48 protein-coding genes and 1 other RNA gene (2 of these 49 only partly in view) are annotated in these 57,671 nt (G+C 67.1%); 33 read left to right on the forward strand and 16 right to left on the reverse strand.

The annotated features are described in order from the left end of the window. The 5 genes from ACK8CO_RS02265 to ACK8CO_RS02285 form a co-directional block, all read left to right on the forward strand. Positions 1-312: the 3' portion of a hydantoinase/oxoprolinase family protein gene (locus ACK8CO_RS02265; protein WP_080615993.1), read on the forward strand. It extends 1,842 nt beyond the left edge of the window; 312 of the gene's 2,154 nt are visible here — the last part of the coding sequence; the start codon falls outside the window, past its left edge; it ends in the stop codon at positions 310-312. A gap of 22 nt (positions 313-334) precedes the next feature. Continuing rightward, positions 335-2,644 (forward strand): hydantoinase B/oxoprolinase family protein, encoded by a 2,310-nt coding sequence (locus ACK8CO_RS02270; protein WP_080615992.1) that lies wholly within the window; start codon positions 335-337, stop codon positions 2,642-2,644. A 55-nt stretch (positions 2,645-2,699) separates the two neighbouring features. After that, the gene (locus ACK8CO_RS02275; RefSeq protein ID WP_080615991.1) at positions 2,700-3,200 is read left to right on the forward strand and encodes an acetone carboxylase subunit gamma; all 501 of its coding nucleotides are present in this window, start codon (positions 2,700-2,702) and stop codon (positions 3,198-3,200) included. Between the two features lie 179 nt (positions 3,201-3,379). Next, entirely contained in the window at positions 3,380-4,480 is a 1,101-nt protein-coding gene (locus ACK8CO_RS02280) for an alpha/beta hydrolase (RefSeq protein WP_414898026.1), read from the forward strand. Positions 4,481-4,696: 216 nt separating this feature from the next. Then, positions 4,697-5,143 carry a GNAT family N-acetyltransferase gene (locus ACK8CO_RS02285; protein ID WP_414898027.1) on the forward strand — a complete coding sequence of 149 codons (447 nt, stop codon included), beginning with the start codon at positions 4,697-4,699 and terminating at the stop codon, positions 5,141-5,143. A 251-nt stretch (positions 5,144-5,394) separates the two neighbouring features. Here the strand turns inward: ACK8CO_RS02285 and ACK8CO_RS02290 are convergent, their stop codons facing one another. The 3 genes from ACK8CO_RS02290 to glgB form a co-directional block, all read right to left on the reverse strand. Continuing rightward, a complete protein-coding gene (locus ACK8CO_RS02290; RefSeq protein WP_414898028.1) occupies positions 5,395-6,414 on the reverse strand; it encodes an IS110 family transposase in 1,020 nt (339 codons plus the stop codon). A 307-nt stretch (positions 6,415-6,721) separates the two neighbouring features. Next, positions 6,722-9,097 (reverse strand): glucosylglycerol hydrolase, encoded by a 2,376-nt coding sequence (gene gghA, locus ACK8CO_RS02295; RefSeq protein WP_414898029.1) that lies wholly within the window; start codon positions 9,095-9,097, stop codon positions 6,722-6,724. A 65-nt stretch (positions 9,098-9,162) separates the two neighbouring features. Then, the gene (glgB, locus tag ACK8CO_RS02300) at positions 9,163-11,397 is read right to left on the reverse strand and encodes a 1,4-alpha-glucan branching protein GlgB (protein WP_414898030.1); all 2,235 of its coding nucleotides are present in this window, start codon (positions 11,395-11,397) and stop codon (positions 9,163-9,165) included. 290 nt (positions 11,398-11,687) lie between these two features. Here glgB and ACK8CO_RS02305 point away from each other — a divergent pair, with 290 nt between their 5' ends. From ACK8CO_RS02305 to ACK8CO_RS02380, 16 genes are all read left to right on the forward strand, one after another. Further along, positions 11,688-13,241 (forward strand): acyl-CoA carboxylase subunit beta, encoded by a 1,554-nt coding sequence (locus tag ACK8CO_RS02305; RefSeq protein ID WP_414898031.1) that lies wholly within the window; start codon positions 11,688-11,690, stop codon positions 13,239-13,241. A gap of 8 nt (positions 13,242-13,249) precedes the next feature. Next, complete coding sequence (locus ACK8CO_RS02310) at positions 13,250-13,645, forward strand: OadG family transporter subunit (protein ID WP_414898032.1); 396 nt, start codon at positions 13,250-13,252, stop codon at positions 13,643-13,645. After that, positions 13,642-14,040 (forward strand): biotin/lipoyl-containing protein, encoded by a 399-nt coding sequence (locus ACK8CO_RS02315; RefSeq protein ID WP_080615985.1) that lies wholly within the window; start codon positions 13,642-13,644, stop codon positions 14,038-14,040. Before ACK8CO_RS02310 ends, ACK8CO_RS02315 begins: the two co-directional genes overlap by 4 nt. Positions 14,041-14,053: 13 nt before the next feature. After that, the gene (locus ACK8CO_RS02320) at positions 14,054-15,202 is read left to right on the forward strand and encodes a sodium ion-translocating decarboxylase subunit beta (protein WP_414898033.1); all 1,149 of its coding nucleotides are present in this window, start codon (positions 14,054-14,056) and stop codon (positions 15,200-15,202) included. 231 nt (positions 15,203-15,433) lie between these two features. After that, entirely contained in the window at positions 15,434-17,029 is a 1,596-nt protein-coding gene (locus ACK8CO_RS02325) for an ABC transporter substrate-binding protein (protein WP_414898034.1), read from the forward strand. A 102-nt stretch (positions 17,030-17,131) separates the two neighbouring features. Continuing rightward, a complete protein-coding gene (locus ACK8CO_RS02330) occupies positions 17,132-18,139 on the forward strand; it encodes an ABC transporter permease subunit (RefSeq protein WP_080615983.1) in 1,008 nt (335 codons plus the stop codon). 1 nt (position 18,140) lies between these two features. Next, positions 18,141-19,049 (forward strand): ABC transporter permease subunit, encoded by a 909-nt coding sequence (locus ACK8CO_RS02335; protein ID WP_080615982.1) that lies wholly within the window; start codon positions 18,141-18,143, stop codon positions 19,047-19,049. 4 nt (positions 19,050-19,053) lie between these two features. Then, positions 19,054-20,034 (forward strand): ABC transporter ATP-binding protein, encoded by a 981-nt coding sequence (locus ACK8CO_RS02340; protein WP_414898035.1) that lies wholly within the window; start codon positions 19,054-19,056, stop codon positions 20,032-20,034. Next, entirely contained in the window at positions 20,031-20,990 is a 960-nt protein-coding gene (locus tag ACK8CO_RS02345) for an ABC transporter ATP-binding protein (protein ID WP_414898036.1), read from the forward strand. Before ACK8CO_RS02340 ends, ACK8CO_RS02345 begins: the two co-directional genes overlap by 4 nt. A gap of 322 nt (positions 20,991-21,312) precedes the next feature. Beyond that, a complete protein-coding gene (locus tag ACK8CO_RS02350; protein ID WP_080615979.1) occupies positions 21,313-22,509 on the forward strand; it encodes a Tm-1-like ATP-binding domain-containing protein in 1,197 nt (398 codons plus the stop codon). After that, positions 22,509-23,342: a phosphoenolpyruvate hydrolase family protein gene (locus tag ACK8CO_RS02355; RefSeq protein ID WP_080615978.1), complete on the forward strand. Its 834-nt coding sequence runs from the start codon at positions 22,509-22,511 to the stop codon at positions 23,340-23,342. The genes ACK8CO_RS02350 and ACK8CO_RS02355 overlap by 1 nt, the downstream gene beginning before the upstream one ends. Positions 23,343-23,356: 14 nt before the next feature. Further along, positions 23,357-23,794 (forward strand): SRPBCC family protein, encoded by a 438-nt coding sequence (locus ACK8CO_RS02360; RefSeq protein WP_414898037.1) that lies wholly within the window; start codon positions 23,357-23,359, stop codon positions 23,792-23,794. Between the two features lie 607 nt (positions 23,795-24,401). After that, on the forward strand, positions 24,402-26,156 hold the full coding sequence (locus ACK8CO_RS02365) for an alkaline phosphatase (protein ID WP_414898038.1): 1,755 nt from the start codon (positions 24,402-24,404) through the stop codon (positions 26,154-26,156). A 96-nt stretch (positions 26,157-26,252) separates the two neighbouring features. Next, on the forward strand, positions 26,253-26,738 hold the full coding sequence (locus ACK8CO_RS02370; RefSeq protein ID WP_414898039.1) for a hypothetical protein: 486 nt from the start codon (positions 26,253-26,255) through the stop codon (positions 26,736-26,738). A 5-nt stretch (positions 26,739-26,743) separates the two neighbouring features. Continuing rightward, complete coding sequence (locus ACK8CO_RS02375) at positions 26,744-27,433, forward strand: ABC transporter ATP-binding protein (RefSeq protein ID WP_414898040.1); 690 nt, start codon at positions 26,744-26,746, stop codon at positions 27,431-27,433. Next, positions 27,430-28,878 (forward strand): FtsX-like permease family protein, encoded by a 1,449-nt coding sequence (locus tag ACK8CO_RS02380; RefSeq protein ID WP_414898041.1) that lies wholly within the window; start codon positions 27,430-27,432, stop codon positions 28,876-28,878. The genes ACK8CO_RS02375 and ACK8CO_RS02380 overlap by 4 nt, the downstream gene beginning before the upstream one ends. Before the next feature lie 59 nt (positions 28,879-28,937). Here ACK8CO_RS02380 and ACK8CO_RS02385 read toward each other — a convergent pair whose 3' ends face one another. Further along, complete coding sequence (locus ACK8CO_RS02385; protein WP_414898042.1) at positions 28,938-29,252, reverse strand: hypothetical protein; 315 nt, start codon at positions 29,250-29,252, stop codon at positions 28,938-28,940. Between the two features lie 368 nt (positions 29,253-29,620). Between ACK8CO_RS02385 and ACK8CO_RS02390 the strand changes: the two genes are divergently transcribed. The 3 genes from ACK8CO_RS02390 (at position 29,621) to ACK8CO_RS02400 (ending at position 31,888) form a co-directional block, all read left to right on the forward strand. Further along, complete coding sequence (locus ACK8CO_RS02390; protein ID WP_414898043.1) at positions 29,621-30,442, forward strand: cyclase family protein; 822 nt, start codon at positions 29,621-29,623, stop codon at positions 30,440-30,442. A 66-nt stretch (positions 30,443-30,508) separates the two neighbouring features. Next, positions 30,509-30,913 carry a carboxymuconolactone decarboxylase family protein gene (locus ACK8CO_RS02395; protein ID WP_414898044.1) on the forward strand — a complete coding sequence of 135 codons (405 nt, stop codon included), beginning with the start codon at positions 30,509-30,511 and terminating at the stop codon, positions 30,911-30,913. 3 nt (positions 30,914-30,916) lie between these two features. Next, positions 30,917-31,888, forward strand: coding sequence for a quinone oxidoreductase family protein (locus ACK8CO_RS02400; RefSeq protein WP_414898045.1), 972 nt, complete (start codon positions 30,917-30,919; stop codon positions 31,886-31,888). 22 nt (positions 31,889-31,910) lie between these two features. Here the strand turns inward: ACK8CO_RS02400 and ACK8CO_RS02405 are convergent, their stop codons facing one another. From ACK8CO_RS02405 to ACK8CO_RS02415, 3 genes are all read right to left on the reverse strand, one after another. After that, positions 31,911-32,618 (reverse strand): RlmE family RNA methyltransferase, encoded by a 708-nt coding sequence (locus ACK8CO_RS02405; RefSeq protein WP_080615968.1) that lies wholly within the window; start codon positions 32,616-32,618, stop codon positions 31,911-31,913. A gap of 79 nt (positions 32,619-32,697) precedes the next feature. Next, complete coding sequence (locus ACK8CO_RS02410) at positions 32,698-33,810, reverse strand: Ppx/GppA phosphatase family protein (protein ID WP_080615967.1); 1,113 nt, start codon at positions 33,808-33,810, stop codon at positions 32,698-32,700. Between the two features lie 103 nt (positions 33,811-33,913). After that, a complete protein-coding gene (locus tag ACK8CO_RS02415) occupies positions 33,914-34,483 on the reverse strand; it encodes a hypothetical protein (protein ID WP_080615966.1) in 570 nt (189 codons plus the stop codon). A 572-nt stretch (positions 34,484-35,055) separates the two neighbouring features. Here ACK8CO_RS02415 and ACK8CO_RS02420 point away from each other — a divergent pair. From ACK8CO_RS02420 to ACK8CO_RS02440, 5 genes are read left to right on the forward strand one after another with little or no spacing between them, the layout of a single operon-like run. Then, positions 35,056-35,358 (forward strand): virulence factor, encoded by a 303-nt coding sequence (locus tag ACK8CO_RS02420; protein ID WP_414898046.1) that lies wholly within the window; start codon positions 35,056-35,058, stop codon positions 35,356-35,358. Between the two features lie 20 nt (positions 35,359-35,378). Further along, positions 35,379-36,317 carry a methylenetetrahydrofolate reductase gene (locus ACK8CO_RS02425; protein ID WP_414898047.1) on the forward strand — a complete coding sequence of 313 codons (939 nt, stop codon included), beginning with the start codon at positions 35,379-35,381 and terminating at the stop codon, positions 36,315-36,317. An 8-nt stretch (positions 36,318-36,325) separates the two neighbouring features. Next, positions 36,326-37,276 (forward strand): methyltetrahydrofolate cobalamin methyltransferase, encoded by a 951-nt coding sequence (locus ACK8CO_RS02430; RefSeq protein WP_414898048.1) that lies wholly within the window; start codon positions 36,326-36,328, stop codon positions 37,274-37,276. 54 nt (positions 37,277-37,330) lie between these two features. After that, positions 37,331-37,561 carry an N-(5'-phosphoribosyl)anthranilate isomerase gene (locus ACK8CO_RS02435; RefSeq protein ID WP_414898049.1) on the forward strand — a complete coding sequence of 77 codons (231 nt, stop codon included), beginning with the start codon at positions 37,331-37,333 and terminating at the stop codon, positions 37,559-37,561. A gap of 54 nt (positions 37,562-37,615) precedes the next feature. Continuing rightward, the gene (locus tag ACK8CO_RS02440; RefSeq protein ID WP_414898050.1) at positions 37,616-39,649 is read left to right on the forward strand and encodes an ASKHA domain-containing protein; all 2,034 of its coding nucleotides are present in this window, start codon (positions 37,616-37,618) and stop codon (positions 39,647-39,649) included. A gap of 913 nt (positions 39,650-40,562) precedes the next feature. Here ACK8CO_RS02440 and ACK8CO_RS02445 read toward each other — a convergent pair. After that, positions 40,563-40,883 (reverse strand): DMT family transporter, encoded by a 321-nt coding sequence (locus tag ACK8CO_RS02445; protein WP_414898051.1) that lies wholly within the window; start codon positions 40,881-40,883, stop codon positions 40,563-40,565. A 370-nt stretch (positions 40,884-41,253) separates the two neighbouring features. On the opposite strand from ACK8CO_RS02445, the gene ACK8CO_RS02450 reads away from it, so the two are divergent. Genes ACK8CO_RS02450 through ACK8CO_RS02460 form a run of 3 tightly spaced genes read left to right on the forward strand, consistent with a single transcriptional unit; the run spans position 41,254 to position 46,620 of the window. Next, positions 41,254-41,862: an ImuA family protein gene (locus ACK8CO_RS02450; RefSeq protein ID WP_080615959.1), complete on the forward strand. Its 609-nt coding sequence runs from the start codon at positions 41,254-41,256 to the stop codon at positions 41,860-41,862. Continuing rightward, positions 41,777-43,258, forward strand: coding sequence for a Y-family DNA polymerase (locus ACK8CO_RS02455; RefSeq protein WP_414898052.1), 1,482 nt, complete (start codon positions 41,777-41,779; stop codon positions 43,256-43,258). Before ACK8CO_RS02450 ends, ACK8CO_RS02455 begins: the two co-directional genes overlap by 86 nt. Beyond that, positions 43,255-46,620 carry an error-prone DNA polymerase gene (locus ACK8CO_RS02460; protein ID WP_414898053.1) on the forward strand — a complete coding sequence of 1,122 codons (3,366 nt, stop codon included), beginning with the start codon at positions 43,255-43,257 and terminating at the stop codon, positions 46,618-46,620. The genes ACK8CO_RS02455 and ACK8CO_RS02460 overlap by 4 nt, the downstream gene beginning before the upstream one ends. A 957-nt stretch (positions 46,621-47,577) precedes the next feature. Here ACK8CO_RS02460 and ssrA read toward each other — a convergent pair. The 5 genes from ssrA to ACK8CO_RS02485 all read right to left on the reverse strand — a co-directional run bounded on the left by ssrA (position 47,578) and on the right by ACK8CO_RS02485 (position 51,591). After that, positions 47,578-47,929: a transfer-messenger RNA gene (ssrA, locus tag ACK8CO_RS02465) on the reverse strand. Between the two features lie 13 nt (positions 47,930-47,942). Then, positions 47,943-48,113, reverse strand: a complete 171-nt coding sequence (locus tag ACK8CO_RS02470) for a hypothetical protein (RefSeq protein WP_414898054.1) — start codon at positions 48,111-48,113, stop codon at positions 47,943-47,945. After that, the gene (locus tag ACK8CO_RS02475) at positions 48,110-49,234 is read right to left on the reverse strand and encodes a YeeE/YedE thiosulfate transporter family protein (RefSeq protein ID WP_414898055.1); all 1,125 of its coding nucleotides are present in this window, start codon (positions 49,232-49,234) and stop codon (positions 48,110-48,112) included. The genes ACK8CO_RS02470 and ACK8CO_RS02475 overlap by 4 nt, the downstream gene beginning before the upstream one ends. 31 nt (positions 49,235-49,265) lie before the next feature. After that, positions 49,266-50,222: a sulfurtransferase gene (locus ACK8CO_RS02480; protein ID WP_414898056.1), complete on the reverse strand. Its 957-nt coding sequence runs from the start codon at positions 50,220-50,222 to the stop codon at positions 49,266-49,268. A gap of 616 nt (positions 50,223-50,838) precedes the next feature. Beyond that, positions 50,839-51,591 (reverse strand): cytochrome c biogenesis CcdA family protein, encoded by a 753-nt coding sequence (locus ACK8CO_RS02485; protein WP_080615954.1) that lies wholly within the window; start codon positions 51,589-51,591, stop codon positions 50,839-50,841. A 116-nt stretch (positions 51,592-51,707) separates the two neighbouring features. On the opposite strand from ACK8CO_RS02485, the gene ACK8CO_RS02490 reads away from it, so the two are divergent. After that, the gene (locus ACK8CO_RS02490) at positions 51,708-51,935 is read left to right on the forward strand and encodes a sulfurtransferase TusA family protein (protein ID WP_080615953.1); all 228 of its coding nucleotides are present in this window, start codon (positions 51,708-51,710) and stop codon (positions 51,933-51,935) included. A gap of 56 nt (positions 51,936-51,991) precedes the next feature. Here ACK8CO_RS02490 and ACK8CO_RS02495 read toward each other — a convergent pair whose 3' ends face one another. From ACK8CO_RS02495 to ACK8CO_RS02505, 3 genes are all read right to left on the reverse strand, one after another. Next, positions 51,992-54,904, reverse strand: coding sequence for an Rne/Rng family ribonuclease (locus tag ACK8CO_RS02495; RefSeq protein WP_414898057.1), 2,913 nt, complete (start codon positions 54,902-54,904; stop codon positions 51,992-51,994). Between the two features lie 412 nt (positions 54,905-55,316). Continuing rightward, complete coding sequence (locus ACK8CO_RS02500; protein WP_080615951.1) at positions 55,317-56,651, reverse strand: sigma-54-dependent transcriptional regulator; 1,335 nt, start codon at positions 56,649-56,651, stop codon at positions 55,317-55,319. Positions 56,652-56,658: 7 nt separating this feature from the next. Next, on the reverse strand, positions 56,659-57,671 hold the 3' portion of the coding sequence (locus ACK8CO_RS02505) for a sensor histidine kinase (protein ID WP_080615950.1). Its footprint extends 751 nt past the window's final position; 1,013 of the gene's 1,764 nt are visible here — the last part of the coding sequence; the start codon falls outside the window, past its right edge; its stop codon occupies positions 56,659-56,661.

Genomic DNA, 57,671 nt, shown 5'->3' on the forward strand with positions numbered 1-57,671 from the left:
CGCTCGCCCGAGCTGGGCTATTCGGTGACCGGCGCGATCATGCGCGGCACCGTCCCGATCCCGAAACCGAAGATCCCCGAGGAAGAGCTGCAGGAGGCCACCCCGCCGCGCGAGGCACGCACCGGCTCGCGGCAGTTCTACCGCAAGGGCCGCTGGGTCGAGGCCCAGCTCTACCAGATGGAAGCGCTTCTGCCCGGCAACCAGATCGTCGGCCCCGCGATCATCGAATCCGACGCCACGACCTTCGTCGTGCCGGACGGGTTCGAGACCTGGCTCGACGAACACCGCCTGTTCCACCTCAAGGAACTGTGACGCGCGAAAGGGAGGAAACCACATGAACATTCAAAGCGATATCAAGGGCATCGTCCGCGGCGGCGAGACCCTCAAGCAGCACCGCGACAAGATCATGGAGGCCACCAAGAGCAGCGGCCATTATGCCGGGCTGCGCCACATGGAGCTGCGGGACGAGCATCCGATCAAGTATAACAAGCTGTTCTCGCGGCTCAGGGCCGGCGTCGTGGATGCCCGCGAGACCGCCAAGAAGATCGCCGCCTCGCCCATCGTCGAGCAGGAGGGCGAGCTGTGCTTCAGCCTCTATAACGCGGCCGGCGACTGCATCCTGACCTCGACCGGCATCATCATCCATGTCGGCACCATGGGCGCCGCGATCAAATACATGATCGAGAACGGATGGGAGTCCAATCCCGGCGTCAAGGACCGGGACATCTTCTGCAACAATGACAGCCTGATCGGCAACGTCCACCCCTGCGACATCCACACCATCGTGCCGATCTTCCACGAGGGCGAGCTGATCGGCTGGGTCGGCGGCGTGACCCATGTGATCGATACCGGCGCCGTCGGTCCGGGCTCGATGACCACGGGCCAGGTCCAGCGCTTCGGCGACGGCTATTCGGTGACCTGCCGCAAGATCGGCGAGAACGACACGCTGTTCCGCGACTGGCTGCATGAAAGCCAGCGCGCGGTGCGCACCACGCGCTACTGGATGCTCGACGAACGCACCCGGGTCGCGGGCTGCCACATGATCCGCAAGCTGGTCGAGGAGGTGATCGCCGACGAGGGGATCGATGCCTATTGGCAATTCGCCTACGAGGCGATCGAGCACGGTCGGCTGGGCCTTCAGAACCGGATCAAGGCGATGACCATTCCGGGCACCTATCGCCAGGTGGGCTTCGTCGACGTGCCCTACAGCCACGAGGATGTGCGGGTGCCGTCCGACTTCGCCAAGGTCGACACGATCATGCACACGCCCTCCGAGATGACGATCCGCAAGGACGGAACCTGGCGGCTCGATTTCGAAGGCTCGAGCCGATGGGGCTGGCACACCTACAATGCCCATTCGGTCAGCTTCACCTCGGGCATCTGGGTGATGATGACCCAGAGCCTGATCCCGAGCGAGATGATCAATGACGGCGCCGCCTATGGCACCGAGTTCCGCCTGCCCAAGGGCACCTGGATGAACCCGGACGACCGGCGCGTGGCCTTCGCCTATAGCTGGCACTTCCTGGTCTCGTCCTGGACGGCGCTCTGGCGCGGGCTGTCGCGCAGCTATTTCGGGCGCGGCTATCTCGAAGAGGTCAATGCGGGCAACGCCAATACCTCGAACTGGCTGCAGGGCGGCGGCTTCAACCAGTATGACGAGATCCATGCCGTGAACTCGTTCGAATGCGCGGCCAACGGGGTCGGCGCCACGGCGGTGCGCGACGGCATCAGCCATGCGGCGGCGATCTGGAACCCCGAAGGCGACATGGGCGACATGGAAATCTGGGAGCTGGCCGAACCGCTGGTCTATCTCGGCCGCCAGATCAAGGCCTCCTCGGGCGGCGCGGGCAAGTATCGCGGCGGCTGCGGCTTCGAGAGCCTGCGCATGGTCTGGAACGCCAAGGACTGGACGATGTTCTTCATGGGCAACGGCCATATCAGCTCGGATTGGGGGCTGATGGGCGGCTATCCGGCGGCCTCGGGCTACCGCTTCGCCGCGCATGACACCGGGCTGAAGGAGAAGATCGCCAAGGGCGAGCCGATCCCCTGGGGCGGCGATACCGACCCCGAGAACCCGGTCTGGGACAGCATGCTGGAAGGCGCCCGGATCAAGCGCGACAAGCAGGCCATCACCACCGAGGAGATGTTCGCCGATTACGACCTCTACCTCAACTACATGCGTGGTGGCCCGGGCTTCGGCGACCCGCTCGACCGCAAGCCCGAGGCGGTCGCGGCCGATGTCAACGGCGGCTATCTGCTCGCCCGCTTCGCCAGTGACGTCTATGGCGTCGTGCTCAGCGAGGATGCGCGCGGTCAGGTGGTGGCCGATCTGGCCGCGACCGAAGCCCGCCGCGCCGAGATCCGGCAGGAGCGGCTGGCCCAGTCGGTGCCCACCGGCGAGTGGATGAAAGCCGAGCGCGAGAAGATCCTCGCCAAGGATGCGGGCACCCAAGTCCAGCAGATGTTTGCCGCCTCGTTCAAGCTCGGTCCGAAATTCGAGCGCGATTTCCGGGCGTTCTGGGATCTTCCGGACAGCTGGCAACTGAAGGAGGCCGACCTGCCGATCCCGTCCTACGGCAAGGACTATTCGATGGACCTGTCGGAACTGCCCGATGTGAACATCGTCCAGCTGGTCGAGGAATGACCCAACCCGGGCGCCGGGCGATCCCGGCGCCCGTTTCAGAAAGGGAGGAACAGACATGGCCTATACCGAAGCCAAGATCCGCGATCTCGTGGACGGCACCATCGACCAGGACACGCTGCATCAGATGCTGTCCATGCCCAAGGACCGCGAGCGGTTCGAGATCTATCTGAAGATCCTGCAGGACCAGGTGCCCTGGGACGACCGGATCATCCTGCCGCTGGGGCCGAAGCTCTTCATCGTCCAGCGCGCCGAGGACAGGAAATGGGTGATCCGGAGCTGGGCCGGGCATGATTTCTGCGACTGGACCGAGAACTGGAAGCTGCATGCCAGGGTCCGGGTCCGCGACACGCCCGAGGCGATGGAGAAGATCTATCCCAAGCTGATGGCCCCCTCGACCGACTGGCAGGTGATCCGCGAATATTTCTGCCCGCTCTCGGGCGATCTGCTCGATGTCGAGGCGCCGACGCCCTGGTATCCGGTGATCCATGATTTCGAACCCGATATCGACACCTTCTATCGCGACTGGCTCGGCCTCGAGGTGCCCGAACGCGCCTGACCCGGTGCATCCCGACCGGCCCTGCCGCGGCCCCCTTTGCAAAGGGGGCCGCATGTCTTTCGCGCCGAAGCTTGCCCGGAAGGCGACAGAGGGATCGCGGCAGGGTTGAGCAAACCGCTTGACCCATCGCCTGTCCCGGCCTTTCATGGTCCCGTTCCAACAAGGAGAGGCCCGGGCCCGTGTCGATGCTTCTGAGCGATCTGCGCACCACCTTCGGCTATCTTGTTCAGGCCGCGCTCTGCCGGCTGGTCGGCCCCTTGCGCCCCAAGGCGCCGCCACGCCCGGATTACAGCGCCGTCTATAGCTCGCCCGACTTCACCATCGAGCGGTTCGGGAAATGCCAGAAGGGCAGCTATATCGAGGTCTACCGCCCCGAGACGCCCTGGCTCGGGGCGAACGGCCGCCCGAAGGCCGTGATCTTCCTGCACGGCTTCGTGCTTGGTGCCTCGCAGATCTACCGCGCCCATCTCGAGCATCTCGTCCGTCAGGGCTACACGGTGTTCTTTCCGAATTTCCAGACCGGGTTCTGCAGCTTCCCGCCGCGCGGGGTGATGACCGTGGCCGAGTTGCTCGACGAGGTCTTCGGCGACGGGCTGCGCCCCTCTCAGAAGACATGGATGCGGAACGCGCTGGCCAGCGTCTCCGATGCCTATGTCCGGGTCGGCTTCGGTCCCGATGTCGCGGTCGATACCTATGTCTATGGCCATTCGCTGGGCGGGCTCTTCGCGCTGAGCTGGCCCTGGTATGTCACCGAGGACGGTCTGCCCGACAATCTCATGCCGCTGCAGGTCGTGACCGCCGACCCGGTCCCCAGCAGCGCGGCCGCCTCCGCCCCGGGCCAGATCGGGCAGGCGCTCGACAGCCTTCAGGACGATGTGTCCCTCGCCGTCACCGGCAAGGCGCTGACCATGCCGGTGGCGATCCTGCATGGCGATGCCGACTGGATCGTGCCGAAATCCGAATGGGACGCCCCCTTCGGCGCCATCGCCACCGACCGCAAGCGGATGTATCTGTCGCAGACCGACACCCATGGCTGCCCCGGCCATTTCGCCAATCACGAGCAGGCGACCGACGATACCAGCTTCTTCCGGCCGCTGCTCTCGCTTCTGCTGCTCGACGGCGTCGGCGCCGAGGACAATCTCGACTGGCGCTATCTCTGGTCCGCGCTCGACCGGGTGATCCGTGACGGCGCCCGGGCCGATCGGCTGGACTTCGACATGGGGCAATGGTCGGATGGCCGTCCCGTCCGCCCGGTCGAGGTCTATCTTTCGGGCAGCTGAGCGCGGCAGCACGGTTCCGGGCACGCATCGGAATGCGCCTTTCAGGTGTCAGGCAAAGCCGGCTTTCCGATCAGGTCGCCGACCCGGATCGCATTTGCCAAGGAGAAGCTGTCGTTCGTGCCCCATGCAGCGAAGATCGGCAGAGAGCCTTTGCGGATATTGCAACGGTGGAGTTGTCGGCGGAGTATGCGGTCATTTCAAAGGAAAGAAACGCCCATGATCCGGCAGGCCGTAGCCGACGATGAACCGAAGATCAGGGAATGCGCCGAACTGGCATATGCCCGCTATGTGGCCCTGATCGGACGCAAACCCGCGCCCATGAACGCTGACTTTGCGGGTCAGATCGGGGCCGGTCAGGTTTATGTATCCACAACCGACGAAGGCGATTTTCAAGGCTTCATCGTATTTTACGCCGAGGGCGAGCATGTTCTTCTGGAGAACGTTGCCGTGTTGCCAGCCTCGGCAGGCCGTGGGATTGGTAAGGCGCTTGTTGCTTTCTGTGAGAACGAGGCAAGGACCAGCGGAAAGCGCGCCGTCCATCTCTACACGAACGAGAATATGGAGGAGAATCTGTCGATCTACCCAAGACTCGGATACTCCGAGGTGGCGCGCAGATCCGAAGACGGCTTCAATCGCGTCTATTTCGAGAAGTCTCTTATCTGACGACCGTCCTGTGTGGCTGGCTCCCGCCTAGCAAGATGTAAATGAGACTGCGTGTACCTTTTCAGAAGCGGTCTTGTGTCCGGCCTGTTTGTGCGGTTGGCACCGCTGGCCCTGATGGGATCCGCAGATCAGGTTCCTATCTGCTTTGCGGGCAATTTCGCCCGGGACATTCGGCGGAGCGTCCTGATCGTTGCGGCTGAAGGGTACACCATCACATCGTCGGTCTTGCTATCTCTCGAGCACTCGGCGGGCTACGCCGCGTGTGGTTTGCAGGGCGCGTCCCTGGTCAGAACGGCCCACATGATTCGTGCCGTCTTGTTTGCCATGGCCACGGTCGCGAGCCGGACTGGCTTTCTTTGCAACAGCTTCGTCAGCCATGGATCGGCGCGTTCCGGATGATTGGCGACCTGTCGCACGCGCGATGTCATTCCGACGACGATAAGCTGGCGCAGGTATCGGTCACCCATCTTGGTGATCTTTCCCAACCGCTCCTTACCGCCGCTGGAATGATTGCGCGGTGTCAGGCCAAGCCACGCCGCAAACTCTCGACCGCTCCGGAATTGGCGGCCCGACCCGATCGTAGCGGCCACGGCCGAGGCCGTGACGGGCCCGACGCCGGGAATGGTCTGCAGGAGTTGAGCCTGGCGGCTGAGACGGGCCTGAATGCGCATCGTGATCTCGTACCAGCCGAGGCGATTGTGCAGATCGACCAGCTGTCGGCTGAGGACCCGCAGGACGTCCCGGGCGAGCTCGGGCAACCCCGGCTGCTTGCCCTCGATGATCCCTTTCGCAAAATCGATGGCCCGCGCGACGCCCCGGGCGATGGCGATGCCGAACTCCGCGGCCAGGCTCCGGAGCATGTTGATCAACTGGGTGCGCTGTCGATCCACGAAGTCGCGTGCGCGGTGCAAAGAGAGAAGCGCCTGCTGGTTCTCGGATTTGATCTCGACGAACCGCATCGTCGGCCGTGTCACGGCTTCGCAAATGGCTTCTGCATCAACGGCGTCGTACTTGCCCCGTTTCACGTAGGGTTTGACATACATCGGCGGCATCAGCCGGACAGTATGGCCGAGCTTCGCAAGCTCGCGGCCCCAGTGGTGGCTCGATGCGCAGGCTTCGATGCCGATGAGGCAGGGCGACAGTCGTCCGAAGAACGCCAGCACCTGCGCCCGGCGCAAAGGTCGGTTGAAGGCAACCTCTCCGATCGCGGTAACTCCGTGGACATGAAAGATGATCTTGGCCAGGTCGAGGCCGACAGTGCTAACTTGCATGGGGTGGCTCCTCTCAATTGCAGTTTCTGACACCTGCACTAAGGCGCATTGCGACGCCGGGGGCGGGAGCCATCCACCCCATCTGCTTTGTCCGCATAGCAGGCACGCGCGCGGGGCGCGTCGAAGGTCCGGTTTGGGCGGAAATGCGTGGCAATGGGGTCAGGATTGCCTGGCATTGCCTCGCGACCAAGACCCGGAAATCCATGGGATCGGGTTGCTTTCGCATGGCATTCGCCAGCGCGCCCCGGTCCGCTTTGCCATCCCCTGCCCCTTACGGACCGGCGGACGGAATTCCGGACAGGCCCCGCTAGACCGGCATCTGCCGCGAGAAGACCAGCGCCATCGAGTCGGTCAGCGTGATCGGCCCGCCGTGATAATCCGGACCGATCGAGGGCGTGCGCAGCGCGACCTCCCAGCCGCCGCCACCGATCCCCGGCACCGGCAGGCTCAGCGGGTCGATCTCTCCGGTCGGCTTGCCCTCCATATGCATGACCGCGTAGATCTGCTCGCCATCGGGGCCGTGCCGGAGCGCGGTGAACAGCGTGCGTCCCGCGATCGGGCGCAGATAGTCGAAGCTGTCGCAGCCTGCGTAATTCGCAGCAAGCCAGGGCCGCTTGCGGCGAAACCCGCGCAGGGACAGGCAGAAGGCGGCCTGATCGGCATCGAGCGTCGGCAGCGAGGTCGAGACGTTGCAATATTCGTGCATGTCATCCATCCAGGCCCGCGCCATGTGCTTGAGCGCGGCCACCGTATAGACCTCGGGGCCGGCCAGCGGCGGCTCGGCCTTGTTCAGCAGCCGCGCGATCTCGTCGAGATCGTATTCGGTGACCTCGACCAGCCCGGGCAGGAATTCGAAGAAGCGCACGAGGTCGCTGCGGGTCTCGAACCCCATCTCCTTCAGGCGACGGAAATTGGCGGGGACCGAATAGCTGTATTCGTCGACCTGCCATTTCAGGCTGATCGCCTCCTCGGCCACGACCTTGACGCCGTAACGGTCGTCCTGGTTGCGGATGAATCCCCAGGAGGCCCGCGCCATGGCATTGAGGAAATCCATCGGCACGCCCGGAAGCGCGACATAGGTCAGCACATGGTTCGCCGGGTTGTCATAGGCCTTGTCGAGGATCTCCATCCGGGTCCGGCCAAGCCTTGTATTGACGTTCAGCTTGGGGCTGACCTGGGTGCCGCGCCGCAGGGTGTCATGGTTCGAGGTGCCCGAGATCCAGGTCGCGCCAAGCTCGACGATCTCGCGGATGCGCCAGAATTTCGACAGCCAGAAGGTATAGAGAAAGGGCGTGTTATGGGCGAAGGTCAGGGGCCCCCACTGGAACACGTCATCATCGGTCTGCGCCTCGATCACCGCGCGGTAATCCGAGGACAGCTCCCAGTCCTCCTCGGGCCAGGGCCGGCCATCCTCGAAGATGAACCAGGGCCGGTAGCGCGTGCCCGCTGCCTCCTGCACCAGATCGGACATGGATTGCAGATAGTCGTCATCATGGCGCAGCGTCTGGGTACTGGCATCCCACCACTTGAAATCCTGCGCGCCATCGACCCGGACCCCGTCGGCACCGAAATTCACCTTGCGCCGCTGCATCTCCAGGAGGATCGCCCGCACCGCCGGGTTCTGATAGTCGAGATTCTGGCCATACATGTTCGGCCCGGCGAAGAAATGGCTGTTGAGCGCGGCGAGCCCCTGATTGTCGGCATGGCCGAAGACCACATCGAGGATCAGCTTTTTCGGGTTGCCGGGAAAGTTGTGCAGCTCGGCCGCGAAATCGACCAGCTCGTCGGGGCGCCCGGTTTCCAGCAGCACCGGATTGACCGTGCCCATGCCCGAAATGACGATGTCATAGCCCCAGTTGGTGGTGTCGGGGCGCAAAAGCGAGACCGTCACGCCCTCTTCGTCGCCATCGACCTCCTGCCAGAAATCCGGCCCCGCCTCATGCACCGTCGTAGGCTCCACCGGCAGAAGCTGCACCGCATCATAGCCGAGGAACAGCTTGTCCGCAGGTTCCAGCGGCAACTCGCGCGCGACGCGCTCGGCCAGCCGGTGGTAATGGCGGGTGAGGCTGGCCAGCGTGCCCCCCGCCGTCGCCGTCGGCACATGGACCTGCAGGATGTTCGCGGGCGGGCCGAACTTGTGCGGCGCCTCGCCCCTGAAGGCCTCGAAATAGGCCGCGTCGCCCCGCGCCGCCAGCATTGCCTCGACATCGTACAGCTCGGCCGGGGCCATCACGCCGAAGGGCAGCGACATCGCCAGCGGGTCGAGAATGCGGTGCCAGCCGCCCTCGGGATCGCGCCAGGCCAGCGCATAGAAATCGCCCAAGCGCTCGCGGCTGCCCGCCCGCATGCCGGTGACGGCGGTGAAGCAATGCGCCTCTTCGACGATCACCGGCACCCAGGCCCGTTCGAAGCGGATCTCCTGATGCGCGCGGGTCAGATCCATCGGTTCGAGCGGCGCCAGAACCTCGAGGAAGACATCGCCCGACGGCACCCGCGCATCGAGGATCTCGGGCGTCCAGAAGCCGAACACGGCCCGCCCCTCCTCGACCCGGCCGCCAAGCCTGCGCGCGATCCGGCTTTGCGCCTCGAAAGCGGTCTCGGCGGTGGTCAGCGCCTCGCGCGCGGCTTGGGCCTCGGCCCGCGCCGCCGCCTCGTCGAATTCGATCCGGTCCCTCAGGGGCATGTCTCTGTCCTTTCCCTGCGCGGGGCCGAAGGACCGGCCGGTTCCGGGCTCGCCCTCGTCGCGCATCAGCCGTCCTCCTGAACCAGGATCACGGTCGAGAGCGGCGGCAGGCAGATCGCGGCCGAGGCCGCCTGGCCATGGCTCGGTCGCGGCTCGGCCGTCACCCCGCCCATATTGCCGCGCCCCTGCCCGCCATAAAGCGGGGCATCGGTGTTCAGCGCCTCGCGCCAGCGCCCGGCGGCCGGAAGGCCCAGCCGGCAGGCCGGTTGCTCGACCGGCGAGAAGTTGCAGATCGCGACCGCGTTCGGATCGTCAGGCCCGCCGCGGCGGAGCCAGGCATAGACCGAACGCGAAGCATCATCGGCCTCGATCCACTGAAAGCCCTCGGGGCTGAAATCCAGCGCATGAAGCGCGGGCGTGCCGCGGTAAAGCGTGTTCAGATCGCGCACCAGCCGCTGCATCCCGGCATGGGAGGGATCGTCCAGCGCCGCCCAGTCGAGGCTGCCGGCATAGGCCCATTCGGCCTCCTGGGCGAACTCCTGTCCCATGAACAGAAGCTTCTTGCCCGGCTGGGCCCACATGAACCCGTAGAAGGCGCGCAGATTGGCGAATTGCGCCGCGCGGTCGCCGGGCATCTTGGTAAGCATCGAGCCCTTGCCATAGACCACCTCGTCATGGCTGATCGGCAGGATGAAATTCTCGGAAAAGGCATAGGTCAGCCCGAAGGTCATCCGGTTGTGGTGATGGCACCGGTTCCCCGGCTCCTCGGCCATGTAGCCCAGCGTGTCGTGCATCCAGCCCAGGTTCCACTTGTAGCCGAAGCCCAGCCCCCCTTGATCGACCGGCCGGGTCACGCCGGGATAGGCGGTGCTTTCCTCGGCCGCGGTCAGGGTGCCGGGATGGGCGCCATAGCTCAGCGTGTTCATCTGCTGCAACAAAGCGATGGCCTCGTAATTCTCGCGTCCGCCATCCTTGTTCGGCACCCATTCGCCTTCTTTCCGCGAATAGTCGCGATAGAGCATCGAGGCCACGGCATCGGCCCTCAGCCCGTCGACATGGTATTCCTCCAGCCAGTAGAGCGCGTTGGCCGTCAGGAAATTCGCGACCTCGGTGCGGCCGAAATTGTAGATCAGCGTGTTCCAGTCCTGATGGAACCCCTCGCGCGGGTCGGCATATTCGTAAAGCGCGGTGCCGTCGAACTTGCCCAGCCCATGCGCGTCGGCCGGGAAATGCGCGCCGACCCAGTCGAGGATCACGCCCAGCCCCTTGCGATGCGCCGCATCGACCAGATCGCGGAATTCATGCGGCGGCCCATGGCGCACGGTCGGGGCATAAAGCCCGACCGGCTGATAGCCCCAGGACCCGTCGAACGGGTATTCGCTGATCGGCATCAGCTCGATATGGGTGAACCCCATCGCGGCCACGTAATCGACCAGTTCCTCGGCGGCCTCGACATAGGAGATCGCGCGCCCGTCGGCGCGACGCTTCCAGGAGGCAAGATGCACCTCGTAGATCGAGATCGGCGCGCCGCGGGCATTGCGGCCCGCGCGGTCCTGCATCCACTCGCCGTCCGACCAGCCATAGCCGCGCAGATCATGCACGACCGAGGCATTGGCGGGCGGATGTTCAGAGCCGAAGCCCACAGGGTCGGCCTTCAGCGGCTGCAGCGTCCCGTCCGGCCCCAGAATTTCGTACTTGTAGCGGGCATTCTCGCCGATGCCCGGCAGGAAGATTTCCCAGACACCGCTCGCCCCCCGGCGCCGCATCACATGGCGCCGTCCGTCCCACATGTTGAAGGGCCCCACCACCGAGACCCGGCGGGCATTGGGCGCCCAGACCGCGAAATGGGTCCCAGCCACGCCCTCATGGGTGATCGCATGGGCACCGAGCGCCTCCCACAACCGGCGATGTTCGCCCCGCCCGATCAGATGCTCGTCCAGCGCGCCCAGAACCGGGCCGAAGCGGTAGGGATCGTCGGTCTCCCAGACCGTGCCTTTGGCCTTGGCGCGCAGCCGGTAGGCCGCCTCGCCGGGAACCGGGCCGGTAAACAGCCCCGGACAGTCGGGCACAGGCGCAAGTGAATGGGCGCCATCCTTGGCACCGTGCTCGGCACCGGGCGCATCGTCCAGGAGCGCCTCCAGCGTTTCGGCCCCGGGCATCAGGGCGGTGACATGACGGCGACCGTCCACTCGGTGCGGTCCCAGAACCGCGAAGGGATCGTCAAATGTGCCAAGGGCGATCCGTTGCAGGATGTCCTGCGGAAGGCCCGGCCCCGGTCGGGATGTGATATCGGATTGCATGCCCTAGACCCTAGGAACCCGAAGCCATTCTTCAACTCCGGCGGTGAAATCAGTCCTCCCAGGCCGCAGCATCCGCCCGGTATCGCGCCGCCTGCCCAAATAGCGGGCATTCCTTGCGCGTGACCTGCGCAAACCGGCGGACGCCACGGCATCGGCGCCAGCCCCGCCCTTCCGGCCGCTCGCCTGTGGCGCGTGTAAAAACCTTCCGGTATACCCGGCGAAAGGGCCGGGCAGCGGCCCTGCAACAGGCCGTGCCATTCTTCGGCACGCCCCAGAAGCGGAAGGGTGCCATGGCGATTTCCCGATCCCTTGCGGACGAACTGGACAAGCGGCGCGCGGCCGCGCTCGAAGGTGGCGGCCCGGCCAAGGCCGCGGACCGCCATGCCAAGGGCCGCATGACCGCGCGCGAACGGATCGAGGCGCTCTATTCGGCCGGAACCTTCCAGGAAACCGGGCTGCACGCCCAGCATGCGACTCGCCATTTCGGGATGGAGAAGAAGTCGATCCCGGCCGATGGCGTCATCACCGGAACGGGCTTCGTCGATGGCCGCCCGGTCGCGGCCTTCAGCCAGGATTTCGGCGTCGTCGGCGGCACCTTGGGCGAGATGCACTCGCGCAAGATCTGCCTCGTGCTCGACCATGCGCTGAAGGCGGGCGTGCCGGTCGTGGGTTTCAACGATTCCGGCGGCGCCCGGATCCAGGAGGGTGTCGGCGCGCTCTCGGCCTATGGCCAGGTCTTCTACCGCAACGTGCAGCTGTCGGGCGTGGTGCCGCAGATCTCGGTCATTGCCGGGCCCTGCGCGGGCGGCGCGGCCTACAGCCCCGCTCTGACCGATTTCGTGATCATGACGCGGGAACACGCCCAGATGTTCATCTGCGGCCCCGAGGTGATCCGCGCCGTCACCGGACAGACCACGACGATGGACGAGATCGGCTCGGCCGCGGCGCATGGCTCGGTCTCGGGCAATATCCATTTCATCGCCGAGGACGACGCCGATGCGGTGGCCATCGTCCACCGGCTTTTGTCCTTCCTGCCCTCGAACAACATGATGGACCCGCCGCACCGGATCGAGCCGGATCTGGCGATCGAGGACGACCCCGAGCTTGACGCGCTGCTGCCAGAAGATCCGAAATCGGCCTATGACGTGCGCGGGGTGATCGCGCGGCTTGCCGATGGCGGCGATTTCCTCGAGGTGATGGCAGGTTTTGCCGCCAATCTGGTGGTGGGCTTCGGCCGGATCGGCGGCGTGGTGACGGGCTTTGTCGCCAACCAGCCGATGGTCAAGGCGGGCGCGCTCGACATCGACGCCTCGGACAAGGGCGCGCGCTTCGTGCGGCTTTGCAACGTCTTCAACATCCCGCTGGTGACGCTCGTCGATGTGCCGGGCTTTCTGCCGGGCGTGGCCGAGGAGCGGCGCGGCATCATCCGGCACGGCGCCAAGATGCTTTTTGCCTATGCCTCGGCGACGGTGCCGAAGATCACCGTCATCATGCGCAAGGCCTATGGCGGCGCCTATCTGGCGATGTGCAGTCAGGACATGGGGGCCGACCGGGTGATCGCCTGGCCCAGCGCCGAGATCGCGGTGATGGGGGCCGAGGGCGCGGTCAACATCCTCTATCGCAAGGACCTGGCCGCGGCCGAGGACCGTGCCGCGCGCGCACAGGAGCTTGCCGCCGAATACCGCGCCGAATTCGCCTCGCCCTATCTCTCGGCCGGGCGGCTCTTCGTGTCGGATATCGTCCAGCCGCGCCAGACCCGCAGCGCCATCGCGCTGACGCTGCGCGGGCTGTTGTCGAAACGCGAGACGCGGCCGCCGAAGAAACACGGCAACATCCCGCTTTAGGTCCGATCATGCTGGAAAACCTTGCCCTGATCGGAACCGGCTTTGCGGTGGTGATCCTGGTCCTGTCCTCGCTCTGGGGTGCCTGCGCCCTGATCGGGTGGGGCTTCACGCGGGCGGCTGCGCGGAAGACCGCCGCCTCAGGAACGCCCGACAGCCGGCCTCTCGCCGAGAGCGCGGGCGTGCCGCCCCACCATATCGCGGCCATCGCGGCGGCGGTGGCCGAAACGCTCGGGCCGGGCTACCGCGTCAGACATGTCGCCGCGCCCGCCCATCTGGTCGACGGCTGGCCGCTCGAAGGCCGGATCGAGACCTTCGCCGCCCATCGCGTCCGCACCGGTTGGGGGCCGACCCGGCCCCGGCTTGGCGCCCGGATGCCAGAGATCACAGAAGGACCGAAGCCATGAAGCGCCTGCGGATCACCGTCGACGGCACCCCCTATGAGGTGACGGTAGAAGAGATCGAGACCGGGCCCGGGACCGCCCCCACAGCTGCACCAGCCCCCCGCAGCGCGTCCGCCCCGCCCCGCCCCGCCCCGGCGGCGCCCTCCGTCGCGGCGGCGGCGCCCTCGGTCGCGGCGCCTGCCCAGCCCGGCGCGGTCCTGAGCCCGCTTGCCGGCACCACGGTCAGCGTCGCGGTCGCGGTGGGCCAGAGCGTCGTTGCGGGCGAGCCCCTGATGGTGCTCGAGGCGATGAAGATGAATACCGACATCCGCGCGCCGCAGGCCGGGACCGTCTCGGCGATCAACGTGGCCCCCGGCGCGACCGTGACCGAGGGGCAGGTCCTGCTGGTCCTGTCCTGAGGAGGTCCGCCCGATGCTGCCCAATCCGCTGAGCGACCGGCTCGACAGCCTGACCGGCATGACCGCCCTGCCCGACGTCACCTGGCAGATGGCGGTGATGTGGCTGATCGTGGCGGGGCTGTTCTACCTCGCCATCTACCGCAAGTTCGAACCGCTTCTGCTGGTGCCCATCGCCTTCGGAGCGCTGCTGGCCAACCTGCCGACCGAAGGGCTGGTGAACCCGCCCGGCGAGGGCTTGGCGGGGGGGCTGTTCCATTACATCTCGCTCGGCGTCGATCTGGAGCTGTTCCCGCCCCTGATCTTCCTCGGCGTGGGCGCGCTGACCGATTTCGGGCCCCTGATCGCCAATCCGCGCACCCTGCTTCTGGGGGGCGCTGCGCAATTCGGGGTCTTCGCCACCTTCCTCGGGGCGACACTTCTGGGCTTCTCGCCCCAGGAGGCGGGCGCCATCGGCATCATCGGCGGCGCCGACGGGCCAACCTCGATCTTTTTGGCCAACAAGATGGCGCCGCATCTGCTGGCCCCCATCGCGGTCGCGGCCTACAGCTACATGGCGCTGGTGCCGCTGATCCAGCCGCCGATCATGCGCGCGCTGACCACCGAGGCCGAGCGCAAGATCCGGATGCAGTCTCTGCGCCCGGTCTCGCGGCTGGAAAAGCTGATCTTCGCCGGGCTGGTGACGGTAATCGTGATCCTGCTGGTCCCCGCCGCTTCGGCGCTGATCGGCATGCTGATGCTGGGCAACGTCCTGCGCGAGAGCCTGGTGACCGACCGGCTGGCGAAGGCGGCGCAGAACGAGGTGATCAACGTGGTGACGATCCTCTTGGGCACCTCGGTCGGGATCACCATGACCGGCGAGCGCTTTCTCAATGCCGATACGCTGATGATCCTCGGGCTCGGCGTCATCGCCTTCGGCATCGCGACCGCCGCGGGCGTGCTGATGGCCAGGGCGATGAACCTGGTCAGCCGGAGCAAGATCAACCCGTTGATCGGCTCGGCCGGGGTCTCGGCGGTACCGATGGCGGCGCGGGTCAGCCAGATCGAGGGCCAGCGCGCCGATCCGGGCAATTACCTGCTGATGCACGCCATGGGACCGAATGTCGCGGGCGTGATCGGCACGGCGGTGGTCGCGGGCTATTTCATCGCCCAATACGCGGGTTGAAATCCGGACCTCTTGTCGCAGGCTGCGCGGACCGCCCCCGCCGCGCAGCCCCTTTCGCCTCATTGCCCCAAGGAAAACGTCCCGCTCGCGGCCGCCGCGTCGCCCGGCCGCGCGTCAACTCGACGTTGACCCCCCGACCGCAAGTCGCTTTGGTTACGAAGCCTTCGACAACAAACAGATCACCGGCATGACCGATGGGACAGGATGCCGGGATCCCATGAAAGGTGCAAAATGACCCTACATACGTTTCTCACCACTTCGGCGCTGGCGCTGAGCCTGGCCTCGGCCGCCGCGGCGCAACAGACGCTGGTCTATTGCTCGGAGGGCTCGCCCGAAGGGTTCGACCCCGCGCTCTATACCTCGGGCACGACCTTCGACGCCGCCGGACAGGCCGTCTATGCCCGCCTTGTCGAGTTCAAGACCGGCACCACCGAAGTGATTCCCGGGCTCGCCGAAAGCTACGACATCTCCGAGGGCGGCAAGACCTATACCTTCCATCTGCGGCCCGGCATCAAGTTCCAGACCACGGATTTTTTCACGCCCACGCGCGATATGAACGCCGATGACGTGATCTTCAGCTTCATGCGGCAGCTCGACCCCGAGAACCCGTTCCACAACGCCTCGGGCGGCACCTTCGAATATTTCAACGCGATGTCGATGCCCGAGCTGATCGACAGCATCGAGAAGGTCGACGACCTGACCGTCGCCTTCCACCTGACCCGGCCCGAGGCCCCCTTCATCGCCAACATGGCCATGGATTTCGCCTCGATCATGTCCACGGAATATGCCGACCAGCTGCTCGAGCAGGGCCGACCCGACCTGCTGAACCAGCAGCCGCTGGGCGCCGGTCCCTTCGCCTTCGTCGCCTATCAGAAGGATGCGGTGATCCGCTATCGCAAGCATGACGGCTTCTACCGCGAGGGGCTGCCGAAGCTCGACAACCTGATCTTCGCGATCACCCCCGACGCCTCGGTCCGTTACCAGAAGCTGAAGGCGGGCGAATGCCATGTGATGCCCTTCCCGAACCCGGCCGATGTCGCCGAGATGAAGTCCCAGGACGGCATCACCGTGAAGGAGCAGGAAGGCCTGAATGTCGGCTACCTGGCCTTCAACACCCAGCAGCCGCCCTTCGACAATCCGAAGGTCCGCAAGGCGCTGAACATGGCGATGGACAAGCAGGCCATCATCGATGTCGTGTTCCAGGGCGCGGGCGAGGTCGCCAAGAACCCGATCCCGCCGACCATGTGGAGCTATAACGACGCGGTCGAGGACGACCCCTACGATCCCGAGGCCGCCAAGGCGATGCTGGAGGCGGAAGGCGTCAGCGATCTGTCGATGAAGCTCTGGGCGATGCCGGTGCAGCGGCCCTACAACCCCAATGCCCGGCGCATGGCCGAGATGATGCAGGCCGATTTCGAGAAGGTCGGCGTCAAGGCCGAGATCGTCTCCTACGAATGGGGCGAATATCTCGACCGCTCGAAAGAGGTGGACCGCGACGGCGCGGTGCTGCTGGGCTGGACCGGCGACAATGGCGACCCGGACAACTTCCTGGGCACCCTGCTCAGCTGCGACGGGGTCGGCGGCGCGAACCGCTCGCAATGGTGCTACGAGCCCTTCGAGAAGCTGATCCAGGAGGCCAAGACCAAGCCGACCCAGGCCGAACGTGCCAAGCTTTACGAAGAGGCGCAGGTCATCTTCAAGGAGCAGGCTCCCTGGGCCACGATCGCGCATTCGAAGGTGTTCATGCCGATGCGCGACGAAGTGGAGGGCTACAAGGTGCACCCGCTCGGGTTGCACATCTTCACCGAGGTCAGCCTCGACAAGTGATCACAAAATGGGCGGCGGGGCTTTACAAGCCCCGCCGTTAGGGGCATTTGGCGCCGCCATGACACCAGCACGCCCCCAGTCCACGGACACGGCCGCAAGAAAATGTTGAGATTTTTCCTGACGAGACTGCTCACCTTCGTCCCGACCTTCGTCGGCGTGACGCTGATCTCGTTCGCCTTCATCCGGGTTCTGCCCGGCGACCCGATCATCGTCATGGCTGGCGAACGTGGCCTTTCCGAGGCACGTTACCAGGAGCTGCGCGAGCAGTTCGGCTTTGACCAGCCGCTGTTTGTGCAGTTCTGGGATTACCTGACCGGTATCCTGCATGGCGATCTCGGCATGAGCTACGTCACCAAGAAACCCGTCTGGGACGAGTTCTTCGCGCTCTTCCCCGCCACCGTCGAGCTGTCGCTCTGCGCCATCGTGATCGCGATCTGCCTCGGCCTTCCGGCGGGCGTGATCGCCGCGGTGAACCGGGGCAAGTTCTTCGACCGGGCGCTGATGTCGACCGCGCTGGTGGGCTATTCGATGCCGATCTTCTGGTGGGCGCTGCTGCTCATCATCGTGTTTTCGGGCACGCTCGGCTGGACCCCGGTCTCGGGCCGGATCGACCTGCTTTACTATTTCCCCGACGCGACCGGCTTCATGCTGATCGACTCGCTTCTGTCGGGCCAGAAGGGCGCCTTCGCCTCGGCGGTCGAGCACCTGATCCTGCCCTCGATCGTGCTGGCCACGATCCCGCTGGCGGTGATCGCCCGGCAGACCCGCTCGGCCATGCTCGAGGTGCTGGGCGAGGACTATATCCGCACCGCCCGGGCCAAGGGACTGGCTCCGGTCCGCGTCAACGGCCTGCATGCGCTGAGAAACGCCCTGATCCCCGTCGTCACCGTGATCGGGCTGTCGGTCGGCGTGCTGCTTGCCGGCGCGATCCTGACCGAGACGATCTTCTCCTGGCCGGGCATCGGCAAGTGGATGGTCGACAGCATCTACCGGCGCGACTACCCCGTCGTGCAGGGCGGGCTGCTGCTCATCGCCGGCATGGTGATGATCGTGAACCTGATCGTCGACCTGCTTTACGGCGTCATCAATCCCAAGATCAGGAAACGCTGAGATGGCCGACACGACCGCCGATGCGCCCCGCGCAGCAGCCCCGCAACGTCCCGGCCGCCTCAAGGAATTCTGGCGCTATTTCCGCGAGAACCGCGGCGCGGTGATCGGACTTTACGTTTTCGTCTTCTTCGTTCTGCTGGCACTCGGCGCCGACATCATCGCTCCGCATGACCCGACCCAGCAGTTCCGCGCGCATACGCTGATGCCGCCGTTCTGGACCGCCGAGGGCAGCTGGAGCTTTCCGCTCGGCACCGATCCCCTGGGCCGCGACATCCTCTCGCGGCTCCTGCACGGGGCGCGCTATTCCTTCTTCGTCGGCCTCGTCGTGGTGGTGCTGGCCGCCTCGACCGGCATCCTGATCGGTCTGATCGCGGGCTTCGCACCGAAATGGCTCGACACCGTCATCATGCGGCTGATGGACATCATCCTGTCCTTCCCCTCGCTTCTGCTGGCGCTGGTGCTGGTGGCGATCCTCGGCCCCTCCCTTGTGAACGCGATGATCGCCATCGCAGTGGTGCTGCAGCCCCATTACGTGCGCCTCACCCGCGCTGCGGTGATGAGCGAGCGGACCCGCGACTATGTCACCTCGGCCAAGGTCGCGGGCGCGGGGCTGGGACGGCTGATGTTCATCACCGTGCTGCCAAACTGCCTGGCACCGATCATCGTGCAGATGGCGCTGAGCTTCTCGAACGCGATCCTCGACGTGGCGGCCTTGGGCTTTCTCGGCATGGGCGCGCAGCCGCCGACACCGGAATGGGGCACGATGCTGGCCGAGGCCCGCGAATTCATCCTGCGCGCCTGGTGGGTCGTGACCTTCCCCGGCCTCGCGATCCTGATCACGGTGCTGTCGATCAACCTGATGGGCGACGGGCTGCGCGACGCGCTCGACCCCAAACTGAAGCGGAGCTGATCCCATGGCGCTCCTGTCCATCCGCAACCTTTCCGTGGAATTCTCGACCGCAGGCGGCCCGTTCCGCGCCGTCGACGGGGTCGACGTGACCGTCGACAAGGGCGATATCCTGGCCATCGTCGGCGAAAGCGGCTCGGGCAAGTCGGTCTCGATGATGGCGCTGATGGGGCTTCTGCCCTGGACCGCGCGCATCACCGCGGACGAGATGAGCTTCGATGGCATCGACCTGCGCAGCCTCACGCCGCGCCAGCGGCGCCGGGTGATCGGCCGCGACATCTCGATGATCTTCCAGGAGCCGATGACCTCGCTCAATCCCTGCTTCACCGCCGGGTTCCAGATCAAGGAGACGCTGCGCCAGCACCTCAAGCTCGACCGCCGCGCCCGCCATGCCCGCGCCATCGAACTGATGGAGATGGTCGGCATTCCCGATCCCGAGCGTCGGCTGAACGCCTTCCCGCACCAGCTTTCTGGCGGCATGAGCCAGCGGGTGATGATCGCCATGGCGCTGGCCTGCGAGCCGCGCCTTCTGATCGCGGACGAGCCCACCACCGCGCTCGACGTCACGATCCAGGCCCAGATCCTCGATCTGCTGCGCGGCCTGCAGGGCCGGACCGGCATGGCGCTGATCCTGATCACCCATGACATGGGCGTCGTGGCCGAGACCGCCGAGCGGGTGCAGGTGCAATATGCCGGCCAGAAGGTCGAGGAACAGCCGGTCCGCGCGCTGTTCGAAACCCCGCACCATCCCTATACCGCGGCGCTTCTGGCCGCCCTGCCCGAACGCGCGACCGAGCGCCGTCTGCCGACGATCCCGGGCGTCGTGCCGGGCCAGTTCGACCGGCCCGAGGGCTGCCTGTTCTCGCCGCGCTGCCGCTTTGCCGACGAGCGCTGCCACCGTACCGCGCCGTCCGTTCAGCCCCCCGGGCTCGGGCTGGCCCGCTGTCATTATCCGCTCGCGAGCACAACCGAGGAGACCGCCCGATGACCGCCCCTGTCGTTGTCGCCGATCACCTCGCCCGCCATTACGAAGTGGGCGGCGGGATGTTCTCGAAGCCCGGCCTCGTGCGCGCGCTGTCCGAGGCGAGCTTCTCGATCGAGGCCGGCAAGACGCTGGCGGTCGTGGGCGAGTCGGGCTGCGGCAAGTCCACCCTGGCACGGCTGATCACGCTGATCGAGGAGCCGACCTCGGGCAGCCTCACCCTCGACGGCCGTCCGGCCACGCCCGAGAACTGGCGCAGCCTGCGCTCGAGCGTGCAGATCGTGTTCCAGGACCCCTACGGCTCGCTCAATCTGCGCCACCGGATCGGCACGATCCTCGAAGAGCCCCTGAAGATCAACCGCCCCGACATGAGCGCGAAGGAGCGGGCCGAGAAGGCGCGCGAGATGATGCGGCTGGTCGGGCTGCGCCCCGAGCATTACGACCGCTTTCCGCACATGTTCTCGGGCGGGCAGCGGCAGCGGATCGCGGTCGCCCGCGCGCTGATGCTGGAACCCAAGCTTCTGGTGCTGGACGAGCCGGTCTCGGCGCTCGATCTGTCGATCCAGAGCCAGGTGCTGAACCTGCTGCTCGATCTGCAGGAACGCATGGATCTGGCCTATCTCTTCATCTCGCATGACCTCTCGGTGGTGCGCCATGTCGCCGACGATGTCATGGTGATGTATCTCGGCCGCCCGGTCGAGTTCGGCACCAAGGACGATGTCTTCGCCAATCCGCGCCACCCCTATACCAAGGCGCTGCTCTCGGCCACGCCCACGACCGAGCCCGCCCCCGAGCGGCAGCGGATCAAGCTGCAGGGCGAGCTGCCGTCGCCGCTGGCGATCCCCGATGGCTGCCCCTTCGCGCCGCGCTGCTGGAAGGCCGAGACCCGCTGCCGCGAGAGCCGCCCCGAGCTTGCGGGCGCGCCCCATGCGGCCGCCTGCTTCTTCCCCGAAGGCGTCTGAGCCGCCGGAGCCCGGGGGTCGTCCCCCTGTGCCCCGGCCCCGGCCCCGCCTCCCGCGCGGACAGACCGTCCGGAGCGCGCGCCTCTCTGCTCGGCCGACCTCGTCACTCGCCTTTACCGGGAAACCGGCAGCCTGCCCTGATCCGTGACGAGAACCCTGCCAGGGGCCATTGCCCAAGGCCATGACCGATGCCCGGACAGCGCTCCGATGACGGCCGCGCAGCGGCGCTTGGATCGACCGTAACCCTGTGTTAACCCTTTGATCACCCGCAAGGTTGGGACCCGGAGGCAAGCAGGCTCTTCGGCCGAAAAGGGAGAACGAGGTGACGAAAAAGGTCTTCGTCGTCGGAACTTTCGACACCAAGGGTCGCGAGCTCGCGCATGTCGCCGGGCTTGTGGCCGATCAGGGGCTCGGCGTGGTCAAGGTCGACCTCTCGACCTCATCGGACCATCGCAGCACTGCCGATGTAACCCCGGCCGAGGTGGCGGCCTGCCACCCCGAGGGCACGGGCGCGGTGCTGACGGGCGACCGCGGCTCGGCCGTGGCCGGGATGGCGGCGGCCTTCGAGGCCTTCGTCGCGACCCGTGACGATATCGGCGCGATGATCTCGCTTGGCGGCTCGGGCGGGACCGCGCTGGTCGCGCCCGGCATGCGCGCGCTGCCCGTGGGCGTGCCCAAGCTGATCGTCTCGACGCTGGCTTCGGGCAATGTGGCGCCCTATGTGGGCCCGTCCGACATCACCATGATGCCGTCGGTCACCGATGTCGCGGGCCTCAACCGGATCTCGCGGGTGATCCTCGGCAATGCAGCCCGCGCCATCGCGGGCATGGCAAAGGCCGCCCCCGAGGAAGCGGGCGACGACCGTCCCGCAGTCGGGCTGACCATGTTCGGCGTCACCACGCCCTGCGTCACCCATCTGACCGAGCGGCTCGAGGCCGAGGTCGATCCCATCGTCTTCCATGCCACCGGCACCGGCGGTCAGGCGATGGAAAAGCTTGTCGATTCCGGCATGATCTCGTCGGTCATCGACACCACCACGACCGAGATCTGCGATCTGCTCTTCGGTGGCATCCTGGCCGCGACCGAGGACCGGCTGGGGGCCATCGCCCGCACCGGAATTCCCTATGTCGGCTCCTGCGGTGCGCTCGACATGGTCAATTTCGGCGCGCGCGCGACAGTGCCCGAGCGCTATGCCCACCGGCTTTTCTATCAGCACAATCCCCAGATCACCCTGATGCGGACCACGCCCGACGAATGCCGCCAGATGGGAGAATGGATCGGAACCCGGCTGAACGCCTGCAAAGGGCCGGTGCGTTTCCTGCTGCCCGGGGGCGGCCTGTCGATGCTGGACGCGCCCGGCATGCCCTTCGAGTTGATCGAAGCCCGCAACGCGCTGTTCGACGCCCTCGAGGCCACGGTCGAGCAGACCCCGGACCGGCGGCTGATCCGGCTGCCCCACAATATCAATGACGAGGCGTTCTCGGACGCGCTGTACATCCACTGGAAGGAGATCGCCTGATGGCCCGGTTCGAACGCAAGGATCTGCTGGAGAAATTTCGGGGCATGATCGCCGAGGGCCGCCCGATCATCGGCGGCGGCGCAGGCACCGGCCTCTCGGCCAAATGCGAGGAAGCCGGCGGCATCGACCTGATCGTGATCTACAATTCGGGCCGCTACCGGATGGCGGGCCGGGGCTCGCTGGCCGGGCTTCTGGCCTATGGCAATGCCAATGAGATCGTCGTCGAGATGGCCCGCGAGGTGCTGCCGGTGGCCAGGAACACCCCGGTTCTGGCCGGTGTGAACGGCACCGATCCGTTCTGCAACTTCGACCCGTTCCTCGACCAGTTGAAGGCCATCGGCTTCTCGGGCATCCAGAACTTCCCGACGGTCGGGCTGATCGACGGCACCTTCCGCCAGAACCTCGAGGAAACCGGCATGGGCTACGGGCTCGAGGTCGATCTGGTGGCGCTGGCGCGGTCGAAGGACATGCTGACCACGCCCTATGTCTTCGACACCGATCAGGCCAAGGCCATGGCCGAGGCGGGCGCCGATATCGTGGTGGCGCATATGGGCCTGACCACGGGCGGCGCCATCGGGGCCGATACCGCGATCTCGCTGGAAGACAGCGCCGTCAAGGTCCAGTCCATTGCCGAGGCCGCGCTGAGCGTGCGCAAGGACGTGATCGTGCTGTGTCATGGCGGGCCGATCTCGATGCCCGAGGACGCGACCTATGTGCTGTCGAACGCGCCCGACTGCCACGGCTTCTACGGCGCCTCCAGCATGGAGCGGCTGCCGACCGAAACCGCGCTGATCGACCAGACGCGGCGGTTCAAGACCATCACCCGAGGCTGAAAAGGGAGGATCTTATGGCCAGGGCCTATGCCAGCGCGGTGATCCCCGCGCCCATCGAGAAGGTCTGGGATATCCTGCGCGACTTCAACGGGCTGCCCAGCTGGCATCCGGCGATCGAGCGCAGCGAGATCGAGGACGGGCTCCGCGCCGATACCGTCGGCGCCGTCCGCTCCTTCCATCTGGCGGGCGGCGGTGGGCATGTGCGCGAAAAGCTGCTGTCGCTCGACGACAGCGCCTTCACGCTCAGCTACAGCTTCGTCAAGCCGGCCTTCCCGGTCGAGAACTACATCGCCCGGATCGCGCTTTTCCCGGTCTCCGAGACCGGCGAGACCTTCGCCCTCTGGGAAGCGGAGTTCGACGAGGCGCCGGAAGACCGCGGCAAATACGGCCCGGTGATTTCCGAGGGCGTCTTCGCCGCAGGCTGGGCCGCGCTCAAACGCCAGCTCGGCTGAAAGGTCTTCCGGACGGCGGCCATTTCGCCGTCCGGCCTCATGGTATCAGCCCTGGCCCAAGACGCTCCGGGACAACGGCACAGGACGCGAGAGGCATGGCCCGCGCCTTGGCGCCCGACGCCGTTTCGAAGCGGCTGGCGCCCCGCAGCGGGATCGCGGCGACAGGACCTCCCCTGACAACCGCAGGCCCCGCGCAACCGGAGCCCTGGCCGGCGGTTGATGAACGAAGCCAACCGGCTCCTCTTGCCGCAGCAATCGAGGCAGGGGCGCGTCGGGCCGCGATCAGCTTGGCGAGAGGCAACGAAAATCGCCCGCGCCCCGAGCGAACCGGCGCGGCCCGAGCTTGTCGGCCCCCGCCGCAGGCCGCCCACCTGTCCCCTGCCCCCCTGACCGCCTCTGCGCGCCCCTTGCGCACCGTGCCGAGACGATCCTGGCCGCGCTCCTCGCCGCTCTGCAGAAACGGCCCGCGACCAGCCGCCTTTTCATCTGCCTTTTCACGGGCGGTTTCACGGGCCTTGTCGCTGGCCTTGTCACACGCGCGATACATGCAGCCTTTAGCGGAACCCGCAGGGAACTCCCCCTGTCGTTTTCGACCAATGAGGTATCCATGCGAACTCTGCTATCCGCGCTCGCCGCAACCACCCTTCTCGCCGGGGCGGCGCAGGCCACCGCGATCTATCCGCTCGACCGGGCGACGATCCTCGTCTCCTCGCCCTTCGACTTCAAGATCGAGCTCGATGCCGTTCATCCCGAAGCGGAAATCGCCGTTACCGTGAATGGCAGACCCTATGCCGAGACGTTCGGCACCAGCGCCGAATACGTGGCCGAGGAGAAGGGCGAGGACGACGCGGTGCTGGGCTCGGCGCTGATCCTGCGCGACCTGGCCCTGGCCGAGCCCGGCAGCTACACCGTCGAGGTCAGGGCCGGCGACGAGACCAGGACCGTCACCTGGGAGGTCTATGCCACGCCCGAGGCGCCGCAGGCCAAAAACATCATCTTCTTCGTCGGCGACGGACTTTCGGTCGCGCACCGGACCGCGGCGCGGATCATGTCGAAGGGCATGACCGAGGGCAAGGCGGATGGCCGGCTGGCGATGGACGATCTCGACCACATGGCCTTCATCGGCACCTCCTCGACCCATTCGGTCGCGACCGACTCGGCCAACACGATGTCGGCCTACATGACCGGCCACAAGGCCCGGGTGAACGCGCTGGGTGTCTATGCCGACCGCACGCCCCCGACCCAGGACGACCCCAGGGTCGAAACCATCGCCGAGGCACTCCGCCGCATGACGGCCAAGTCGATCGGTGTCGTCACCACCTCCGAGCTCGAGGATGCGACCCCCGCGGCCGTCGTCGCCCATACCCGCAAGCGCGGCGACAAGGCCGATATCGTCGGCATGTTCCATGACGTCCAGCCCGAGGTCATGCTGGGCGGCGGCTCGGCCTATTTCCTCAAATCCGACATCCCCGGCTCGAAACGCAAGGACGCTACCGACTATGTCGGATTGTTCCGCGAGGCGGGCTACACGCTCGCGACCGATGCTGCCGGGCTCGAGGCCGCGCGCAACACCAACAGCGGCAAGATCCTCGGGCTTTTCCATACCGGCAACATGGATACCAAGCTCGACCGCAGCTTCCTGCACCAGGGCACCGTCGGCAAGTTCCCCGACCAGCCCGGCCTGGTCGAGATGACCGAAGCCGCGCTCGATCAGCTGTCGAAAAACGAGGACGGCTTCTTCCTGATGGTCGAGGGCGCCTCGATCGACAAGATGTCCCATCCGATGGACTGGGACCGCGCCGTCATCGACACCATCGAGTTCGACCAGGCCATCGCCGCCGCCCGCGCCTTTGCCGAGACCCATCCCGAGACGCTGATCGTGGTCACCGGCGACCATACCCATGGCGTCTCGGTGATCGGCACCATCGACGACGACAAGCCCGGCACCGAGATGCGCGAGAAGGTCGGCACCTATGACGCCGCGGGCTTCCCGACCTACACCGATGCCGATGGCGACGGCTATCCCGACCGGATCGACGTGTCGCGGCGGCTGGCGATCTTCTCGAGCAACTTCCCCGATTACTACGAGACCTGGCGGCCCAAGATGGACGGCCCGTTCGAGCCTTCGGTGAAGAACGAGAAGGGCGAATATGTCGCCAACGAGGCCTACAAGGACATCCCCGGCGCGGTGCTGAGGGTCGGCAACCTGCCGAGATCGGCCGATACGGCGGTGCATGCGGTCGATGACGTCGTGCTGCAGGCGACCGGTCCCGGCGCCGAGGCGTTCAAGGGCTACATGGAACAGTCGGACGTCTACAAGGTGCTGGCCGAGACCTTCGCGCTGGGCGCCGTCCGGAAGTGACCTGACATCGGGGCCGGGCCCGGGCGGTGCACCGCCCGCCGCCCGGCCCCATTCCCTTCCGCCCCGCTCCTTTCCCCTGCGCCCCGGAATTCCGCCATGACCGATACCGCCGCCCCCGACCGGACCCGCAGGCTCTGCCTTGCGCTCGCACCCGGCCTGCTTCTGCCCGGCCTGTTCCTGACGACGACGGCCCGCCCCGCCGCCGCTGCGGGCACCCCGCTGATCGGCTTCGATGAGCTTTACAGCGCCTTCAGCCCGCTCGGCCTCACCTTCTCGGACAAGGTGATCGCGCTGACCGGAGAGAAGGTGCGTATCCGGGGTTTCATGGCCCCGCCCCTGAAGGCGGAATCGAACTTCTTCGTGCTGACCGCGATCCCGATGGCGCTCTGCCCGTTCTGTTCGACCGATACCGACTGGCCCGACAATATCGTCGTGGTCTATCTCGACCGCAGCCAGACCTTCGTGCAGCCGAACCAGACCATCGAGGTCACCGGACGGCTCGAGCGCGGCTCCTGGGTCGATCCCGAGACCGGCTTCGTCAGCCAGCTGCGCCTGCGCGACGCGCGCTACAGAACGGTCTGAGCGCGATGCCCGGTCTTCGCCTCTCTGCCGTCTCTGTCGCCTATCCGGGGCTTGCCGCCCCGGTGCTCGACATCCCCGCGCTCGATATTCCTGCAGGCAGCCGCATCGCGGTGACCGGCCCCTCGGGCTCGGGCAAGTCGACGCTGGTCAATGTGCTGGCCGGGCTGATCCTGCCCCGGGCCGGCCAAGTGATCTGGGACGGAACCGACATCGCCGCCTTGTCCGAAGGCGCGCGCGACCGCTGGCGCGGCGCCAATCTGGGCCTCGTCATGCAGGAGTTCCACCTGTTCCCGGGGCTCTCGGCGCTCGACAACGTGCTTCTGCCCGCGCGGCTCGCGCGGGTCGCCGATCAGGCGATGACGGCCCGCGCCCGCGCCCTTCTGGCCGAGGTCGGCCTGGCCCGGCCCGGCCAGCCGGTCGAGACCATGTCGCGCGGCGAGATGCAGCGCGTGGCGGTGGCCCGCGCCCTTCTGCGCCGGCCGGGCATCATCGTCGCCGACGAGCCCACAGCCAGCCTCGATCCCGAAAGCGGCGCGGCCATCGCCGGGCTGCTGCTCGATCTGGCCGAAAGCGCGGGCGCGACGCTGATCGTGGTCTCGCATGATCGCCGCCTGAGCGCGCGGCTCGACCGCGAGCTGAACCTTGCCGGGGGCGCGATCCTCACCGATGACCTCCGCGAAGGAGCCTTGCCGTGATCCAGTTCGTTCTGGCCGATCTGAAACGTTTCCGTCTTGGCTCGGCAGTGGTCGTGCTGCTGATCGCGCTGGCGGTCGCGCTCGGGACCACGATCACCCTGCAGGAGCGCGCCTTCCGGCTGGGCAGCGCCCGCGCCGCAGAAAAGTTCGACCTGATCGTCGGCGCGGCGGGCAGCGCGACGCAGCTGGTGCTTTCCTCGGTCTTCCTGCAGCCCGCGGCCTTGCCGCTGATGCCGGGCGACACGCTGATCGCCCTGACCGAAGACCCGCGCGTGGCCTGGGCCGCGCCGATCGGCTTCGGCGATTTCGTCGCCGGTCATCCGGTGATCGGCACCACCACCACGCTGATCGAGCACACGGCGACGGGCTTTGCCGAGGGCCGGATCTTCGCAGCCGAAGGCGAGGCGGTGATCGGCTCGGCGGTCGACATGGAACTGGGCGACAGGCTGGTCCCGACCCATGGCCTGATCGCCGAGGGTGGCCATGCCCATGCCGGGATCGCCTATCGCGTGACCGGGCGGCTCGCGCCCACCGGCACGCCCTGGGACCGCGCCATCCTGGTGCCGATCCAGGCAGTCTGGCATGTCCACGGGCTGGGCGAGGATCACGACCACGACGAAGCCGGGCATGACGAGGGCCATGACCACGGGCATGATCATGCGGCAGAGGGTCATGACGACGCCGTGGCTCTGGCCAGCGCAGGGACCGGCGACCACGACCACGACCACGACCACGACCACGACCACGACCACGACCACGACCACGACCACGACCACGACCACGACCACGACCACGACGATGCGCAGGAAAACGGAACGCACAAGGCGGATGAGGCGCACCAGCCCCATGGCGGCGCGACCTTCGACCCGGAGGCCCCGCTTGACGAGCATTGGCAGGCGGGAGAGCCGCCGGGCCTACCCGCGATCCTGGTCAAGCCGCGCAGCATTGCCGATGCCTATCTGCTGCGGCAGGCCTACCGGCAGCCGGGGCAGACGCTTGCGGTCTTTCCGGCCGAGATCCTGACCGGGCTTTACGCGCTGCTTGGCGATGCCAGACGGGTACTGGTCGCGGTCGCGATCGGCGCGCAGGTGCTGGTGGCTGCGGCCCTGCTTCTGGTCACCGTGATCCAGGTCGGCCAGAGACGCCGGCAGATCGCGGCGCTCCGGGCCTTCGGCGCGCCACGGGGCGCGGTTTTCGGAATCGTCTGGCTTGAAATGGCGCTGCTCTTCGGCACCGGCATCCTGTGCGGCTTCGGCCTCGGCTATGCCGCGGCAGAGGCGCTGTCGCAGGGCTTTGCCCGCGCGCGCGGCTTTCCTCTGCCGGTCGCATTCGCGCGCAGCGATCTGTGGTCCCTGGCTCTGCTGACGCTAGCCGCGGCGCTGCTTTCGGCATTGCCGGCCTGGATCGCCTACCGCCAGCCGCCGGTCGCCGCCCTGCGCGATTAGTCCCCTCCCGGCGCTGTCCGGATTCTGGCCCGGTTAGGGGAATAAAGCCTCGCGCGCGTTCAGAAGAAGAAGTCGCAGCGATCAGACTTCTCGACGTCGCCGGACGCGCGCGATCTGGCCGTGCACCCTCTCGGTTCCCGGGCGCCCGACCGGGCATCCTCGCCTGGCACGACCTTGTAATCCGGGGCCTCAGCTTCAGAATCGTCCTTGTCCGGGCGCAGCGCCATGCAGGACACCGCAGCCCCGCCCCACACCATTCCGCCAAGCCAGTAGGACAGAAGGATCGCCCCCCAGCCCGTTTCCATTATCAGAGATACGACGGTCGCAGAAAAAACCCCTCCCATAATTGAAGTAAGCATAAAAACAATGGGCATCGAGGTTAGTCGCTCCTTCCCGCTCGTACTCGGGTTTCCCCGTGACACACGCTTTCTCGTGAGCACACTAGCAGGTTAACATACGATAATACGATTGGTTCCGCGCGTTTCATCGGTCGAATGCGGTGATCGGCCTGCCCCGCGACGTAAATCCGCAACAATACCCATGTTTTGAGGATATTGCCTTTCCCGGCAGCGTTCCGGTAACGGCGCCGCCGATGCCGGGCCGTCCTGTCCGGCCAGAAGGGCGCGGCGCGCAGATGCGCAAGGTCGAAAACGGGCCGGGGTTCCGGGTTTGACAGGATTGCGCGGGGCTCTCTAAGCTTGCCTGCGTCGAGCGGCGGGACGGCCACAGGGAGAGGTCCAGGATGTGCGACACCTGCGTGATGACGGCACTCAAGGACCGCATGCTGTCGCGGCGCGGCTTCTTCGCGGGGGCGGCGGGGGCCGGTCTGGCGGCGGCGGCCGGACTGAGCGCCTCGGCGCCCCGGGCACTGGCACAGGGCCACGCGAAGGTAACCGACATGACCCATGAGCTTTCGGCCGATTTCCCCACCTTCTTCGGCGAACGGCAATTCTTCTGGGACCAGAAGTTCAATTTCGCCGAACATGGCTTCAACCTCGTCGAATACCGGGTGAACGAACATACCGGCACCCATATCGACGCGCCGCTGCATTTCTCGGCCGATGGCGCGGCGGTGAACGAGATCGCGGTCGAGACCCTGGTCGCGCCGCTCTGCGTGATCGACATCGCCGCCCGCGCCGCCGAGGATGCCGACACCACCCTCACCCCCGACGACATCCGCGCCTGGATCGCGGCGCATGGCGAAATCCCCGAACATGCCTGCGTCGCGCTGTTCTCGGGCTGGGCCGACAAGGCCAGCGGCCCGGGCTTTCGCAATGCCGATGCCGGGGGCGTCCAGCATTACCCGGGCTTCCATGCGGAGGCCGCCGAGATGCTGATCGAAGAGACAGCCGCGGCCTCGATCGGGTCCGACACGCTGTCGCTCGATCCCGGCAACTCGCCCGATTTCGCGGCGCATTACGCCTGGCTGCCCTCGGGGCGATTCGGCATCGAATGCCTCGCCAATCTCGACCGGATGCCCGCCGCGGGCGCGACGCTGGTGATCGGCGCGCCCAGGCACAAGGGCGGCACCGGCGGGCCCGCGCGGATCTTCGCGCTGGTCTGACCCCATGTCCCGCCGCTTCGGATCCCCTGCCCCGGAGCGGCCCCTTCCCCAATCCAAGGAGCCCCGATGGCCACGGCGAAGATCTGGAGCGACGCGGAGGCCGAGGCCGACCCGCGCGTCAAGGCGGTGTTCGACGACATCCGCGCCACCCGCAAGACCAATTTCGTGAACAATGTCTGGCGCGCGCTGGCGGGTCAGCCCGCGGTGCTGGAAACCACCTGGGCACAGGTCAAGGCGGTTATGGCGAGAGAAAGCGCGCTCGACCCGCTGACCAAGGAGCTGATCTACATGGCGGTGTCGGTCGCCAATGGCTGTTCCTATTGCGCCCATTCCCATACCGCCTCGGCCCGCGCCAAGGGCATGACCGAGGCCCAGTACCAGGATTTCCTCGCCGTGATCGGACTGGCCTCGCAGACCAATGCGCTGGTCACCGCACTGCAGGTGCCGGTCGATCCCGAATTCGAGGTCTGAGCCATGGAAAAGGCCATCATCGCCCGCGCGCCGGGCGGCCCCGAGACGCTTGACTGGGTCGACTGGACCCCGCCCGCCCCCGGCCCCGGTGAGGTGCTGGTGCGGCACGGCGCGGTCGGGCTGAATTTCATCGACACCTATTTCCGCTCGGGCCTCTACCCCTGGCCGGGCGAGATCCTGATCCCCGGCAGCGAGGCCGCGGGCCGCGTCGAAGCGCTGGGCGCGGGCGTCGAGGGGCTCTCGGTCGGCCAGCGCGTCGCCTATACGACGCCGACCGGCGCCTGCACTACCGCGCGCGTGCTGCCCGCCGACCGGCTGGTGCCCCTGCCCGATGCGATCCCCGACGAGATCGCGGCCTCGATCATGCTGAAGGGGCTGACCGCGCATTACCTGATGACCTCGAGCTTTCCGGTCCGCGAAGGCCAGACCGTGCTGATCCATGCCGCGGCGGGAGGCGTGGGGCTTCTGCTCGGACAATGGATGGCGGCCAGGGGCGTGCGCGCCATCGGCACGGCGGGCGGGCCGGAAAAGACCGCGCTCGCACGTGCCAATGGCTATGCTCAGGTGATAGACTACCGCGCGGGCGATTTCGTGGGCCCGGTGATGGCCGCGACCGACGGGCTTGGCGTCGATGCGGTCTATGACAGCGTCGGTCAGGACACCTGGCGCGGCTCGCTCGCCTGCCTGAAACCGCGCGGCATGTTCGTGAGCTTCGGCCAGTCCTCGGGCCTGCCCGACGGCTTCCGCCTGTCGGATCTCGCCAAAGGCAGCCTCTCGGCCACGCGGCCCGTTCTGTTCGATTTCATCGCCGATCCGGCCGAGCTCCGCGCCCGCGCGGCAGAGCTCTTCGCAGCAGTGGCCGAGGGCACGCTGACGCCCCGGGTCGGGCAAACCTGGCCACTGGCCGAGACGGCCGAGGCTCATCGCGCGCTTGAGACCCGTGCCACCACCGGGGCAACGGTGCTCTTGCCGTGACCTCCATGCCGGGATCCGGGGATCAGCCCCGGAACCCGGTCGCGACCACGAATTTCTCGGAACTGTCCGACCGGCTCGCGGGCGGCTTCACATTGGCAACCTTGTCGAAGCGCTGTTTCAGCAGGGTCTGCAACCCGCCCTCGGCGCCCCCCGCCAGAACCTTGGCGACGAAGGTGCCGCCTTCGTCCAGCACATCGAACGCGAGCGCCGCCGCCGCCTCGCAGAGCGCGATGATCCGCAAATGGTCAGTCTGCTTGTGTCCCGAAGAGGCCGCCGCCATGTCGCTCATCACCACATCTGCCCGGCCCCCGAGCCAGCCCTTGACCAGCTCGTCGGCATCGTCGGCCAGGAAATCCAGCTGATGCAGCTCGGCCCCGGCGATGGGCTCGACCTCCTGCAGATCGACCCCCAGCACGGTGCCGATGGCCTTGCCCGACTTCTCGCCCAGCGCATTCACGCGCTTGACCGCCACCTGGCACCAGCCGCCCGGCGCGCAGCCCAGATCGACGACCCGCGCGCCCGGCACCAGAAACCGGTACTTGTCATCGAGTTCGATGATCTTGAACGCCGCGCGCCCGCGATAGCCCTCGGCCCGGGCCCGCTTGACATAAGGGTCATTGAGCTGACGTTCGAGCCAGCGCGTCGACGAGAGCCGCCGCCCGCGCGCGGTCTTGACCTTGACCTTGAGGTCGCGCTGTCCGCGCCCGCTCGATCCCTTCTTCTCCGTCATACCGGCCTTCGTTCTTCTTCTTGGCAAAAATACCCAGACGCGACATCTGCCCCAGCCGGGCCGCGGCAGCAAGGGCGCATCAGAAGGGCCCCTCCTCCAGAACCCCGTCCGCGCTCATCTGCGCGTAAAGCAGACCCTCGCGCAGACCGCGATCCGCGACCGACATCCGATCTGTCGGCCAGACCCGCATCAGGGCCTGCAGGATCGCCGCCCCCGACATGATCAGCGCATGCCGGTCGCGCCCGATCCGGGGATCGGCCCGCCGCCCCTCGGGGCCAAGTTCCAGATACTTGCGGATCACCTCGTCGATCTGGCCCGAGGTCATCCGAAGCCCGTCGACCTTGGTCCGGTCATAGCGCCGGAGCCCCAGATGCGTCGCCGCCACCGTCGTCACCGTGCCCGAGGTGCCGATGATCTGGAACCCCTCCTTGGCCTGCTGGGACGAATAGGGCGAGAACTCGGCCAGGTTCTCCTCGAAGAACCAGCTCATCAGCGCGAAACGGGCGTGATCGTCCTCGACATCGTCGAACTGCTCCTTCAGCGTCGCGACCCCCAGCGGCACCGAGATCCAATCGACCACGCGCGCGGCCGGGAACGGCCCGGTCTCGCTGTGAAAGCCCGCATGCAGCCGCATGATCGCCCGCGGCCGGTCGGGCCGCGGCACCATCGAGAGATCGATCCAGACAAGCTCGGTCGAGCCGCCACCGATATCGACGACCAGCAGCTGCTCGGTCTTGGTCGAGACCAGCGGCGCGCAGGACACGACTGCCAGCCGGGCCTCTTCCTCGGGCTGGATGATCTCGAGCCGCAAGCCGGTCTCGCGGCGCACGATCTTTATGAATTCGCGTGCATTCTCGGCGCGGCGACAGGCCTCGGTCGCGATCAGCCGCATCCGTTCGACCGCATGCGTCTCGAGCTTGCTCTTGCAGACCCTGAGCGCCTGGATCGTGCGTGCCATCGAGGCGCGACTGAGTCGTCCCGAGCCTTCGAGGCCGGTTCCAAGCTGGACCGATTTCGAAAAGCTGTCCACGACATGAAACTGACTGCCCTTGGGCTGGGCAATCAGCATACGACAACTGTTCGTTCCGAGATCCAGCGCGGCGTAAAGCGCCGCGGGATCTGGCGGAACTGGCGCGGGAGTCTCTACCGCCTTGGGAAACGCGCCCGCACCATTCGGACGCCTGGGCGCCATAGGATCGCCCTCCAATCGAGTTGCCAGCAGGGTAGCGGCCCGAAGACCTTCGTGCAATGCCACAGATCGCGCCTGCCCGCCCTTCCCGGAGGGCGGCGCGGTCTCAGGACCGGCGGCGCACGAAAGAGCCGAACCCGGCCACGGCCAGAAGCAGGAAGGCCGCGCTCGGCATCAGCGGCACCGGCAAAGGATCGTCCGGGTCTACGGGCGGCCGGGCCGGATCATCGCCGCCCCCCTGACGCCCGTTGCTGCCGCCGCTGACGGTGCTGGGCGCCGCCCAGGGCAGCGCGCCGGTGCCGCCGCCGCCGGCAGCGCGGCCCCCGCCATTGCCGGGCCAGAACGGGGTCGAAGCTCCGTCATCGCCATCGAGCGCGGCAAGCAGTTCGGGACGCGGCAGGTTGCGCGCGCCGTGATCCGAGGCGATCGCAGCGGGAAACATCAGCGCGCAGGCCGGGGTCACCCCGGCCGCGGCATGACGGCACACACTGACACCGAGCGAGATCGCCACATCGGTCGAGGTCCCGTCATCGGCAGAGGAGCGGCTTTCGAAGACCGGCGACGGAACCAGTTTCAAGGTCCCCGGCGGCATCGTCGTCGCCCCGGCCTGTCCGAGTGCCATGGCAGCGGTCAGCCCAGCCACAATCGTCATCACCTGTCCCAGATGCGCTTTCATCGCCATATCCTCATACCAACTGGTCCCCGTGCCGGACCTGTGTCTGACCTGTATTGCGCTCGCGAAACGAGCGTGTCACGGACTCCGCCCGGGCGACTCGCAATTCTGTACCATGAAACGATTTTCTTATCGGTCGGAAAAAGCCTAATTATCATGAAAAATGAAGAAAATTCTAAAATTTAGGCTCCCCTCTCGCATTGACGTAACGGCAGGCGGCCCGGCCTGAGCGCCCTTTCTTCCCGCTGCCTGCACCATGCGGCTCGTTTTCGGCCATAAGCCTTTCGGTCGGGTTTTCTGTCCTCCCGGGCCTGCTTCGGCCAGGGCCTGTCTCCGCCGGGATCTGTTTCGGCAGCACCCGGGGGAGCGGCCAGGCCCGGATGGCAGGGGACGCCGCCCAAAGGACGCCCAGAGGCAGGAATGTCGGCCCGGCGCCTCCTCTGCGCCGGCGCCGGGATCGGTCCTGCGCGATACCGACCGAAGCCGAGGTCGCAACGCGCATTCATCCTGTCGAAATCCGCCTCCGCGCCGGAACCGGGTCGGATTACACCTTGGGAAGGGAGGAAGAGAATCGGATGCCTGAACTCGTCATCGTCTACTGGCGCGACATACCGGCGCAGGTCATCGTGGGACGGGGCCGCCGCGCCGCCAAGCGGGTGCTGCCAGAGCGCTTCGAGCAGGCCATCGACCGTTGCGCGATGCGGGTGGGCGCGAAGGACAGCGAGGCCTATCTCGCCGAATGGCACCGCTCGAAGCCCGTCGAGCGCGAGGGCGATCCGGAGATGCTGGCCACGGCCGAGGCCGAGCGGATCGCGGCTGAATATGACGCGGCACGACTTGGGAAACTGATCGCCGATTGCGGCTGGCAACGGGCGTGAACGGTCTGCGGGAGGACGCAATGGCACTGCTGAATTTCAGAAAATGCGACAGGGCGGGCAGAGGGTCGGCAGGCCAGACGGCAGGTCGAACGGCGCAGCTGGCGGAATTCGTCCGGGGCTATTCGATCGAGGTGATGCCGAAGACGGCCGCGAAGATTGCCGATTTCCGCGCGCTGCTGCCTGCCGGAACGCGGGTCTATGTCGCCCATCTCGAAGGCACCCCGATCGGGGACATGGTGGCGACCGCCCGGCGGCTGACCGAGGAAGGCTTCGTGCCGATGCCGCATTTCGCGGCCCGCTCGATCCCCGACACCGCGACGCTTGCCGACTGGATCGCGCGCTATGCCGGCGAGGCCGGGGTCCGCGAAGGGCTGATCCTGGCGGGCGGCATCCCGACGCCGAAGGGGGACTTCCACTCCTCGATGCAGCTGCTCGAGACCGGGCTCTTCGACCGCGCGGGCTTCGTCCGGCTGCATGTCGCCGGTCATCCCGAGGGCAGCCGCGACATCGACCCCGACGGCTCCGAGCGCAACATGATGGCGGCCCTCGGCTGGAAACAGGCCTTCGCCGCGCGGACCGATGCAGAGATGGCCATCGTCACCCAGTTCGCCTTCGAGGCAGACCCGGTGATTGCCTGGGCCGACCGGGTCCGGGACCGGGGCATCGATCTGCCGATCCATATCGGCGTGGCGGGCCCGGCCAAGCTGCAGACCCTGGTCAGATATGCCATCACCTGCGGCGTCGGCCCGTCGCTCGCCGTGCTGCAGCGCCGGGCGCGCGATGTCAGCAAGCTGGTGCTGCCCTTCACGCCCGATGCCTTTCTCGACGATCTGGCCGGGGCCGCCCGGCGCCGGGCCGATTTCCCGATTGCCGGGGTGCATTTCTTCCCGCTCGGCGGGATCGCGACCAACACCCGGTGGCTGGCCGCACATGGCCTCGCCCCCGCCCAGGACAGCTGAGGAGCGCCATGACCCGTACCGTTCTCGAGTCGAAGACCCGTACCGTCACCATCGGCTTCGACGAGCCCTTCTGCGTGATCGGCGAACGCATCAACCCGACCGGCCGCAAGAAACTGGCGGCCGAACTGGAGGCCGGCGATTTCTCGACCGTCGAGAGGGACGCCCTGGAGCAGGTGGCCTGCGGGGCGATGGTGCTCGATGTGAATGCGGGCGTCGTCTACAATTCGAACCCTGATCCGAACCAGACCGAACCGCCGCTGATGCGCCGGATGATCGATCTGGTGCAGGGTCTGGTCGATGCGCCGCTCTGTATCGACTCTTCGGTTCCCGCGGCGCTCGAAGCGGGGCTTGCCGCAGCTGAAGGCCGGCCGCTGCTGAATTCGGTGACCGGCGAGGAAGAGCGGCTCGAGCGGGTGCTGCCCTTGGTTCGCAAATACAACGTGCCGGTGGTCGCGATCTCGAATGACGATACCGGGATTTCCGAAGATCCGGATATCCGCTTTGCCGTGGCAAAGAAGATCGTCGAGCGCGCGGCCGATTTCGGCATCCCGTCCTGCGATATCGTGGTCGATCCGCTGGTGATGCCGGTAGGGGCGATGGCCAGCGCCGGGCGACAGGTCTTTGCGCTGGTGCGGCGGCTGCGCGAGGAGCTGGGCGTGAATACCACCTGCGGCGCGTCGAACATTTCCTTCGGACTGCCCCAGCGCCATGGCGTGAACGCGGCCTTCCTGCCGATGGCGATCGGGGCCGGCATGACCTCGGCGATCATGAACCCGGTCCGTCCGGTCGAGATGGAAGCGGTCCGCGCCGCCAACCTGCTGATGAACCATGACGCCAATGGCGGAGAGTGGATCCGCTTCTCTCGGGTGCTCGACGGTGTCGCGGCCGGAGCGAGCTTCGCCGAGGCATCACATGCGGTTGCGGCGGCGGGCAGCGGCCGGCGACGGCGACGCGGCTGATCGGACGGATTGCGGTAAGATGTTCTTAACCATGAAACCGTCAGAATTGCGGGCATGGAATTTGTCTCGCGCCCCACACCGCCCGACATCTGGATCGCTCTGGTCTTCTCGGCCCAGGCGGTGGCGAAGGGCGGCGTGGTCCGGCGATCGCGCCACTGGGTCGAACGAGAGATCGGCATGGAACGCTTCGTGGCAGAAGTCCGCAGGCGCGGCTTTCACATGGTCGAATGCGGCGGGCAGCTCATCGTCATCTGCAATCCCCATGGTCTGCGTGTCATCTGCTAAGCCATTCTTCATCGAAGAATGGCAACGATTTTTCGACGAAAAATCGAGGCCCGCATGAACCGTGATGATCCTCCCCTCGTCGTCTTCACGCCCTCCGGTCGGCGTGGCCGGGTACCTTCCGGGACCTCGGTTCTCGATGCTGCGCGACGCCTCGGCGTCGATCTCGACAGCGTCTGCGGCGGGCGCGGCATCTGCTCGAAATGCCAGATCGCGCTCGGGACCGGCACCTTCCCCAAGCACGGGATAACCGTCACCGAGCAGGCCCTCTCCCCGAAAAATGCCGTCGAGCAGCGCTATGACGAGAAACGCGGCCTGCCCCCCGCCCGCCGCCTGGGCTGTCAGGCGCGCATCCTCGCCGATGCCGTGATCGACGTGCCTCCGGAAAGCCAGATCCACCGCCAGGTCGTGCGCAAGGCGGCCGAGCTCCGCGCGATCGAGATGGACCCGGCCACGCGGCTGTGCCTTGTCGAGGTGGCCAAGCCCGACCTGCAAGCGCCCAGTGGTGATCTGGAACGGCTGAATTCGGCCCTGGCCGCGCAATGGGACATCGGCCCCGTACGCTGTCCGTTGTCGGTTCTGGTCCGGCTTCAGTCGACACTGCGTCATGGCGACTGGCAGGTGACCGTCGCGCTGCATCGCGCTCCGGACGGGCTCGAAATTCTCGACATCTGGCCCGGCTTCTTCGAAGGGCCGCTCTACGGGCTGGCGATCGATATCGGGTCGACCACCATCGCCGCGCATCTGACCGATCTCTCGACCGGGACCGTCCTCGCCTCCTCGGGCCGGATGAACCCGCAGATCCGCTTCGGCGAAGACCTGATGAGCCGGGTGTCGCATGCAATGCTGAACCCCGGGGGGGCCGCCGAGATGACGGCCGCCCTGCAGTCCGGGCTCGACCGGATCGCCAGCGAGATCGTGATCGAAGCCGGAATTTCGTCCCGGCAAATCGTCGAGACGGTCCTGGTCGGCAATCCGGTGATGCACCACCTTGCGCTGGGGCTCGATCCGGTCGAGCTGGGACAGGCGCCCTTTGCGCTGGCGACCTCGGGCGCGCTGTCGCTTGCGGCCCGCGATCTGGGGATCGGCGCGATCAATCCGGAGGCCCGCGCCTATCTGCTGCCTCTGATTGCGGGGCATGTCGGGGCGGATGCGGCCGCCGTGGCGCTGAGCGAAGCCCCCGAAGAGGCGGACGAGCTGACCCTCATCGTCGATGTCGGCACCAATGCCGAGATCCTGCTCGGCGACCGGAACGGCGTGCTGGCCTGCTCCTCGCCGACCGGCCCCGCCTTCGAGGGCGCACAGATCAGCGCGGGTCAACGCGCTGCCCCCGGGGCCATCGAACGGATCCGGATCGACCCCGCCACGAAAGAGCCCCGCTTCAAGGTGATCGGTTGCGAGCTGTGGTCCGACGCCCCGGATTTCGCCGAAACCGTCGGCCCGGCCGGCATCACCGGAATCTGCGGTTCCGGCATCATCGAGGCGGTGGCCGAAATGCGGTTGGCAGGACTTGTCGACAGGTCGGGCCTGATCGGCTCGGCCGCCCAGACCGGTTCCGGGCGCTGCCGCCCCGAGGGCCGCACCCAGTCCTATCTGCTGCATGACGGCTCCTCTGCGGGCGGGCCCGTCATTGCCGTGACCCAAACCGATATCCGGGCGATTCAGCTTGCGAAAGCAGCGCTTTACGCTGGCGCGCGACTACTGATGGACCGCCGCGGCGTCGACCGGGTCGCGCGGGTGGTTCTGGCCGGGGCCTTCGGTGCCCATATCAGCCCGCTGCACGCCATGGTGCTGGGCATGATCCCCGACGTCCCCCTGGACCGGGTTCGGTCCGCGGGAAATGCCGCCGGGACCGGTGCGCGGATTGCGCTTTGTTCGGTCGCCGCACGGCGCAGGATCGAAGAGATCGTGCGCAGGATCGAAAAGGTCGAGACCGCGACCGAGCCCCGGTTCCAGGAGCATTTCGTGGCCGCGAATGCCCTGCCCCATGCCTCGGATCCGTTTCCGGAACTTGCCCGCCGGCTGGATCTGCCAGATGTCGTCTTCAATGCCGATGGCGGCGGAAGCCGGCGCAGACGTCGCTCGCGCTGATCGCAATCGGGTGATCTGCCGGATCTGGGCCGGGCTTCCAACCGGACGGCCCGCTTGCGCATCCTTCCTCCCGGCCACAAGGCCGGACGCGAGGTCATGATCGGGAGGACGGCTGCACAACAGAGGCTTTGCATTGGCGCCTCCGGCGCTTTCGACCGGCCGGGGCCGCCTTCTCCGCGGGATGTCCGACAAGGCGGATACGCAGGACCGCGCCGGTGCCGGACAACCGTTTTCACGATGAGCGCAGAGGTGCACCACATCGCCGGTGGCGTCCGGGGATCTCGGCATGATTTCACGCGCGCCCCTGCACTCTCCGGGAGATGAACGGGAGGGGGAATTGCGCTGGCATTCGGCGACCTGAACCGCGCCCGCCCCCGAGGCACGCTCTGCCCGGGACGGACATGGGCCAGCCAGAGCATTTGCCCGGGCATGGTCGGGGGCTTTGCCCGGACCACCTCCGGGGCCGTTTCCCGGCCGATCAGGGGGAGCGCTCCCGGGAGCATGACACCCCCGCACCGCAGGACGGCCCGAAGGGACCGCATCGCAGGTCACAGGCTCTGTCGCCGGTCGCAATATCTTCGCCTTCCGGGCTCTGCTCCGGCAGGTCCGGCAAGGTCCGGGAAGACCCGACGGCCGCCGCCCTGACCGGGAATGCACGCCTCCGCCCTGATGCCGGAGCCGCGATCTTGATCGGAAGATGATCCTTGCGCCCTGATCGCCATGCTCGGCTGTCCGCCCGGCCGATAGCGGCGCGACGCCCCGAGAACGCTATCCATGGCAATTGTCAAAGATCCTCCCACCAAGGACTGTCCATGACCCGGCGACTGGCCTGTCTGGACGCCTCAGATTGCCGCCCGGACCGTGGAAGACCCGACCTTTTGGGCATCCGGAGGCCGTTCCTTTCGGCGGCGGTCTAGTCGGCGCTGGCCAGCTTCATCATGATGATGCCGCTGATGATGAGAAGCGCCGCAATGATCCGTACCGGCGTGATCGCCTCTCCCAGAACGACGATCCCGACGACGAATGCGCCAACGGCACCGATCCCCGTCCAGATCGTGTAGGCCGTGCCGAGCGGAAGCGACTTCATCGCCACGGATAACAGCCCGAAGCTGGCAAGCATCGTGATGAGGGTGATGATTGTCGGGGTGACAAGCGTGAAACCGGCGGACTTCTTCATCGAGAATGCCCAGACGATCTCCAGGATACCGGCCGCAAAAAGACAGATCCAGGCCATGCGCGATCTCCTTCCACCGGGCCGTCCCGCATGATGACCGGAATGGTGAGGCCGTCCTCGGCCGAACAATTAGAACCTCTCGAAGAACTTGGCAACCAGAGGCCCGACACGACCGTCATGAGGAGGCTGCGCCCGGGCGACAGCAACGCGACATGCGTCCGGGCACAGGAGCAACGGGCCGGGCAGGCCCGCCGGCGATTGCCCTCGGAAAACGCGGCATGCGGCAGATGCCCCTTGTCCCCATGGCCGATGTCCGGCGCCCTGAGCGCGTCCGGGACCGATGCCCTTCGCCGCCCTGCCGGTCGATACAGGGCCCCGGCATCGCATCGCCTTGTCCGGCACGGGATGTTGCCCGATATTGTCATCTGCCATGCAGACCGGTTCCATGCCCTTCCCGTCGCTGCGCCGCGGTCGCGCCCATGAGGTCTGCGGCCCGGGCGCGGTCTTCTTCGCCCTGGCCCAGGCTGCCCGGATCGGAGGGCCGCTGCTCTGGGTCGCCGAAAGCTGGCAGACCGAGCGGATCAACCCTGCCGGGGTCGCCGCCATGATCGACCCCGGACGCCTCCTGCTGGCCGAGCCCCGCGACCAGGCCGAGGCGCTGGCCGTGACCGAAGAGGCCCTGCGCTCGGGCGCGGTGCCGCTGGTGGTGACGGAGCTGACCAAGGCCCTGGGGCTGACAGCGGGGCGGCGGCTGCAGCTTGCGGCGCGGGACGGCAACGCCACCGCGCTGTCGATCATCGCCGACCGCATCGAAAGCGGGGGCGCGGGCAGCAACGCGGCCGAGACCCGCTGGCACTGCACTCCCGTTTTCGATGCGGTCTTCGATCCGGCCGGCTCGACTCTGCAGCGCTGGTCCCTTATAAAGAACAAATCGGGAACAGTTGGGGACTGGCATGTTCGATGGGATGCACAGACGCATCGTCTCGATCTGGTTTCCCCGGCTGGCGAGCGACCGGGCCCTGAGGCTGCGCCCGGTTGAGGCCCCTTTCGCGCTGAGCGTGACCCGCGCCGGGAGCGAGCGGATCCATTGCCTGAACCTCGCGGCCGACTCCCGTGGCCTGCATCGCGGCATGGCCCTGGCCGATGCCCGTGCGCTCTGCCCCGATCTTCTCAGCCGTCCGGCCGATCCGGCCGCCGATGCGCGGTTTCTTCGCGCGCTCTGCCGCTGGGCCACGCGCTACTGTCCCTGGGCGGGGACCGAGGGCCAGGATGGGCTGGTCCTCGACATCACCGGCTCGGCGCATCTTTTCGGCGGCGAGGCCGAGATGCTCGCCGACATCCGCGCCCGGCTGATCCGGGCCGGGATTGCCGCGCGGCTGGGACTGGCCGCGACCCGCGGCGCGGCCTGGGCCCTGGCCCGCCATGGCGAGGGCGTGGCCGCGCCCGGCGCGGACCCGCTGCAGGCCCTGGGCCATCTGCCGGTCCGGGCGCTGCGTCTGGAGGAGGAGACCGCCGCCGCGCTGGAGCGGCTGGGGCTGCGCACGGTGGCCGACCTGGCGGCGCGGCCGCGCGCGCCGCTGGCCCGCCGCTTCGGCCCCGATCTGCTGAAGCGGCTGGACCAGGCGCTTGGGGCCGAGCCCGAGGCGATCGCGCCCGAGGCCGAGCCGCCGCATTACGCCTTGCGCCTGAGCCTGCCGGAGCCGATCGGGCTGGTCAGCGATGTCATGGCCGGGACCGGACGGCTGCTCGAGGCGCTTTGCGCCCGGCTGAAAGACCGGCAGCATGGCGCGCGCGTGCTGTGCCTGACACTGAACCGCGTCGACGGGGACAGCCGGCAGATCGAACTGCGCCTGGCCCGCCCCCTGCGCGAACCCGCGCGCATTTTGCCTCTGTTCGAGCGCGGCGTCGCGGGCGTCGAGGCGGGCTGGGGCATCGACCGGCTGCGGCTCGAAGCGGTGCAGGTGGAACCGTTGCCGCCTTGCCAGACCGGTTTTCACGGCGGTGACCGGACGGATGGGCTGGATGACCTGATCACCCGGATCGGAACCCGGATCGGGCTGGAGAACATCCGCCGCTTCCTCCCCGCCGACAGCCATATCCCCGAGCGCAGCTTCCTGATCGCACCCGCCGCCTGGTCCGAGCCGGGCGGGGCCTGGATCGTCCCGCATCCGCGCCCGCTGCGGCTGTTTCCGCCCGAGCCCATCGCCGGGACCGGGCCGCAACCGCCGGGGCGGTTCCGCTGGCGGCGCATGGCACTGAACACGGCGCGCGCCACCGGGCCCGAACGCATCGCGCCGGAATGGTGGCTGGAGGATGATAACTGGCGTTCGGGCGTCCGCGACTATTGGCGGGTCGAGACGCGGCAGGGGCGGCGGCTGTGGCTGTTCCATACGCCGCAGGCGCCGGGCTGGTTCGTGCAGGGAGAATTCGCATGAGCGGAGAGCCCCGAGACCCGCTGCCCAATGCCCCGGGCACCGCGGGCTATGCCGAACTCTGCGTGACGACGAATTTCACCTTCCTGACCGGCGCCTCGCATCCCGAGGAACTGGTGCTGCGCGCCGCCGAGCTGGGGCTTGCCGCCATCGCGATCACCGACCGCAACTCGCTGGCGGGCGTCGTGCGCGCCCATGCCGCGCTGAAGGAGATGCGGCGCGAGCGGATCGAGACGGTGCGCATCCGCTCGCAGCACCGCATCGACACCTGTTCGCGGCAGGCGCTCGGCGATCCGCAGGATCTCGCCCGCCCCGAAACGCCTGTCCTGCCGCTGCCTCTGCCCCGGCTGATCGTGGGCTGTCGCCTGGTGCTGCGCGACAGCCCCGTCGACTGGATCGCGCTGCCCACCGACCGCGCCGCCTATCAGCGGCTGAGCCGTCTTCTGACCCTGGGCAAGCGCCGGGCCGAAAAGGGCGGCTGCCATCTCGACCGGCAGGACCTGACAGAGGCGGCGCAGGGCCTGATCCTGATCGCGCTGCCGCAGGCCGACCCCGAGACCTGCGCCGAGCCGGTCCGCGAGATGCAGCGCCGCCATCCCGGCCGTGTCTTCCTGGGCGCGGCACCGCGCTATGACGGGACCGACCAGGCCCATCTGGCGGCCTGCGCCCGGCTTGCGCTGCGGGCCGCCGCGCCGATGGTGGCGGTGGGCGACGTGCTGATGCACCGCGCCAACCGGCGGCGGCTGGCCGATGTGCTGACCTGCCTGCGCGAGAAGATCACCATCGACCGGATCGGCACCCGGGCGCTGCCCAATGCCGAGCGCCGGCTGAAGGGCGCCGCCGACATGGCGCGTGTGTTCCGCGACCATCCCGCCGCGCTCCGCCGCAGCCTCGAGATCGCGGCGCGCTGCTGCTTCGATCTCGACGAGCTTGCCTATGAATATCCCGACGAGGCCGCCGGGGACGAGGCCCCGCAGGCACGGCTGGACCGGCTGGCGCGCGAAGGTCTGGCCCGCCGCTGTCCCGAGGGCATTCCCGAGCATTATCAGGCGCTGGCCGAGAAAGAGCTGCGGGTGGTGGGCGAGCTGGGCTTCGCCGCCTATTTCCTGACGGTGCATGACATCGTCACCCATGCCCGCTCGATCGGCATCCTGTGCCAGGGGCGCGGCTCGGCGGCCAATTCGATCCTGTGCTGGGCGCTCGGGATCACCGATGTCCCGCCCGACCGGATCGCCATGGTCTTCGAACGCTTCCTGTCGAAATACCGGGGCGAGCCGCCCGATATCGACGTCGATTTCGAGCATGAGCGCCGCGAGGAGGTCATCCAGCACATCTATGCGAAATACGGCCGCGACCGGGCCGGGCTCTGCGCCACGGTGATCCATTTCCGCACCCGCGCCGCGATCCGCGAGGTGGGCAAGGTCATGGGCCTGTCGCAGGATGTCACCGCCGCCCTGTCGGGCCAGGTCTGGGGCATCTCGGGCAAGGGCCCCGATCCGGACCGGATCCGCGAGCTGGGGCTCGATCCGGCCGACCGGCGGCTGGCCCAGACGCTGCACCTGATCGGCGAGATCATCGGCTTCCCCCGGCATCTGTCCCAGCATGTCGGCGGCTTCGTCATCACCCGCGGGCGGCTGGACGAGCTCTGCCCGATCGAGAACGCGGCGATGGAAGACCGCACCGTCATCGAATGGGACAAGGACGACATCGACACGCTGGGCATTCTCAAGGTCGATATCCTGGCGCTGGGGATGCTCAGCTGCATCCGCAAGGCCTTCGATCTGATCGAGCGCCACGAGGACCGGGTCCTGAGCCTCGACACCGTGCCCCAGGAGGACGCGGCCACCTACCGGATGTTGCAGCGGGCCGATGCGGTGGGGGTGTTCCAGGTGGAAAGCCGGGCGCAGATGAACTTCCTGCCGCGGATGAAGCCCGCCACCTTCTACGATCTGGTCATCGAGGTCGCCATCGTCCGCCCCGGCCCGATCCAGGGCGGCATGGTGCAGCCCTATATCCGCCGCCGCCAGGGGCTGGAGGCGCCCGAGGCCTTCGGCCCCGCACTGGAAGAGGTCACCCGCCGCACCCTCGGCGTGCCGCTCTTCCAGGAACAGGCGATGCAGATCGCCGTGGTCGGCGCGGGGTTCAGCGCCGAGGAGGCGGACCGTCTGCGCCGCTCCATCGCCTCGTTCCGGCGCATGGGCACCATCGGCCAGTTCAGGGACAAGTTCGTGGCGGGCATGCTGGCCAACGGCTACGGCCCCGAGGTGGCCGAACGCTGTTTCGGCCAGATCGAGGGCTTCGCCGATTACGGCTTTCCCGAAAGCCATGCCGCGGCCTTCGCGCTGCTGGTCTATGTCTCGGCCTGGCTGAAATGCCACCGCCCGGCGGTCTTTGCCTGCGCGCTGCTGAATGCCCAGCCGATGGGGTTCTACGCCCCCGCCCAGATCGTGCGCGATGTCCGCGAGCATGGGGTCGAGGTCCGGCCGGTGTGCATCAACCACAGCACCTGGGACAACAGCCTGGAGCGGCGCGCCGACGGGGCGCTGGCGCTGCGGCTGGGGTTTCGTCAGATCAAGGGCGTCCGGCGGGACGAGGCCGACTGGATCGTCGCCGCCCGCGGCAACGGCTATCGCGACCCCGGGACGGTCTGGCGTCGCGCGGGCGTTGCGCCCGCCATGCTGGAACGCCTGGCCGAGGCCGACGCCTTTGCCGGGATCGGATTTTCCCGCCGCGAGGCGCTGTGGCAGATCCGGGCGATCCGGGCACAGGCGCCGCTGCCGCTCTTCGACGATCCGATCGATGGCGAGGCGATCCACGAACCGGACGTGGCGCTGCCGGCCATGCATCTGGGCGAACAGGTGGTCGAGGATTATGTCTCGCTGCGCCTGTCGCTCCGCGCCCATCCGATGGAGCTGCTGCGCCCTGCCCTGCCCGGCCTCACCCCCCATGACCGGCTGGCCGAAGCGCCCTTGCGGCCCACCTCCGTCTGCGGCCTGGTCATCACCCGGCAGCGCCCCGGCACCGCCTCGGGGGTGATCTTCCTGACCCTGGAAGACGAGACCGGCGTGGCCAATGTGGTGGTCTGGCCGAAGGTGTTCGAACGGTTCCGTCGCGCGGTGATGGGCGGGCGGCTGCTGCGGGTGACAGGACGGCTGCAACGCGACGGCCTCGTCGTTCACCTGATCGCAGAGCGGGTCGAGGACCTCTCCGGCCGCCTGTCCGATCTCAACCATCCGCTTGCCGGAACCATCGCCGCCCCCCAGCCATGCGCCGACGATGCCCCCCGCCCGCCGCGCCCTGCCACTGCCGCCCGGCATCCTCGCGAGCAGGCCAAGCGGCTGTTTCCCAGCCGGGATTTCCATTAGCCTCTGGCCGCATCGACCGGCGCGCAATTCCCTTGTCGACATGCGCGGCGCGCCCGAATTGAAATGGGGCGATGCACGGATGGCGCGGCCTCAGCCCTGCCTTCTCAAGGGCGAAGCCAGGCCGGGGGCGATGGCCGACACCTATCGCTCGGGACGACCTCACAGATCACAATGGCTGGCGATGGCGCGATGCACTGTCCGCAGATGGGCGGCCGACGCCCCTCCCGAGCCGATGCCAGCGCAGGAACGAGAGGGATATCTTCGCCGGAGCCCCGAATGGTCAGGCAGCCGAGCGGAAGGCGATCACGACCGGCCTGAGCAGGCGAACGCCCTGAATTCACGCGCGCCTGCAGCCAAAACGGCAGGGTGCGGTCTTCCGGCGCTGTTTTCCCGAGAGGTGATGCCATTCGCCATGGACCTCCGCGCTTGCAGGCGGGCCGGGTTGCGCGACCGCTCTGCAGTGCCGGCTGTCTGTCTGGAAGGGACCGGCGGCTTGCCAACCGCGCCGACGGTGCCAATCGGCTCCGCAAACCATTGAAAAAATGACAATCCCTCGAGATCGAACGTCCTGCGGCATAACCATCGGATGGGAAAAGCGCCGCAACAGAGGCCGCACCCGGATCGAGATCATGTTCGGAAGGCCGGGAAACAGGTGCCGCGGCGACCGGCAACGCCAGAGGGCTGGAAGGGTTTTCCTGCCGGTCGTCTCCTACCGTCGCCAAGGCCCGGTTATGGGACAGAGCCGACGGGGCATCCGGGTTTCGGGAAGCATTTCGGGGATGTCTGCCGGGACGGGCGAATACGACCATCAGCAATCGGGCAGGATGACCAGCGCTCAGGTGCTACCGAGCGCGCCTGACGATGCGCGATGAGGACAAGATGGTCGGCGTTTGAAAAAGGAACGGAAGGACCGAAACCTCTCAGAGAACCCACCTAAAAAGGGGAAGCACGGGGGGAAGTGCAGGCTTCTGTTGCCAGGTGCCTGCGAACCCCGCCTTACGTTGCTAGACGCAAGGGCTTAAGATTTGGTTTTGCGGACTGCTTACGCAGCCAGCGCCACCGGAGCACGGTTGTCATTGGCAACTATCATGCTTGCACCGATAACGGTGGTAGCTCACCGGGCAAAAGCTAACCCCTTTAGACGTCCGTCGATCCTGTTTCGGCCCCATGATCCCGCCAATGTGGGATATTTGGTGGAGCCGCCGGGTACCGCCCCCGGGTCCGATCCGCTTATTACGGGCGCGTTTATCGCCATAGTCCCTTGCGGGACAGGCTGAAGATAGGCCGGGTGCTGCGCCGGTTCAAGGGGGCATCGGACTCGTTCAGCGGCTGGGAAGGGCCGCGCAATGGGCACCGCCCGCCGCCTGGCCGGACCCCAGCGCGAAAAGCGGCGGCGAGAGATAGGGATCGAGCGGGGCCGAGCGTGCGAGATCGAAGGCCAGAAACCCCGCAACCGCCGCCAAGAGGCTCAGAACCAGCGGGCGCCGGGTCATGACCGTCCCTCGAGCCCCAGCCAGGGCCGGAGCTTGATGCCGTACCAGGACCCGGTGAAGGCGGCGGCGAACCAGGCCCAGCCATGCAGGCTACCGGTCGAGATGCCCGAGAAGAAGGCACCGATATTGCAGCCGAAGGCCAGCCGCGAGGAATAGCCCAGCAGAAAGCCCGCGATCACCACCGCGACCCAGGCCCGGGCCGGGTGATCGGCGATCCGCCCCGAAAGCCCGTCGCGCCAGAACGCGGCCAGCGCAGCGCCCGCGATCAGCCCCAGATCGGTCAGCGAGGTCACATCGGTCAGCACGCTCTCCCGGACCCGCTCGACATTGCCGGGTGCGGCCCAGAAGGCCGAGCCCGAGAGATCGGCGCCAAGCGCGCTCGCGCCCTTCGCGACCCAGAGCCCGAGACCGTAGACCACGCCCCAGGGCTGCCCCGCCACCGCCAGATGCAGGATCGCAAGCCCCGCCAGGAGGATCGCCGCCCCCCAGTAGCGCCCCGGGATCGCGCGCTTTTCCGGATCGGCCAGCGCCAGCGCCAGCCCCGCGACCGAGGCCAGCAGCACCAGTGTCAGCGCCAGCCCGTCACTGCCTGCCAGCACAGCGACCGGCAGCGCGCCAAGCCCGGTCCACCAGAGCAGATGATAGGCCCCGAAGAAGCTGCCGAGACAGAAGAAGGGCAAGGCGACCACGGCGACCAGATTGCCCGAGCCCGCATTGACCAGCGTGCCCGAGCCGCAGCCCAGCACGATCTGCATGCAGGCGCCGAAGACGAAGGCGCCGCCGAGCATGGCGAAGCCAACCGGCGCATGGGCCCCCAGAAGCTCGCCCGGATGGTTGGCCAGCATCGGAAAGGCTGCCGCCGCCACCAGCGCAAGGCAGACCATCTGCGCCACCAGTCCCGATGCGTCGCGCTGCAGGATCATCCGCCGCCAAGGGCCGGTGAAGCCGAAGCGCAGCCCTTCCAGCACGAGGCCGAAGCCAAGCCCGATGGCCAGCAGCGCGCCCGAGCGCGGCCCGGCCATGGCGGCCACGGCCAGCACCGCAAGGGCAAGAAGGCCAAGACCGGCGGTACGGGGCAGAAGACGGGAGGAAAAGGGCATTGCCTGGCTGCGATCTGTCATGGGGCTTGTCAATTCACTTGGGTCAATGAAATCAGTAGCGTCCTCTCACACGGTTCCAGAGATTGCGAAGCGGACCGGGAACATTCGCCGCCTCATGGCCCGAGCGGGTCCAGCCGACCATCGATTCAGGGTAAAGCCTGACCCCCTCGATCCCCGCCAGCTCGCTGAGGGCGAACCAGTTGGTGGCGGCCCAATGGCCGGTGTTGCAGAAGGATACCGGCGCATCGCCAGCGCCGAGGCCATTGGCGGCGGCCAGCCCGGCGGCCGCCTCGGGCGCGATCCGGGCGGGGGAGTCGGCCTCGAACCAGCTTGAATGGGGCAGCGGACGCGATTGCGGCAGCGTGCCGGGCCGGAACGCGGCCGGATGCTTGGCATTGCCCGCCCAGAATGCCTCGGGCCGGGCGTCGATCAGGGCCCCCTCGGCCTTGCCCGCGACGATAGCCTCGACATCCTCGGTCGTGGCCAGCCATTCATGGCTGAAGCTGACCTCGATATCGCTGGGCGCATGGCCAAGGGCCGGGCCGGTCTCGACCGGAAGCCCGGCCGCGCTCCAGCCCGCCATGCCGCCATTCAGGATCGCAAGCGCGCTGACCCCGCTCGATTTCAGCGTCCAGTAGACCCGCGCGGCGGCACCGAAATCAGAGGCATTACTGCCCTGATGCACGATCACCGTCGGCCGGTCGCGGGTGACGCCAAGGCTGCGCAGCACCTCGGTCAGCCGGTCCTCCGAGACCAGCTGACCCGGGTTCTCGGCCGGGCCGCGGAACAGTCCGTAAGGCGCCGAGCGCGCGCCCGGAACATGCCCCGCCTCGAAGACCGGCGCGGCGCCGTCGGGACCGCTGCGGATGTCGAGAACGAGCGGTGCGGGGGCGTCAAGCGATGCGGCCAGATCCTGAGGGTCGATCAGGGGCCCGAAGCCCGGTGCCGAAAGCGCCGGTCCGGCCAGCAGGGCAAGGGCAAGGGCTGCGCTCGGGGCATGTCTCGTCATCGTGTCACCTCTTGATTCCGGCCCCAAGCTGTGGCCGCACGCCGCGCGACGCAAGGCCGCAATGTCACGTTAACCCCAAGAGGATTCATTGTGAAGATCGCCTGTTCGTTGTGCGCCCGCCTCTGGCATTCACGCGTTTCGGGTTGTGGGCGCTTTCCGGAACGACAGGGGCATTCCGTTTTGCATAAAAGAAAACCGATATAAAGGGAGAAGAAAGCAGGGACGTGACTTTCGCGACGCTGCTGCAAAACCGTCCGGTGCCCCCCTTTTCGACGGAGGGGCTCATCCCACGGCTTTCGTGCCGCGACACAGGCCATTCCGCGAACTGACGGTCAAAGCCGCGCGGCGCGAGACATCGACGCGACGGCTTGACGCTATGCGTGCTGGGCTTTGTGTCCTGCGATCGCTCCCGTCATCTCGGGCTTTTCAGAGCCCGGCCTTCTTGCGGCGCGGAATGATCGCGACAGTGCTGCGGCTTATCTCCGCCCCCGCCGGAGCGCGTCGCCATCTGCCGACCAGTGCCTGCCCTGCGCGCGCCGGATACAGGACTGCGTACATCGTGCAGATTCCGGGCGAGCTTCACAGAGCAGCCATTTGGAAAATATATAAATCTCCCTCAGCCGAGACGCGCCAGACCCGGAAATGTCTCAAGCAGCCAGTAGCTGAAACTGCTGAAGGCACCGGTCAGAAGCGCAAGCCCGACCGCGAGCAGCAGCACCCCCATGGCCCTCTCGATCAGCGCCATATGCCGCTTGAGACGGGTCATGATCCCCATCGCCCGCTGGATGAAGAGCGCGGCCAGCAGGAAAGGAATGCCAAGCCCGGCGGCATAGACCGCCAGCAGCACCGTCCCGCGCGAGAGGCTGGCCTCGGATGCCGCCAGCGACAGGATCGCGCCGAGCTGCGGCCCGATGCAGGGGGTCCAGCCGAAGGCGAAGGCCAGCCCGAGAAGATAGGCCCCGAGCGCCGATCCGCCGCGGTCGCCCGCATCGACACGGACCTCGCGATCGAGCAGCGGGATCCGGATCACATGCAGGAAATGCAGGCCGAAGACGACCACCACGGCCCCGGATATCCGCGCAAACAGGGTCTGGTTCTGCAGAAAGAAGGCCCCGAAGGCCGACGCGGTGAAGCCCAGCAGCAGAAAGACCGTCGACAACCCCAGCACGAAGAAAAGCGCGGCCACCGTCGCCCGTCTGCGCACGCCGCCCGCTCCGGTCAGTTCGCCCATCGAAATCCCGCCCATATAGGCCAGATAGGGCGGCACGATCGGCAGGACGCAGGGGCTGAGAAAGCTCAGAAGGCCCGCCGCCAGCGCCACCAGCATGGCAGGCAGCAATCCCGCATCGATCAGCTCTATTCCGAACATCACCCCTCCGTCGGTCGGCCTCTGGTCCGGTCCTAGCGGAAGCCGGTCCATTCGTCACTGGCCGCCCTCTCACAAAGCCGTGGACATGTCGGCGCATCGGGCCTAAGCGCGGTCGCATGGGTGCCGAGATCGAGATCGACCTGCGGGGGCTCAGATGCCCCCTGCCCGTCCTGCGGGCGCGCAAGGCGCTGGACGGGCTCGCCCCGGGCCATCTGCTGAGGCTCTGGGCCGACGACCCGGTCGCGGTGATCGACATCCCGCATTTCTGTCGCGAAGCCGGGCACGACCTGATCGGCACCGAAGAGACCGGCACGGCAACGCTCTATCTGATACGGAAAGGATAGGCCCGGCCCCCTTTCGGGAACCGGGCCTCGATCATCAGCTCCGGAAAGGTCGCGGCTCAGCGGCCGACCGACCACCATCCCTGCCGCTTGGGCGCGCTGTCTTTCGACGCCTCGGCGGTTTTGGGCTCCGGTTCAGGCTGCGTTTCAGGCCTCAGCGTGGGCTCCGCCTCGGGGGCCGCCTTTTCCTCGGCCTCGACAGCAGCCTCGGCGACCGGCGCCTCCGCGGCCAGTTCGGCCTCGGGCAGTTCGACCGTTTCGGGCGAGGCCTCGGCTTCTTCCACAGCGGCTTCTTCGACCACGGGGGCCTCTACCGGGGCCGCCGCCTCTGCAGGAACTTGGGCTTCGACCGCTGCAGGTTCCTCGGCTTTCGGCGCGACAGCCTCCTCGGCCCGAGCTTCGGCCCCGGCTTCGGGACGCTCAGTCTTGCGACCGCGCGACCGGCTGCGGCGCGAGCGCCGGGGTTTCTCTTCCGCGGGCTTTTCTTCAGCCGAAGCGGCCTCGTTGGCAGCCTCTGCCGTCACCGCCTCGGGCGCCTCCGCGTCGGTATCGCCATCGCTATCCGCGTCGTCGGACTCGTCCTGACCGGCCTCGACGCCCTGATCCTCACCGCCCTGCGGGGTTTTCTTCTTCCGGCGGCGGCGACGGCGCTTCTTGCCAGGCTTGTCCTCGCCCTCGGGCGCGGGCACGGGGGCCGCGGCGACAACCGGCGTCTCTTCCTCGTGCTCGTCCTCCTCCTCGACCGGGTCGGGCATGTCCGACATGTCGAGAGAGACCACCGGGGTCACGACCTCGGGCACCGCACGGGTGGCGGTCTTGAAGCGCTCGATCGAGAAATCTGGCGAGATCAGGAAGGGATCGGCCTCGATCCGGACGGACAGGCCATAGCGGGCCTCGATCTGGGCCACATGCTCGCGCTTCTGGTTCATCAGGAAGTTGACGATGCCGATGGGCGCCTTCAAGAGCACCTCGCGCGAGCGGCCGCGCACCCCCTCTTCCTCGATCTGGCGCAGGATCGACAGCGCCAGATTGTCATCCGAGCGGATCAGCCCGGTGCCGTGGCAATGCGGACAGGGCTGGGTCGTGGCCTCGATCATGCCCGGGCGCAGACGCTGGCGCGACATCTCCAGGAGACCGAAGCCCGAGATCCGGCCGACCTGGATCCGGGCGCGGTCGGTCTTGAGCTTGTCCTTGATGCGCTTCTCGACGGCAGCGTTGTTCTTGCGCTCTTCCATGTCGATGAAGTCGATCACGATCAGACCCGCGAGGTCGCGCAGACGCAGCTGGCGCGCCACCTCCTCGGCGGCTTCGAGGTTGGTCTTCAGCGCGGTTTCCTCGATCGAGCCTTCCTTGGTGGCCCGGCCAGAGTTCACGTCGATCGCCACCAGCGCCTCGGTCACGCCGATCACCAGGTAGCCGCCGGATTTCAGCTGCACCACCGGATTGAACATCGAGCTGAGATAGCTCTCGACCTGATAGCGCGCGAAAAGCGGCATCGGATCGGTGTAATTCTTAACGTTCTTGGCATGGGACGGCATGATCATCTTCATGAAGTCCTTGGCCAGGCGGTAACCGCCCTCGCCTTCCACCAGAACCTCGTCGATCTCGCGGCTGTAGAGGTCGCGGATCGAGCGCTTGATCAGATTGCCTTCCTCGTAGATCGGGGCGGGCGCGACGGATTTCAGCGTCAGTTCGCGGATCTGTTCCCAGAGCCGTTGCAGATATTCGTAGTCGCGACGGATCTCGGACTTGGTGCGCTTGGCGCCCGCGGTCCGGATGATCAGGCCCGCGCCTTCCGGCACGTCGAGCTCGGAGGCGATTTCCTTCAGCTTCTTGCGGTCGACCGCATTGGTGATCTTGCGGCTGATACCGCCGCCGCGCGCCGTATTGGGCATGAGCACGCAGTAGCGCCCGGCCAGCGAAAGATAGGTGGTGAGCGCCGCGCCCTTGTTGCCGCGCTCTTCCTTGACGACCTGGACCAGCATGATCTGCCGGACCTTGACCACTTCCTGGATCTTGTAACGACGCGCACGCGGTTTGCGCGGGCGGATCTCTTCATGCACGTCCTCCTCGGCGACCGACTCGATCTGGTCGTCATGGTGGACCTCTTCGGGGCCGTCTTCCTCGGCCTCATCAGAGACGGACGCCGGGGCGTCATCGGCCTCGTCGGTCTTCCTGCGCGGGCTGCGACGGCGGCGGCGCGAGGAGGACTTGCGGGTCTCGGCGGTGTCCTCCGCCTCGACCGGCTCCTCGCCGTCCTCGTCATCGCCCAGGTCGACGACATCCATGCCGGGGATGCCACCGCTCGGCTCGCGGCTCTCGACCGGATCGTCGCTATGCGCGGCCATGGCCATGACCGAGGGAGGCGGGTCGTTGTCCTTCCCGTCCTCATCCTCCTCGGAATCGCTGGCGGGGCCGGCATCCTCGGCCTCGGCTTCCGCAGCAGCTTCGGCCGGCCGGCTCTCGTCTTCCGCGGCCGGAACGTCAGCGGCGGCCGCGGCATCCTGTTCGCGGTCCTCCGCCTCTCCGGCGTCACTCTCGGTCCCGTCTTCCCCGGCCCCGTCTTCCCCGGACGCAGTCTCCGGCGCGGCAGAAGCGGGCTTGTCCGCGCGCGGCTTCCGGCGCGAGCGGCTGCGACGCTTGGGCTTGTCGCTTTCGCCCTCATCGTCCTCCATCTCTTCGGCCAGGGCACGCTCCTCGGCCAGAAGCGCCTCGCGGTCGGCGACCGGGATCTGGTAATAGTCGGGATGGATTTCCGAGAAGGCGAGGAAACCATGGCGGTTGCCGCCATAATCGACGAAGGCCGCCTGCAAGGAAGGCTCGACCCGCGTGACCTTTGCTAGGTAGATATTGCCAGCAAGCTGGCGTTTGTTGACGGTCTCGAAATCGAACTCGTCAACCTTGTTTCCGTCCACCACGACCACGCGGGTTTCCTCCGCGTGGGTGGCGTCGATGAGCATCTTCTTTGCCATTGGATCTCTTTGCACCACGGCAAGTCGCTCGGCCCCGGCGGGGCAGAATGGCTTGATGGGTGACTTGTTGGGGCGTCAAGGCGTGCAAGCGAGGCCCGGGCGGCGGCGTCAAGCCGTCTGCGTCCCTGCCTCGTCATCTGTGCACGCTCCATCGCGGTTCGTCTCCGATGCCGCGGAAGCGGCATCCATTCGGTTGTCCCGGCGTCATTTCCGCGCCGGAATGCGGTGGGCCGGAACCGGCCCTATCGGTCTGTTTCCTGCGGGTACCGGGCATCAGGCGCCCGACGCCGCGCGAAAAAACAGCGAAACTCAAAATCCTGCAGAGCGGCCGCGGGGCGGCGCATCCCTCTGCAGGATGACATTAGCGGGTGGAAGCGGTCAAAGACAATGCCTTTTTCCACACCCTCCGCGGTCACAAATAGTCGGCGCGGCTGAGACCGTATTTGGCCATCTTCTCGTTCAGCGTCCGCCGCGGCAGGCACAATTCCTCCATGACCGCCGCGATCGAGCCCTTGTGACGCCGCATCGTATTGTCGATCAGCATGCGTTCGAAAGCCTCAACATATTCTTTCAGCGGTTTGCCTTCGGTGGTCATCACCGGCTGGCTGGCCTCGTTATCGGCCATCAGCAGGCTTGCGATGGTGCCCGAGCCGCGCCGGTTCTGCAGCACCGCGCGTTCGGCGATGTTGATCAGTTGACGCACATTGCCCGGCCAGGGCGCCTGCATCAGCTGGGCCGCTTCCTGTGCCGTGACCTCGGGCGCGTCGCAGCCATATTCCTCGGAGAACTGCTCGCTGAGCCGGTTGAACAGCGTCAGCATGTCCTCGCCCCGATTGCGCAGCGGCGGCAGCGTGATCCTCATCGCCGCCAGCCGGTAGAACAGATCGGGCCGCAGCACGTCCTCGACGGTCTTGTCCTGCTCCTGCAGGTTCGACACCGCGATGATCCGGGTCTCGGCGGGGCTGCCCTGCTCGTTGATGAAGGTCAGAAGACGCGCCTGCAACGCGGGCGAGAGCGCCTCGACATCCTCGAGGCAAAGCGTCCCGCCCCGGGCCTCCTCGACGGCGGGAAGCGTGGTCGAGCCATCCTCGATCGGGCCGAAGAGCCGCGCGGACAGCGCCTCGGGAGCGAAGGCGGCACAGGCGATCTGAACGAATTTGCGCCCGGCGCGCGGCCCCACGGCATGCAGCGCATGGGCGACAAGGGTCTTGCCGGTCCCGGTCTCGCCATCGATCAGGACATGGCCGTCGGCCTGGCCCAGATCGAGAATATCCTCACGCAGCCGCTCCATCACCGCCGAGGACCCGATCAGCTTCCTGACCAGCACCGAGCCGTCGCCCAGCTCGCGCCGCAGCGCCCGGTTGTCGAGCGCCAGCCGCCGGGTCTGGCTGGCGCGCTTGGCCAGCTCGGTCATGCGGTCGGGATTGAACGGCTTCTCCATGAAGTCGAACGCGCCGATCCGCATCGCCTCGACCGCCATCGGCACATCGCCATGGCCGGTGATCAGGATCACCGGAAGGCTCGAATCCTGGCTCATCAGCCGTTTCAGGAAGGTGATCCCGTCCATGCCCGGCATCTTGATGTCGGTCACGACGACGCCGGGATAATCGGGGCCGATATCCTTGAGGGCATCCTCGGCCCGGGCATAGGTGGCGGTGTCGAACCCGCTCAGGGCCAGCCACTGGCTGATCGACTGACGCATATCCTGTTCGTCATCGACGATGGCGATCTTCATGGCCTGGGGCATGTGCTGCTCACTCCGCGGCTTCTTTGTCCTGGTTCAATACGGGGAGCTGCACCTCGAAGACCGCCCCCTCCTCGCGCGCGTTGCGGGCGGTCAGCCGCCCGCCGAGATCGGCGACAATGCTCGACGAGATCGCGAGCCCCAGTCCGACACCATCACCGGACTGCTTGGTGGTGTAAAACGGTTCGAACAGCTTGTCGATGTCCTCTATCCCATGGCCGTTGTCGCGCACCGTCAGCGTCGCGGTCTCGCCGGCCGAGAGGATCAGGTCGATCCGGGGCTCGGGGCTTTCGCGGGTGGCGTCGAGCGCGTTGCGCAGGAGATTGATGATGACCTGTTCCAGCCGGATCCGGTCGGCCATCACCATCACCGGTTCGCGCGGGACCGAGCGGGTGATCGTGACCTTCCGCCGCTTGAGCTGCGGCTCCATCATCGACAGCGCCGAGGAGACGGAAAAACGCATGTCGAGCGGCTCGAAGGCGTCGCCGCCCTTCCTGGCATAGCTCTTGAGCTGCCGGGTGATCGCCCCCATACGCTCGATCAGATCGTCGATCCGCTGGAACGAGGACAATGCCTCCTCGGGGCGCTTGCGCTGCAGCAGCAGCCTGGCGCCCGCCAGATAGGTCTTCATCGCCGCGAGCGGCTGGTTCAGCTCATGGCTGATCGCCGCCGACATCTCGCCCAGGGCCGCCAGTTTCGAGCTTTGCTCCAGCGTCTGCTCGGCCACCTCGAGGTTCTTCTCGGCCCGCTCGCGCTCGGCAATCTCACGCTGGAGCCGGGCATTAAGCTCGCGCAGCTCGACCGTCTCGCGCTGATAGCCCAGCGATTTCATCTGCGCGCGGCGCGAGAGCAGGTAGAAGGACAGCGCCAGCAGCATGGCAAAGCCCATGATCTCGAGCGCGAGCACGGCATTCACCTTGTCGCGGATCGAGACATAGGGGGTGAACGAGATGATGCGCCATCCGCGGAACGGGATCCGCGCCTCGTTGCGCATCACCGCCTCGCCCATCACATAGGCATCGG

It is taken from the genome of Rhodovulum sp. HP10 (genome assembly GCF_047553435.1).
Taxonomy (GTDB): Bacteria; Pseudomonadota; Alphaproteobacteria; order Rhodobacterales; family Rhodobacteraceae; genus Rhodovulum.

Coding starts and splice junctions, on each gene's coding strand:
- ACK8CO_RS02270 (WP_080615992.1), top strand. CDS start 335: ATGAACATTCAAAGCGATATCAAGGGCATCGTCCGCGGCGGCGAGACC.
- ACK8CO_RS02275 (WP_080615991.1), top strand. CDS start 2,700: ATGGCCTATACCGAAGCCAAGATCCGCGATCTCGTGGACGGCACCATC.
- ACK8CO_RS02285 (WP_414898027.1), top strand. CDS start 4,697: ATGATCCGGCAGGCCGTAGCCGACGATGAACCGAAGATCAGGGAATGC.
- ACK8CO_RS02290 (WP_414898028.1), bottom strand. CDS start 6,414: ATGCAAGTTAGCACTGTCGGCCTCGACCTGGCCAAGATCATCTTTCAT.
- gghA (WP_414898029.1), bottom strand. CDS start 9,097: ATGCCCCTGAGGGACCGGATCGAATTCGACGAGGCGGCGGCGCGGGCC.
- glgB (WP_414898030.1), bottom strand. CDS start 11,397: ATGCAATCCGATATCACATCCCGACCGGGGCCGGGCCTTCCGCAGGAC.
- ACK8CO_RS02305 (WP_414898031.1), top strand. CDS start 11,688: ATGGCGATTTCCCGATCCCTTGCGGACGAACTGGACAAGCGGCGCGCG.
- ACK8CO_RS02310 (WP_414898032.1), top strand. CDS start 13,250: ATGCTGGAAAACCTTGCCCTGATCGGAACCGGCTTTGCGGTGGTGATC.
- ACK8CO_RS02315 (WP_080615985.1), top strand. CDS start 13,642: ATGAAGCGCCTGCGGATCACCGTCGACGGCACCCCCTATGAGGTGACG.
- ACK8CO_RS02320 (WP_414898033.1), top strand. CDS start 14,054: ATGCTGCCCAATCCGCTGAGCGACCGGCTCGACAGCCTGACCGGCATG.
- ACK8CO_RS02325 (WP_414898034.1), top strand. CDS start 15,434: ATGACCCTACATACGTTTCTCACCACTTCGGCGCTGGCGCTGAGCCTG.
- ACK8CO_RS02330 (WP_080615983.1), top strand. CDS start 17,132: ATGTTGAGATTTTTCCTGACGAGACTGCTCACCTTCGTCCCGACCTTC.
- ACK8CO_RS02335 (WP_080615982.1), top strand. CDS start 18,141: ATGGCCGACACGACCGCCGATGCGCCCCGCGCAGCAGCCCCGCAACGT.
- ACK8CO_RS02340 (WP_414898035.1), top strand. CDS start 19,054: ATGGCGCTCCTGTCCATCCGCAACCTTTCCGTGGAATTCTCGACCGCA.
- ACK8CO_RS02345 (WP_414898036.1), top strand. CDS start 20,031: ATGACCGCCCCTGTCGTTGTCGCCGATCACCTCGCCCGCCATTACGAA.
- ACK8CO_RS02355 (WP_080615978.1), top strand. CDS start 22,509: ATGGCCCGGTTCGAACGCAAGGATCTGCTGGAGAAATTTCGGGGCATG.
- ACK8CO_RS02360 (WP_414898037.1), top strand. CDS start 23,357: ATGGCCAGGGCCTATGCCAGCGCGGTGATCCCCGCGCCCATCGAGAAG.
- ACK8CO_RS02365 (WP_414898038.1), top strand. CDS start 24,402: ATGCGAACTCTGCTATCCGCGCTCGCCGCAACCACCCTTCTCGCCGGG.
- ACK8CO_RS02370 (WP_414898039.1), top strand. CDS start 26,253: ATGACCGATACCGCCGCCCCCGACCGGACCCGCAGGCTCTGCCTTGCG.
- ACK8CO_RS02375 (WP_414898040.1), top strand. CDS start 26,744: ATGCCCGGTCTTCGCCTCTCTGCCGTCTCTGTCGCCTATCCGGGGCTT.
- ACK8CO_RS02385 (WP_414898042.1), bottom strand. CDS start 29,252: ATGCCCATTGTTTTTATGCTTACTTCAATTATGGGAGGGGTTTTTTCT.
- ACK8CO_RS02390 (WP_414898043.1), top strand. CDS start 29,621: ATGTGCGACACCTGCGTGATGACGGCACTCAAGGACCGCATGCTGTCG.
- ACK8CO_RS02395 (WP_414898044.1), top strand. CDS start 30,509: ATGGCCACGGCGAAGATCTGGAGCGACGCGGAGGCCGAGGCCGACCCG.
- ACK8CO_RS02400 (WP_414898045.1), top strand. CDS start 30,917: ATGGAAAAGGCCATCATCGCCCGCGCGCCGGGCGGCCCCGAGACGCTT.
- ACK8CO_RS02405 (WP_080615968.1), bottom strand. CDS start 32,618: ATGACGGAGAAGAAGGGATCGAGCGGGCGCGGACAGCGCGACCTCAAG.
- ACK8CO_RS02410 (WP_080615967.1), bottom strand. CDS start 33,810: ATGGCGCCCAGGCGTCCGAATGGTGCGGGCGCGTTTCCCAAGGCGGTA.
- ACK8CO_RS02415 (WP_080615966.1), bottom strand. CDS start 34,483: ATGAAAGCGCATCTGGGACAGGTGATGACGATTGTGGCTGGGCTGACC.
- ACK8CO_RS02420 (WP_414898046.1), top strand. CDS start 35,056: ATGCCTGAACTCGTCATCGTCTACTGGCGCGACATACCGGCGCAGGTC.
- ACK8CO_RS02425 (WP_414898047.1), top strand. CDS start 35,379: ATGGCACTGCTGAATTTCAGAAAATGCGACAGGGCGGGCAGAGGGTCG.
- ACK8CO_RS02430 (WP_414898048.1), top strand. CDS start 36,326: ATGACCCGTACCGTTCTCGAGTCGAAGACCCGTACCGTCACCATCGGC.
- ACK8CO_RS02435 (WP_414898049.1), top strand. CDS start 37,331: ATGGAATTTGTCTCGCGCCCCACACCGCCCGACATCTGGATCGCTCTG.
- ACK8CO_RS02440 (WP_414898050.1), top strand. CDS start 37,616: ATGAACCGTGATGATCCTCCCCTCGTCGTCTTCACGCCCTCCGGTCGG.
- ACK8CO_RS02445 (WP_414898051.1), bottom strand. CDS start 40,883: ATGGCCTGGATCTGTCTTTTTGCGGCCGGTATCCTGGAGATCGTCTGG.
- ACK8CO_RS02450 (WP_080615959.1), top strand. CDS start 41,254: ATGCAGACCGGTTCCATGCCCTTCCCGTCGCTGCGCCGCGGTCGCGCC.
- ACK8CO_RS02455 (WP_414898052.1), top strand. CDS start 41,777: ATGTTCGATGGGATGCACAGACGCATCGTCTCGATCTGGTTTCCCCGG.
- ACK8CO_RS02460 (WP_414898053.1), top strand. CDS start 43,255: ATGAGCGGAGAGCCCCGAGACCCGCTGCCCAATGCCCCGGGCACCGCG.
- ACK8CO_RS02470 (WP_414898054.1), bottom strand. CDS start 48,113: ATGACCCGGCGCCCGCTGGTTCTGAGCCTCTTGGCGGCGGTTGCGGGG.
- ACK8CO_RS02475 (WP_414898055.1), bottom strand. CDS start 49,234: ATGACAGATCGCAGCCAGGCAATGCCCTTTTCCTCCCGTCTTCTGCCC.
- ACK8CO_RS02480 (WP_414898056.1), bottom strand. CDS start 50,222: ATGACGAGACATGCCCCGAGCGCAGCCCTTGCCCTTGCCCTGCTGGCC.
- ACK8CO_RS02485 (WP_080615954.1), bottom strand. CDS start 51,591: ATGTTCGGAATAGAGCTGATCGATGCGGGATTGCTGCCTGCCATGCTG.
- ACK8CO_RS02490 (WP_080615953.1), top strand. CDS start 51,708: ATGGGTGCCGAGATCGAGATCGACCTGCGGGGGCTCAGATGCCCCCTG.
- ACK8CO_RS02495 (WP_414898057.1), bottom strand. CDS start 54,904: ATGGCAAAGAAGATGCTCATCGACGCCACCCACGCGGAGGAAACCCGC.
- ACK8CO_RS02500 (WP_080615951.1), bottom strand. CDS start 56,651: ATGCCCCAGGCCATGAAGATCGCCATCGTCGATGACGAACAGGATATG.